The following is a 56,315-nucleotide window of genomic DNA, read 5'->3' as shown; positions in this document are numbered from 1 at the left end:
AGGGCGTCCGGCGGACGGCGGCGTATCGTGGCGACCTGCACGTGCTGGTGGAGGCTCCGGACGGAACGATGGCGTCCTCGACGATCATGTGGCTCGACGAAGCGAACAAGACCGCCGAGTTCGAACCCGTCGGAACGCATCCGGGCTACCGGCGGCTGGGACTGGGCAGGGCGATGCTCCTGCACGGCATGCAGCTGGCGCGAGCCGCCGGGGCCACTCAGGTGACGGTCGCCTGCCTGGGTGCGCCGGGGCATCCCCAGGCGCGCGGGCTGTACTACAGCGTCGGGTTCCGGCAGTTCACGCGGGATGCCCCGCTCATCAAGACCGCGGGCTGAGGACTGAGCAGCCACGGATTGGAATGTGCGCCCCGCATGCCGGGCGCACATCGTCCACTTCGGACCCGGCAGGCGCCGTCGCCGATGGCACACGTTCGCGCGAGAAGGACACGCATGGCCGCGACCGCGGAGAAACATCTGGTGTACTGCTGGATCAACGCGCGGGAACGGTGCTGTTCCTGCGGCGCGCGCCGGGGACCTTCCTCGGCGGCAACTGGGAACTGCCCGGCGGCACCGTCGAGCCCGGCGAGGACCCCGAGTCGGCCGCCGTCCGCGAGATCGCCGAGGAGACCGGGCTCGCCGTGACGGTGACCCGCGAGCGCGGCAGCCACACCTGGATGGACGTCACCGGCCGGAATCCGCGCGTGCACGCCGTCGTCTACGAGGCGCGGGAGCCGGGCGATGCGGAGGTGGTGCTCAACCCGGCCGAGCACGACGACCATGCCTGGCTCTTCCCCGCGCAGGCGTGCGGTCTGCCCATGGCGGCGCACTTCGTGGAGGCGCTGCGCCTCGGCACGGCCCGGTAAGGTCGGCGGTGATGAGCTCCCTGATCCGCGAGGCGAACCCCGCCGACATCGATCCCGCCACCGAGACCCTGTGCGCCGCGTTCGCCGACTACCCGTTCACCCGCCACACCATCGCCGCTGACGACCATCTCGACCGGCTCGCGCGGATGCAACGCCGGTTCCTCAGCCGGATCGGCCTGCCCCACGGCCGCGTGTGGGTGAGCGACGACGCCGGGGCCGTCGCGGTCTGGACCACGCCTGCGTCGACGGGCATCGGGCGCGTCTTCACCGAGCTGGCTCCCGAGCTGGCCGCCATCGCGGGCGACCGGGCCGCGATCGCGGCGGCCACCGAGGCCGCGCTGGCACCGCACCGGCCCACCACACCCAGCTGGTTCCTCGGCACCGTGGGCGTGCGGCCCGATCGGCAAGGCCGAGGGCTCGGCAGGGCGGTGATCGAGCCGGGGCTGCGCGCCGCCGAGGCCGAGGGGGTGCCCGCGTTCCTGGAGACGTCGCTGGAGGGCAACGTCACCCTCTACCGCAAGCTCGGCTTCGAGGTGGTCGCTGAGATCGAGCTGCCACACCACGGGCCGAGGACGTGGGCCATGAGCAAGGAGCCCTAGATTTCCCGGAGCGCGGCTCCCACGGCCGCGACGCCCGCCTGGATGTCGCCCACCGCGTTCGCCGCGTAGCCGAGCACCAGTCCCGGCGGCCCTCCGCGCTGGCTGTGCCACGACAGCGGCTGCACCTTGACGCCCCGCGCAAACGCCGCCGCGGCGAGGTCGGTGTCGGAGAAGGACCCGGCGAAGGTGATCATCAGGTGCAGCCCGGCCGCCGCGCCGTGCACGACGGCGCCCGGCAGGTGCCGCTCGATCGCCGCGATCATGGCGTCTCTGCGACGGACGTGGCGACGGCGCAGCAGGCGCAGGTGCCGCTCCAGCTCGCCCGACTCCATCAGCTCGGCCAGCACCAGCTGCGGCAGCGCGGCGTTGCCGAGGTCGGCATCGCGTTTGGCCGCGGTCACCGCCTCCCGGTAGCGCGTGGGCGCCAGCAGCCAGCCGACGCGCAACGCGGGCGCGAGCAGCTTCGACACGCTCCCGGCGTAGCAGACATGCTCAGCCAGCGTCGCCCGCAGCGCGGGCACGGGCGGGCGGCCGTAGCGGTGCTCGGCGTCGTAGTCGTCCTCGATGATCAGCCCGCCCGCCTCGGCCCACTGCCGCAGGCCGCGCCGCCGGTCTCCGTCGAGGACGACCCCGGTCGGAAACTGGTGCGCCGGGGTCAGCATCACCGCGGGATGGCCCGCAGCGGTCAGCTCGTCGACGCACAGGCCCGCGGCGTCGACCCGCACCGGCGGGGTCTCCAGCCGCCAGCTCCGCAGGTGCTGCCGGGCCCCGAGCGAGCCGGGGTCCTCCACCGCGACGGTGGTGATCCCGTTGTCCCGCAACACCTGCGCGAGCAGGCCGAGTGCCTGCGCCACGCCGGCGACGACCACGACCTCCGCGGGGTCGACCCGGATACCCCGATAGCGCGCGAGCCAGGTGGCGACGGCCGTGCGCAGCGCGGGCGTTCCCCTCGGGTCGCCGTAGCCGAAGTCGGCGGGCGCCAGGCGGCCGAGCACGGCCCGTTCCGCGCGCAGCCACGCCGAACGCGGGAACGCCGCGAGGTCCGGCACTCCCGAGGACAGGTCGATCCGGGCTCGCGCGGTGCGCAGCGTGTCGAAGACGTCGACGCCGGGCGTCACCGGGAACGGCGTCGGCGGCTCCGGCGGGGACGCCGACGGCACCGGCGCCAACGGAGCCGACACGACGACGGTGCCGGCCCGGCCGCGCCCCACGACATGCCCGTCCTCGGTCAGCCGCTGATAGGCCTCGGTGACCACGCCCCTCGACACGCGCAGGTCCGCCGCCAGCACGCGCGTGGCGGGAAGCCTGCCGCCGACGGGCAGGCGGCCGTCGGCGATCGCGAGCCGCAGACGCTCGGCGAGCCACGCCGCCCGGCCGCCCGCGGGAGCCTGTGCGATGTCCAGCTGCAGGAAGTCGGAGCCCGGCGACGTTATGGACCCCTTCGATGGCCTGCCTTTGGCCCTACTCATCGGGCCATTGTGGCAGGACAGTGAAGGCATGAACGCGGCATTCCTGCTGAACTCGCTCGTCGTGGCCGCTGTCCCCGGCACCGGCGCGATCTACACGCTCTCCGCGGGCGTCTCGCGGGGCAGGCGCGCCAGCCTTGTCGCGGCGTTCGGCTGCACCCTCGGCGTCATCCCGCACATCGTCGCCACCCTCACCGGCCTGGCCGCGCTGCTGCACACGAGTGCACTCGCCTTCGAGGTGCTGCGCTATCTGGGGGTGGCGTACCTGCTCTACCTGGCCGTGACGACGCTGCGCGACCAACGGACGCTCGTCGTGCGCGAACACGCGCCGCCGGAGCCCGCGGCGAAGGTGATCACCTCCGCGGTGCTCATCAACGTCCTCAACCCCAAGCTGACGATCTTCTTCGTCGCGTTCCTTCCCCAGTTCGTACGCCACGACGACCCGCGTTCGCTGGCGAAGCTGCTGGAGCTGAGCGGGGTCTTCATGCTGGTGACGTTCCTCGTGTTCGCCGCGTACGGGCTGTTCGCGGCGGCCGTGCGCGACCACGTGATCTCCCGGCCTCGCGTGCTGACGTGGAGCCGCCGGGTCTTCGCGGGCTCCTTCGCCGGCCTCGCCACCAGCCTCGCCCTCACCGACCGATAGCGAGAAGCGCGTGTACTTCCAGCACTCACCGGGGATCCGGGCCCGGCACCCCGAGCTCGCCGCCGGAGCGATCGTCGCGGACGGCATCACGAAGCACGCCGCCGTGGCCGAAAGCGTCGCCGCCCACACCGCCGTCGCGGCGGACAGGCTCTCCTCCGGCACGGAGGCCGTCCTGCCCGAGATCCAGGCGTGGCGGCGGACGTTCTCGCGCATGGGCCTCAAACCGACGCGGTACCGCTGCGCCGCGGAGTCGCTGCTGCGCCGCTTCCGCAGGGAGGGCGAGCTGCCCGCGATCCATCCCCTGGTGGACCTCTGCAACGCGGTGTCGATGGCCTTCGCGATCCCCGTCGCCGTGCTCGACCGGGCCGCGATCCGAGGTGGGCTGGAGGTCCGGCACGCCACGGGCGGCGAGCGGTCCCTGACGCTGTCCGGCCAGCCGGAGCACCCCGCCGAGGGCGAGGTGACGTTCGCCGACGCCGAGGGCAACGCACACGCGCGGCGCTGGACCAACCGGCAGAGCGGGCTGTCGGTGGTGCGCGACTCGACCGCGTCGGTGCTGATCGTCGCCGAAGCCGTGCACGCCGGCGCGGCCGAGGACGTCGCGCGGCTCGTCCCCACGCTCGCCGGTGAGCTGACCGCGATCTGGGGCGTAGCAACGAAAACGGCACTGCTGACCGCCGATGAGCCTCGCTTCGAGTTCTAGAGCGGTTCTGAAGCCCGCACGGCCACGCAAGCAACCGGAACCCTCTCTAGGGGATCATCTTGCCGGGGTTGAGGATGCCGTGCGGGTCGAGCGCGGCCTTGACGGCACGGTGCATGTCCAGCACGGGCGGGTCGAGCTCGCCGGCGAGGCCGTCGCGCTTGAGCAGCCCCACCCCGTGCTCGCCGGTCACCGTGCCGCCGAGGTCGATCGCGTCGGCGATGATCTCGTGGAACGCCCGCTGTGCGCGCACCCGCGCGTCGTCGTCGCCCGGCGGCGTGATGAGCAGCGGGTGCAGGTTGCCGTCCCCGGCGTGCGCGATGTTGGCGATCAGCGTGTCGTGGCGCGCGGCCGCGGCCTCGATGCGCGCGAGCATCTCGGGCACGGCCGCCTTCGGCACGCACACGTCCTCGGTCAGCACCGGGCCGAGCCGCTCCAGCGCCGGGTAGGCCAGCCGCCGCGCGGCGAACAGCGCGTCGGCCTCCTCCTGGTCGGTCGAACGCGCAGCCCAGCTCGCCCCCGCCTGTTCGAAGCATTCCAGCATCGCGGCGGCCTCGCGCTCGCCCGCGGCGCCGGGCGCGTCGGTGCGGCCCAGCAGCACCACGTCGGCCTCCACGGCGAGGCCCATGTTCTTCCACTGGTCCACGGCGGCGAGGCAGTGCTTGTCGACCAGCTCCAGCGCCGACGGCGTGAGCCCGGCGGCCGCGACCGCCGACACCGCGCGGCCCGCGTCGACGACCGAGGAGAAGTACCCGGCGACCGTGTGCTCGGGATCGCGCAGCGGGCGCAGCCGCACGGTCACCTCCGTGATTACGCCGAGCGTGCCCTCCGAGCCGACCATGAGCCCGGCGAGGTCGTAGCCCGCGACACCCTTCGCGGTGCGCCTGCCCAGCCGAACCAGCTCACCCGTGCCCGTCACGACCTGGAGGCCGAGCACGTAGTCGCGGGTCACGCCGTACTTCACGCAACACAGCCCGCCCGCGTTGGTGGCGACGTTGCCGCCGATGGTCGACCACGGCGCGCTCGCCGGGTCCGGCGGGTACCACAGGCCGTGCTCGGCGCAGGCCGCTCGCAGGTCGTCGTTGACGACGCCAGGCTCCACCACGGCGAGGCGTTCCAGCGGGTTGATCTCGCGGATGGCCGACAGCCGCTCGGTCGAGAGCACCACGCCGCCTTCGACGGCGTTGGCCCCGCCCGACAGGCCCGTGCCCGCCCCGCGCGGCACCAGCGGGACGCCGTGCCGCAGGCAGGCCCTGACCACCGTCTGGACCTCCTCGGCCGTGCGCGGCCGGACCACCACCACCGGCTTGCCGTGCGGCGCCCATTCGGCCTCGTCGTGGCTGTAGCCGGAGGCGACGTCCTGGTCCTCCACGAGACGGTCGGGGGCCAGCTCGCGCCTGAGGTCGTCGATCAGCATGTGGGCAGGCTACGTGCGGGCCCCGGCCGCCGACCTCCCGCGCAGGCCGAACGGCAGCACCGCCACCACCACGAGCGCGAGCCCGAGCGCGGCGGGCAGCCCCGCCACCGCCCACGCCGCGTAGAGCAGCAGCCCGGCCAGGTCCGTCCCGAGTCCGGCCACGGAGGTGACCGTGGCACGAGCGGTGCCGTCGATGCGCTCCTGCAACCTGGCGTTCGCGACCACCAGCACGGCCCGGTACGCCGCGTAGAACAGGCCCACCAACACCAGGCCCAGCGGCACCCCGAGCAGGCCCGCGAGCGCGAACACGAGCACGCCCGCGAGGAGCACGAGCGCGAGCGAGAGCGGGCGAAGGCGGTCGAGCCTGCCCGCGAGCGCCGAGCCGGCGGCACCGGCGAGCGGGATCGCCACCACCGCGAGCGGGATCGCGTCGACAGGCACGTGCCAGTCGCGGGCCAGGAGGGGGAAGTACTCCTCGATGCCGTCGAGCGAGGTCAGCAGGGCCACGGCCACGACGGCTCCGCGGACGGCGGGACTGCGCACCGCCTCGACGACACCCGTTCGCAGGGCCGCGAGGTAGCTCGCCTCGCCGTCTTCCTCGCCGGATTCGGTGCGCGGCGGTTCGGGGACGCGGGACGCGACGAACGCCGCGGTGAGGCACGTGGCGACGCTGGCCCAGCCCACGAGCTCGTAGCCGCCGAGCGGGAACAGCACCGTCGCGGCGACGGCGGCCGGGATCTGCGCGATCAGCTCGAACGCGCCGACCTGGCCGTAGATCCTCGTGAAGTGCTCCTGCGCGCCGGTCGCGACCAGGCCGTCGTAGAGCAGGGCCTCCACCGAACCGGACACGAGCGAGCCCCCGAGTCCCCACAGCACGAAACCGGCGGCGAACGCGGTGAAGCCGGGAGTCGCCGTCCACAGCGCGTAACCCGCCGCCTGCAGCACCCCGCCCGCCACGAGGGCGCTCTTGCGGGAGAACCGGTCGGCGAGCGCGCCCGTGGGCACTTCGACGACGATGCCGACCACCGACCAGATCGCGAACAGCGCGGAGATCTCGGCGTCGGACAGCCCGGTGTCGGCGAACAGCAGCGCGTACAGCGGGTACAGGGGCACGACATCCGCCAGCAGCGCCCAGAGCCGGATCAGCCGGACGAACGGACGGGCGTCGGCGGGAAGCGGTGTCCTACGTCAAAGGAACGGCATGCGGCGAGGTTAGCCCGATTCGCCCGTCCTGTCGCGGGTTTTCCGCGCGAAGCGAACGGTCGCGACCACAGCCGTCAGCGCGAGCGCGATCACCACCAGCCCGTAGCCGGTGGCGGTGGGATGCAGGCCGAGGTTCGTCGCGGCGAGGCCGGCGGCGAGCGAGGGCAGGCTGAACGACAGGTACGACGCCGTGTAGAGGGTCGCGACGAGCGCGGCCCGGCTTCCCGGCTCGGCCAGGCCCGTCGCCGTGCGGAACGCGCCGAGGAACGACGTGCCGAAACCGAAGCCGCTCACCACCGTGCCCGCGAAGAACAGCGCGGGCGATGGCAGGGTGAGCGCCAGGAGCAACAGCCCGACCCCGCCCGCGAGGAACAGTCCGCCCGCGACGATCGCCGTGCGGGAGTCCCGTCCGCGCAGCAGCATCGACGCTGCCGACCCGGTGCCCATCAGCAGGAAGATCACGAGCCCGCCCGCGATCGGCGCGGTGACACCCAGTACCTCCACCACCAGCGAGCGACCGAGGGAGAGGTAGAGCCCGCCGAGCGACCACGTGGCCATGAGCGACGGCAGCACCACCGCGAACGCGAGGCGCGCGCGTTTCGGCACGCCCAGCTCCGGCAGCAGCGAGCGCAGCACACCCGGCCTGCGGCGCACCGGCTCCGGCATGACAGCGAGCGCGAGCCCGGTGAGCACGAAGGCGACGAGCAGCAGCGCGTACACCAGCCGCGTCGGCGCCGGGGCGTACTGCACGAGCAGGCCCGTGCCGAGCGCGCCGGCCGCGAGCCCCGCGGTGGGCACGGCGCTGTTGACGAGCGCGCCGAAACCCGGCCTGCGTTCGAGGTCGATCAGCGACGCGCTGATCGTGCCCGTCGCGAGCCCCGTGCCGACGCCCTGCAGGATCCGGGCCGCGTAGAGCCAGCCGACGCCGTCGGCGAGCAGGAACAACAGCATGCTCGCCGCCTCGACGGCGATGGCCGCCGCCAGCACGGGCTTGCGGCCGACGAAGTCGGACAGCCCGCCAGCCGACACGAGCATGGCCAGCAGCGCGAGGACGTAGACCGCGAACACCGCGGTGAGCGTGGCCGGGCTGAACCCCCACAGCCCCTGGTACACGACGTAGAGCGGCGAGGGCGCGCTGGCGGCGAACATGAGCAGGAACAGCACGGTCGCCACCAGCCAGAACCCGAGGCTCCGGCGCCGGGCCGCGTGCCGCTCCAGCAGATGCACCCCCGCATCCTCACACGCGGTGGGCCCGCATACGGCAGACTGCGGGCCATGCCACTGCCGAGGGGACTCGCCCGCTTCAACCGCGTCGTCACCAACCGCATCGCGAGCGCGGGCGCGGGACGGCTGCCGGGGTTCGGCATCCTCGTCCACCGGGGCCGCAAATCCGGCAGGACGTACCGCACGCCGCTGAACGTGTTCCGGATCAAGGGCGGCTACGTCATCGCGCTCACCTACGGCCCGGACACCGACTGGGTGCGCAACGTCCTCGCCGAGGGCGGCTGCGAGCTGGAGACCCGTGGCCGCACGGTGCGGCTCGTGCGGCCACGGCTCGTGCACGACGAGAGCCGCGGCGCGCTCCCGCAGCCGGTCAGGGCGTTCCTCGGCGTGCTGAGCGTGAACGACCTGCTCTATCTGGCCGAGGAGTGACGCTACTTGCGGATGCCGTTGATGGCGCGGACCACTGCCATGCACTGGTCCTCGACGTAGGTCAGCCCGGCCTCCTCGGCGATCGCGCGGGCCTCCGGCGAGACGATGTCCTGCTGTAGCCACAACGCCTTCGCGCCGATGCGCACGGCCTCGCGCGCGACCCCGGCGGCCTCGGGCGAGGGCCGGAACACGTTCACCACGTCGACCTCGTCCGGGATGTCCGAAAGCGAGCGGTAGACGCGCTCGCCGAGCAGTTCGTCGGCGGTCGGGTTCACCGGGATCACGCGGAACCCGGCCGCCTGCATGGCGGCGGGCACGGAGTGAGCCGCCTTGGCGGGGTGGCGGCTCAGTCCCACCACGGCGATGGTCTTCGACTCCCGGAGAATGCGCGCGGCTGTGTCGTCCATACCGCCATTGTGCGTCGTGCCCGGCCTACTTGCGGTACCAGCGGGGAGAGGTGTTGAGCGGCGGGCTCAGCTCGGCGCTCACCACCAGCACGTTCGGCTCGTCGGCGCGTGTGAACTCCCGCAGCAGCCTGCGGAACGCCCTGCCGAACCCGTCCACCCGGTCGGCGTAGACGCCGAACGACTTGGCCAGCCCGACGAAGTCCGGCGTCACGAGGTCGACGCCCCGATGCGGCAGCCCGGCCCTCGTCTGGTCGTAGCGGAGCATCCCGTAGCCGCCGTCGTCGACGACGACCACCGTGATCGGCAGGTTCTCCTGCACCGCCGTGGCCAGTTCGCCGACGCCGTAGAGGAATCCGCCGTCACCCGTGACGCACACCGCCCTGCCCTGCTCCGCGGCGGCGACCCCGAGCGAGGCGGGGAAGCCGAACCCGAGCGTGCCCCAGCCCATCGGGTAGGCGAGTTTGCGCGGTGCGGCGATCCGGTAGAAGCCGCCGACCCAGTAGCCCGCCACGCACATGTCCGACACGAGCACCGAGTCGTCGGGCAGCGTTTCCCCAAGCGCGGCCAGGAACTCCGCCGCCTGCGGCTCCTCCTTGCGGACCCGCCGCCGCACGCGCAGCTCGATCTCGTCGAGCCTGCGGGAGAGCGCGTCGAGGCCCGGCCGCGCGGACAGGCCGACGAGCAGCCGTTCCACCACCTGCCGCGCGTCACCGAGCAGCAGCAGGTCCGGTGGGTAGTTCTTCGCGGCGTCGGCGGGGTCGACGTTCACGGCGATGAGCCGCGGAGGCTGCGGCATCCGCCAGTTCTGCGTCATGAGCCCGTCGAAGTCGGTGCCCACGGCGAGCACGACGTCGGCCTCGTCCCACAGGGCGCCGACCTCCGGCGTGTGCACGGGGTTCGACGCGCGGCACGGGTGGTCGGGCGGCACGATGCCGCGGGCGGCGAACGTCGTGATGATCGGCGCCGCGAGGGTCTCGGCGAGCCGGCCGACGGCCTCGCCCGCGCCCGAGCGCAGCGCGCCCCCGCCCGCCCAGATCAGCGGCCGTTCGGCGGCGGAGAGCACCTCGCGGGCCCGGTCGAGGTCCTCGACGTCGAGGGCGTGGAGCAGCTCGGTGGGCTCGGAATCGTTGCGGTCAAGGCACTCCGCGGTGAGGAAGTCCGTCGGGATTCCGACGTACACGGGCCCGCTCTGCGGCCGCAGCGCGAGCCTCGCCGCGCGCCGCACCGTGCCCGCGAGGTCGTCGGGGTGCTCGACGGTGAAGCCCGCCTTGGTGACCGGCGAGAACATCGCCTGCTGGTCGCTGGTCTCGTGCAGGACGCCGCGCACGATGCCCGGTCTGCGCAGCGTCGACGGGATGTCGGTGGCGAGCACCAGCACCGGCGACGCCGACGCCATCGCCTCGCCAACGGCTCCGAGGGTGTTGGCCGCTCCCGGACCGGTGGTGACCACGGCGACGCCGAGCCTGCCGGTGGCGCGGGCGTAGCCGTCGGCGGCGAACCCGGCCGCCTGCTCGTGGCGGACCCCGACGATCCGGATGCCCGCGGAGGAGAGGGCATCCCAGATCGGGAGGTTGTGCACGCCGGGCAGGCCGAACGCGATGTCGACCCCGAGCTCGCCCAGTGCGGAGACGAGATGTTGTGCTCCGGTCCGACCCACGACGCGAGGATACGAGCAGCGCTCACCATTGCGGCGGCAGGGACTCCTCGCCCGGCGGCGGACCGGGGGGCGTACCGTCGCCGAACGGCCTGCCGCCGAGCGCCTCACGCCCGTGCGGCGTCGCCCACAGGGAGAGGTCCGGACCTTTCGGCACGATGCGCGTGGGATTGATCTGCTCGTGCACCTGGTAGTAGTGGCGCTTGATGTGGTCGAAGTCGACGGTGTCGCCGAACCCCGGAGTCTGGAACAGATCGCGCGCGTACGCCCACAGCACGGGCAGCTCGGTGAGCTTGTCGCGGTTGCACTTGAAGTGCCCGTGGTACACCGCGTCGAAGCGGACGAGCGTGGTGAACAACCGGATGTCGGCCTCGGTGATGGTGTCGCCGACGAGGTAGCGCTGGTTCTCCAGCCGCTTCGACAGCTCGTCGAGACGGGCGAAGAGCCGGTCGTAGGCGTTCTCGTAGGCGGCCTGCTTCGACGCGAACCCCGCCTCGTACACGGCCGCGTTGACGTCCGCGTACACGCCGCGGTTGACCTCGTCGATCTCCTCGCGCAGTTCCTCCGGGTACAGCTGGGGCGCACCCTCGCGGTGGTGGGCCGTCCACTCCGTCGAGAGGTCCAGCGTGATCTGCGGGTAGTCGTTGGTGACGAGCTTGCCGCTGGGCACGTCGACGATCGCGGGCACGCTGATGCCGCCGTCGTAGTCGGGGTCCGCCTTCGCGTACGCCTCGTGCAGATACCGGATGCCCAGCACGGGATCGACGCCGCCGGGGTCGAGCGTGAACCGCCAGCTCCGCTCGTCCTGGATCGGATCGGCCACGGCGACGGACAGCACGGACTCCAGCCCGAGCAGCCGCCGCACGACGAGCGCCCGGCTCGCCCACGGGCACGCCCTGCTGACCACGAGCCGGTAGCGGCCGGGTTCGACGGGCCAGCCGTCGCGACCGTCCGCCGTGATCCGCTCGGCGAACCTGTTGGGGGCCCGATGAAACTCGCCGGTTTCGGGATCGGTCGGAATGGTCATGCCAGTGACCCTAGTGCCCGTCAAGGACGGTTGGGTGCTGAACCGTTCTTGACGGGGCACTGGTACGTAGACTCGCCACACGGCGCACATCGAACGCCGGCCGAGCGACGCGAGGGTGGACGTCATGCCGATGATGCCAGTGACGGACTCGATGTTCCTGTTCATCGAAACCAGGGAACACCCCATGCACGTGGGTGGCCTGCAGCTGTTCACCAAGCCCGACGGCGCGGGACCGGATTACCTGAAATCGCTGCGCGAGGGCCTGCTGGAGAACTCCAGCGTGCGAAGCCTGTTCCGGCGCCGCCCGGCCCGCCCCGTCAACACCGGGGGCTACCTCGCGTGGGCCGAGGAGTCCGAGCTCGACCTCGACTACCACTTCCGGCATTCCGCCCTGCCCCAGCCGGGCCGGGTCAGGGAGCTGCTCGAGCTGACGTCCCGCTGGCACAGCACGCTGCTCGACCGGCATCGGCCGCTCTGGGAGGTCCACCTCGTCGAGGGCCTCAACGACGGCCGGTTCGCGATGTACAGCAAGATCCACCACGCGCTGATGGACGGCGTCTCGGCCCTGCGTCAGCTGCAGAGCACCCTGAGCGACGACCCGCTGGCGATGGACGGACCCGCGCCGTGGGGGTCGCGCGGACCGGCCCAGCCGAGGCGCGGCAGGCCCGACGCGCTCGCCCTGCTGCGCGGGGCGTGCAGCACGGCGAAACAGCTCGCCGGCGTGCCGAGGATGACGGCGAAGGTGGCGACCGAGGCGTTCCGCGAGCACACGCTGACGCTGCCGTTGCAGGCGCCGAGGACGATGTTCAACGTCGCGATCGGCGGTGCGCGCCGGTTCGCCGCGCAGTCGTGGCCGCTGGAACGGGTGCGGAAGGTGGCGACGGCGGCCGGGGTGTCGCGCAACGACGTGGTGCTCGCGATGTGCGCGGGCGCGTTGCGCGACTACCTCATCGAGCAGCGCGCGCTTCCGGACGCGCCGCTCACCGCGATGGTGCCGGTGTCGCTGCGCAGCCGCGCCGACTCGGGCGAGGCGTCCGGCAACCAGATCGGCGCGCTGCTGTGCAACCTCGGCACCGACCGGTCCGATCCGGCGGAGCGGCTCGCGGTGATCTCCCGTTCGATGGCCGACGGCAAGCGCCTGTTCAAGGAGCTGACTCCGTTGCAGATCCTGCTGCTGTCGGCGCTCAACATCGCACCGCTGGGCGCCTCACCGCTGCCCGGTTACGCCAACCACACGCGCCCGCCGTTCAACATCGTGATCTCGAACGTGCCGGGCCCGCGCAAGCAGATGTACTGGAACGGGGCGACGCTAGACGGCATCTACCCGGCGTCGGTGCTACTCGACGGGCAGGCGCTCAACATCACGCTGACCAACAACGGCGACAACCTCGACTTCGGCATCACCGGCTGCCGCCGCAGCGTCCCCCATCTCCAGCGGCTCCTGCTGCACCTGGACACCGCACTGGCTGAGCTGGAGTACGCGGCCCGGTAGCCCGCCCGACTGCAGTGAAGGCCACCTTCACTGCGGTCGGACCGCGCTAACCTCCAAAGAAGTGTTTGACAGTTGGCTCGCCTGGCGCGATGCTGAGCGGGATGGCGGAGAAATCACCACTCGACGGGCTGCGCGTGCTCGCGCACCCCCTGCGTTTGCGCATCCTGTCGCTGCTCACCGCCGCGCCGATGAGCGCGGCGGAGGCGGCGAGGGAACTGGGCGAGAGCCAGGCCAACGTCAGCTACCACCTGCGCAGGCTCGCCGACGCCGGCCTGCTGTACGTCGCGGAGGAAGTGAGCATCCGGGGCGGACGCGCCAAGCGTTACCGGCACGACCCGGAAAGCGGCACCGGACTCCTGGGCCGCGAACCCGCCGAGGAGCCGGTGCTGCTCACCGCGCTCGCCGACGAGCTGCACCGCAGGGCCTCCTACCGCGCGCCGGGCAGGCCCGCGTCGCTCATCGACGCCGAGGTGTGGGTGGACGAGCAGACGTGGGAACGGGCGCGGGAGCTGTCGCTGCGGCTGTCCGAGGTGCTGCACGACGCGGCGAAGCCGCCCCGCACACCCGGCACGAACCGCGTCAGCGCGACCGTGGCCCTGTTCATGCTCGAGGACGGCGGCCGGTAGTGAGAGCCGGACTGGGGGCACCGCTGCGGCACCCCGACTTCCGCGCGCTGCTCGCCGGGCGCACGGCGGCCGAGTTCGGCAACGCCATCGCGCCCGTGGCGCTCGCGTTCACAGTGCTCGACCTCACCGGCTCGCTGGTGGACCTCGGGCTCGTGGTGGCGGCGAGATCGCTGGCCAACGTCGCGCTGCTACTGCTCGGTGGCGTGCTCGCCGACCGGCTGCCCCGCGGCGTGATACTGCAGGGCACGGAGCTCGCGGCGTTTCTCACGCAGGGGCTCATCGCACTGAGTGTCCTCAGTGGATTCGCGTCGATCCCGCTGCTCGTGGTCGTTGGCGCCGCCAACGGTGCGGTCGCGGCGATCTCCCTGCCCGCGGCGGCGTCGCTGACCCCGCAGACCGTACCGCCGGAGCTCCTGACACCCGCCAACGCGCTGGTGCGCATGGCGGTCAACACCGGGCGCGTCGCGGGAGCCGCGCTCGGCGGCGTGCTCGTCGCGGCGGCGGGCTCCGGCTGGGCGATTGCGGTGAACGCCTGCGTGTTCCTCGCCGCCGCGCTCGCCTATCACGCCGTGCGGGTGCGCGGGCCCGTCCGCACGGAGCGGCAGAGCCCGCTCGCCGAACTGGCCGCGGGCTGGCGCGAGTTCACCGCGCGCCGCTGGGTGTGGCTCGTGGTCGTGCAGTTCATGGTGGTCAACGCGGTGATCTCCGGCTGCGTCGTGGTGCTGGGCCCCGCGATCGCCGACGACACCATCGGCAGGGCGGCGTGGGGGTTCGTGCTCGCCGCGCACACGGCTGGTGCGTTCGTCGGCGGTGTGCTCGTGGCGCGCTGGCAACCGCGAAGGGCGCTGCGTGTCGGCGTGGCCGTGACGATGCTCGACGCGGTGCCGCTCGTGCTGCTCGCCGAGTTGCCGCAGGTGGTCCCCCTGCTGCTGGCGATGTTCGTCGCCGGGGTGGCGACCGAGCAGTTCGTGGTGGCGTGGGACGTCTCGCTGCAGGAGAACATTCCCGAGGACCGGCTCGCGCGCGTCTACTCCTACGACATGCTCGGCTCGTTCGTGGCACTGCCCGTCGGCGAAGTCGCGGCGGGCCCGCTCGCGGCGCGCTTCGGCGTGGAGGCGACGGTGCTGGGCGGCGCGGCCGTGCTCACGGTCGTCACCCTGCTGACGCTGCTGAGCGGAGAGATCCGTGGGCTGGAGCGGAAACTGGTAGGAACGAGGGAATGACGGGCTTCTACCATCTGTGCTTCGTGGTCACCGACATCGAGCGCGCGCAGGACGAGCTGAGGCGCACCGTGGGGGTGACGTGGTCCCCCGCGCGCGAGGGCCGGCTCGGCGACTGGGACTACCGCATCGCGTTCTCCGCCGAGGGGCCGCCGTTCTTCGAGCTGATCACCGGGACCGAGGGCAGCCCGTGGGACACCTCGACGGGCAACCGGTTCGACCACCTCGGCTACTGGTCGGCGGACGTCGCCGCCGACAGCGAACGGCTGGCGGGCGAAGGGGCGCCCGTGGCGTTCGACGCGTGCCCGTACGGCAGGCCGTTCAGCTACCACCGGCTCGACAGCATCGGCGCCCGGCTCGAACTGGTCGACGTCTCGGCGCAGCCCGGCTTCCTCGCCAACTGGAACCCCGGAGGCGCCGCGATGCCCCCACTCGCGCCCGGTTGACGCTCCCCAAGGCCACCTTTGTTGCGTTCAACGCACCCAAGGTGGCCTTGGGGGACGATCAGCGGCCGGAGCCGGCGGCGCGGTCGGTGACCCAGGGACGGATCTCCTCCACCAGCTTCGCCACCGCGAGCACGAGGTCGTCGGAATGCCTCGGGCCGACGATCTGCAGGCCCACCGGCAGGCCCTGCGACGTGAACCCGGCCGGCACGGTGATCGCGGGCTGCTGGGTCATGTTGAACGGGTACGTGAACCGCGTCCACTGTGGCCAGCTCTCGAGCCCGCTGCCGGGCGGCACGTCGTGGCCGGCCTCGAACGGCTGGATCGGCATCGTCGGCGTGATCAGCACGTCGTAGCGAAGATGGAACTCGCCCATGTGGATGCCGAGCGCGGCGCGCTTGGCCTGCGCGTCGAGGTAGTCGCTCGCCGAGTAGGTGCGCCCCTGCTCCCAGACCTTGCGCAGGCCCTGGTCGATCCGTTCCTCCGAACCCGCCGGGAACGAGTCGAGCCACTTCGCGGCGCCGGTGGACCACAACACGTCGAACGCCTCGACGGGGTCGGCGAAACCGGGGTCGGCCTCCTCGACGGACAGTCCGGCCTCGCTCAGCGCGGCGACCGTCGACACCACCGCCTGCGCCACCTCGGGGTCCACGTCGATGTAGCCGAGCGCGGGCGAGAACGCCGCCCGCAGGCCACGGACATCTCGGCGCACGGCCTCGCGGTAGGTGCCGATCGGCGGCGTCAGCGCGCTCGGGTCGCGGTGGTCCGGCGTGGCCAGCACGTCCAGCAGCAACGCGATGTCGTCCACGGAGCGCGCCATCGGCCCGGCATGGGCGAGCGCGCCGAACGGGCTCGCGGGGAACAGCGGGACGCGCCCCGCTGTCGGCTTGAACCCGACGACGCCGCAGAACGACGCGGGAATGCGCACCGAGCCGCCACCGTCGGTGCCCACCGACAGCTCGCTCATGCCCGTGGCCACCGCGACCGCGCTGCCACCGCTGGAGCCGCCCGGCGTGAGCGCCGGGTTCCAGGGGTTGCGGGTGATGCCGTCGAGCGGGTTGTCGGTGACGCCCTTCCAGCCCAGCTCGGGAGTGGTGGTCTTGCCGAGCAGCACGAGCCCGTTCTCCCGCATGCGCGCGGTAACCGGACTGTCCACGTCCCACGGCTGGTCGCGGTCGATGCACACCGAGCCGCGCAGGGTAGGCCAGCCCTGGGTCAGGAACATGTCCTTGATCGATGCGGGCACGCCGTCGAGCCAGCCGATCGGGTTGCCCTCGCGCCAGCGCTCCTCCGAGGCCCGTGCCTGGTCGAGCGCCACCTCGGGGTCCACAAGCGTGAAGGCGTTCAACTCCTTGTCGCGTTGCTCGATCACCTCGAGGGAGGCCTCCGTCGCCTCCACCGGAGACAGTTCCCCCGACGAGTAGGCCGCGACCAGTTCGCTCGCGGTCAGCAGGGTTCCGGTGCTTGGCATGTCTCTCCTCGGTACTGGTAACGGCTCGGCGTGCGGCATCACCGGCGAGGCCGGCCGCCTCGCCCGTCAACCATCTGACGGAACGTAGCCCAAACCCTTGTCGACCACGTTGACGAGGGGCTGTCCGGCGCGCCATCGCCGGAAGTTGTCGGCGAAGACCTCGACCAGCGCGTTTCGCCAGCCGACGAAGTCACCCGACATGTGCGGCGAGATGTGCACGTTCTCCATCGTCCACAGCGGACTCTCGGCGGGCAGCGGCTCGGTGTCGAAGACGTCGAGGGCCGCGCCGGCGATCCGCTCCGCACGCAGGGCCTCCACGAGGTCACCGGTGACCACGAGCTCGCCCCTGCCGACGTTGACGAACCGGGCACCCGGCTTCATCGCGGCGAAGGCGGACGCGTCGAACATCCCTTTCGTCTGTTCGGTCAGCGGCGCGACGGCCACCACGTAATCGAACTCCGGCAGGTGCTCGTTCAGTCGCGCGGAGGCGTGGACGGTCCCGAAGTCGGGGTCGCCCTCGCGGGCCGTGCGGCCCGCGCCCGCGACGCGCATGCCCACGGCCCGCAGCAGCCGCGCGATCGACCGTCCGATGGGGCCGGTGCCGACGACGAGCACCGACCGGCCCTCGATCCGCTCGCTCTCGCGGTGCAGCCACGTCCGCTCACGCTGGAGCTTGATCGATCTGGCGAAATCCTTTGCGAACGCAAGGACCTGCCCGAGGACGTACTCCGCGATGGAGTTGTCGAACACACCTCGCGAATTGGTCAGCACCACGTCGCTCTCGCGCATCGCGGGAAACATCACGGGGTCGACGCCCGCGCTCGCGATGTGCAACCAGCGCAAACGGTTTGCCGCATGCCATGCGCCGGGTACTGCCGTGGAGAGGAAGTCGTAGACGAACAACGCGTCGGCGTCGCGCAGGGCATCGGCAAGGCCGTCGGCATCGGTGTAACGAACTGCCGCCTCTTGCTCGATGGGCTCCATGTCCGGGGGGTGCTTGTCCCCGCAGAGCACCGCGAGCACCGGTGATTCCGTGCCACTCACGTTGACACGGTAAGAGCCGGTCGTATGATTGTCAACAATCCGAGGAGTCACCCCGGAGGCACACTCCTGCAAAGAAAGCCGTCGGAGGTCGGAGCCTTGGATTTCGCAGCCCTGGACTTCCCCGCCTTCGAAGGGCCGTTGGCCCAGCGGGGAATCGGCGTGATCGCGCCGTTCGATCTCGCGCTGGAGCGTGAGCTCTGGCGCTGGGTGCCGATGGAGGTCTCACTACACCTCGCCAGGACTCCGTACGAACCCGTGCCGGTGAGCATGGAGATGGCCCACCTCGTGAGCAACGCCCACCACCTCGCGGCGGCGACGCGCGACGTGCTGCACGTGGAGCCGGAGGTCGTGGCATACCTCTGCACGTCGGGCAGCTTCGTCAGTGGTGTGGACGCGGAAAGGACGCTGCGCAAGGTGATCTGCGACGCAGGCGCCCCCGCCGCCGTGACGACCTCGGGTGCGCTCGCGGAGGTGCTGCAGCAGCTCGACCTCGCCCGGATCTCGGTGCTGACGCCCTATGACGCGGACCTCACCGGCAAGCTGCACGAGTTCCTCGACGAGCTCGGCGTGAAGACGATGTCCAGCGACCACCTCGGACTGGGCGGCGGCATCTGGAAGGTCAGCTACCGCACCATCGCCGAGCGCATCCTCGCCGCCGACCACAGCGCCGCCGAGGCCATCTTCGTCAGCTGCACCAACCTGCCCACCTACGACGTGATCGAGCCGCTCGAGGAGCGGCTCGGCAAGCCGGTGCTCACGGCCAACCAGCTGACGATGTGGGCGTGCCTGAAGCGCATGGGGCTGCCGATCGTCGGGCCCGGAAAGTGGCTGCGTGAGGTATCTTGACCAGCTCTAGTAGGATTGTCGACAATCTGCGAGGAGGTGCACCAGTGCCCACGGTCGGCTTCATCTACCCGGACCACGCGGCGGAGGACGACTACCCGCTCGCCGAGCGCATGCTCGGTGACGGTGCGAGGCTGCCCGTCGAGCACATCTACGGCACCGACCTGCACGCGGTCGCCGAGCTGCTCGACCTGGGATCCCCCGACCGGCTCGCCGAGGGCGCCGCGCTGCTCGCCAGGCATGAGCCGTCGGCCGTGGTCTGGGCCTGCACGAGCGGCAGCTTCGTCTACGGCTGGGACGGCGCGGAGGAGCAGGTCGCCAAGCTCTCCGCCGCCGCGGGCGGTCTGCCGGCGTCGAGCACGTCGTTCGCCTTCGTGCGGGCGGCCACCGCGCTGGGCCTGCGAAAGGTCGCCGTCGCGGCGAGCTACCCCGACGACGTAGCCGAGCTGTTCGTGGAGTTCCTCGGCCGGGGCGGCATCGAGGTCGTCTCCATGTCGGCCGCGGACATCGACACGGCGGCCGAGGTCGGCGAGCTGGCCCCGGAGCAGGTCGTCGAGCTGGTCGTCAGCCGCGACCACCCCGACGCCGACGCGCTGCTCGTGCCCGACACCGCGATGCGCACGCTCGCGCTGATCGACACGATCGAAGAGCGGCTCGGCAAGCCCGTGCTGACGGCCAACCAGGTCACCGTGTGGGAAGGCCTGCGCCTGACCGGCACCACCCGCGAGGTCCCCGGCCTCGGCACGCTGTTCCGGGCGAAGGGCGCGTGAACATGCTTGCGGACATCGAACCGGTCAACCGGGAATCCACCGCGGCCATCATCGCGCGCCAGCTGAGGGACGCGATCATGACCGGTTCGCTGCCCCCTGGCACTCAGCTCGGCGAGACCGAGCTGGCCGCGCGGTTCCAGGTCTCGCGCGGGCCGCTGCGGGAGGCCATGCAGCGGCTCGTGTCGGAGGGCCTCCTGCGCAGCGAACGGCACCGGGGCCTGTTCGTGATCGACCTCGAACCTGGCGACGTCTACGACATCTACTCGGCACGCTCCGCGGTCGAGCGGGCGGCCGCGACCCGGGTCGTGCGCTCGGGCGACCGCGAACGGGTGGCCGGGATCCTCGACGAGGCCGTGGAGGCCATGGCCCACGCCGACGAGCAGGACGACCCGACCGCGCTGACCGAGGCGGACCTGCGCTTCCACGAGGCGCTGATCGAGGCGTCGGGCAGCAGGCGCCTGGCCAGGATGGCGCGGACGCTGCTCATCGAGACCCGCATGTGCCTGTCCGCGCTGCAGAACACCTACAGCAAGAACTACCAGGGCGTCGACGAGCGAGTCACCGAGCACAACAAGATCATCGAGGCCCTGCGTGCCGGCGACGAGGAGTCGATGCTGGCGCTGCTCGAAGCGCACATGGACGACGCTGTGCAGCGCCTGGCACCCGGCACGAGCCTGCACTCCGGCGCCGCGCCGGGCCTGACGCGCGACGGCGTCGACCTGGCCTGAGCGGCACTGACGATCACTCCGGGCTGGCCACGGGCACACCGTGCTCGGCGGCAGCGGCCACGAGCCGCTTGTCGTAGGACACGAGGTAGGCGAGCGCGGAGCCCAGGCTGAGCGCGGCGGCGAGGTGCAGCGCTTCCAGCGAGCGCAGGCGGGCACCCGGCGCGAGATCGCCCGCCTGGTCATACACGGCGGCGGGCAGTGCCACGTGCGCGCAGCGCTGTAGCCATTGCTCCGCTCGCTGTAGCATCTCGGAACCGGCGCCGATGGCGTGCAGCCCCCGGCGCAGCTCGGTACGAGTGAGGTAGCTCGTGAGCTGGCGGGCGGGCGTCTGCCCGGCCAGCCACAGGGAGAGCCGGTCCGACTCCACCTCCTCTTTGAAGAGCTTGATCGCCGCACAGCTGTCGAGATAGACGAACCTCATCCGGCGCCGTCCTCGCGCATGGCCAGGATCGCCTCGCTGCCGGCCCGGTTCCCCTGTTCCGAGGGTTCCCGTTCAGGCAGCTCGTCCACTGCGGGCAGCGAATCCAGCACCGACGGGTCGAGCACCCGGCGGCCACCGCCCGCTCGATGGCCTTGTCCGCGGGGTCGGGCGGGAGGATGCGCGCGACGGTCTCGCCGCGCCTGGTCACCAGGAAGCTCTGACCATTGCGCGCACGGTCCAGCACCTCCGCGGCGTTGCGCTGCAGCTCGCGGGCGGTGATGCGCTCGTCTGACAACTCGGCATCCATGCCTGACATCGCAGCAGCGCGTCCGTCACTGCACGACCGCTCCGAGGACGCTCGCCGCGCTCGCGCTGCCCAGCGCGATGCCCCAGCCGACCGGGCCCAGCGGCGTGCAGCCGAAGAACCGGCTCACCCCCGGCGTCTGGATCACCGCGGCGAGCACCGCCGCCGAGCCGAGGCCGCTCGCGAGCACCGCCGGGCTGCGCCCACCGGTCAGCAGCGTCTGCCCGAGCTGCGTTCCCACCAGCGCCGCCAGCGCCACCGTCGAGGCCCTTCGCCGCCTGCCGGTGACCCGCGCGAGCGACCACGCGGCCGTCGCGCCCGCCGTCGTCGATCCCGCCCGGAAGCCGATCTCCCGGTAGAGCCTGCCGCCGAGTGAACTCTCCGGGCCCTCCTGCAGCAGCTCCTCCACGGTCTCGTTGTCGGGCCGCCGCAAGGCGATCGCCAGCGACGGCGCCAGGTCGGTCAGCAGGTTCACCAGCAGCAACTGCCGTGCGGTGAGCGGCGAGCGGCCGGTCAGCGCGGCGCCCAGCACGTTGAAGCCGATCTCGCCGAGGTTCCCGCCGAGCAACACCCCGAGCGCCGAGCGCACCGACGCCCACATCGCGCGCCCCTCCACGAGCGCCGCGATGATCGTCTCCAGCCGGTCGTCGGTCACCACGAGGTCGGCCGCAGCCTTCGCGGCCGGGGTGCCGTGCCCGCCGAGCGCGATGCCGACGTCGGCGAGCCGGATCGCGGGCGCGTCGTTGGCGCCGTCGCCGGTCATCGCCACGGTCTTGCCGAGGCCCTGGTACGCCTGGATGATCCGCACCTTCTGCGCCGGGCTGCACCTCGCCACCACGTCGACGCCGGGCAGTACCTCCTTGAGCCGCTCGTCGTCGAGCTCGTCGATGTCGGCGCCGGTCACCACGTGCAGGTCGCGCTCGCCGTTGATCTCCGACGCGATCGCCTCGCCGGTCACCGGGTGATCACCGGTGATCATCACGATGTGCACGCCGGCGTCCCGCAGCTGCGCGGCCGCCGGTGCCGCGCTTCCTCGCACGGGGTCGGAGATGGCGACGAAGCCCCGGAACGTCAGGTCCCGCACGAGCTCGTCGGAGACCTCACCGGTGTCCACGGCGCGCTCGGCGACCGCGAGCACCCGGTGCCCCGCCTTCGCGAGCGCCCGCATCCGGCCGCTCATGCGCTTGCGGGCACGGCCGTCGAGCGAGCAGCGCGGCAGCACCTCCTCCGGAGCGCCCTTGACACTCAGCAGCAGGCCCTTCTTCGTCCGGCCCACCGCCGCGTGGTAGCCGCGCGACGGCTCGAACGGCGCCGCCGCCTCCAGCGTCCACCCGGACGCGCCGGCCGCGGCCGACATCTTCAGCCGTTGTCCCGCCTCGACGATCGCCCGGTCCGTCGCGTGGGGCAGGTCATCGGGGCTGTCCGCGTGCGGCGTCGCGCGCAGCGCGGCCGCGAGCACCGGCCGCACAGGCTCCTGCAGCGCGTCGACGCGACACCGCCGCTCGCCGTCGTCGAGCTCGCTGACACTCAGCTTGCCCTCGGTGAGGGTCCCGGTCTTGTCGAAGCACAGCACGTCGACCCGGCCGAGCGCCTCGATACTGCGCGGGTTGCGCACGAGCGCGCCGTGCTCGGCCAGCCGCCTCGCCGCTGCCAGCTGGGCGGCGTTGACCAGGAACGGCAGGCCCTCCGGAACGGAAGCGACGGCGAGGTTCACCGCCGCGCCGAGGCTTTCCCGCAGTGGCACGCCCCGCAGCAGCCCGGCGCCTGCCACGGCCGCGGCCGAGCCGACGGCGAGCGGCATGCTCTTCTCCGTCAGCTCGGTGAGCCGCCGCTCGACCCCGGTGCTCGGCGCGCCCTGCCGCGCGATCGCCATGCTGCGCCCGGCCTCGGTGTCGTCGCCGACGGCCACCACCACGGCCGTCGCCTGCCCCGCCGCCACCGTCGTGCCCTCGTACAGCATCGACGTCCGGTCGGCGAGCTCGCCGGCCACCACCGGGGCCGGGTCCTTGGCCACCGGCAGCGACTCCCCGGTGAGCGACGACTCGTCGGCCTCCAGCCCATCGGCCTCCAGCAGGCGGCAGTCGGCGGGCACCACGTCGCCGGCCGTCACGGCCACCACGTCGCCTGGCACGAGGTCGTCAGCGCTGATCACGCGCTCCTCGCCGTCCCGTAGCACGGTCGCGCTGACCGACGAGCGGCGCAGCAGATCGGCCAGCTCCCGCTCGGTCCGCACCTGCTGGATGCTGCCGATCAGCGCGGACAGCCCGGTCACCCCGGCCACCAATGCGGCGTCCACCGGAGAGCCGACCGCGGCAGACAGCGCGGCACCGCCGGCGAGCACCGGCGTCAGCGGGTTGGCCAGCTCCTCCACGAACGCCTCGCCGAGACTCTTGCCGATCCGGCCGCCGTCCCCGCCGCGCGCCCGGCGGCGGGCCCGCTGCTCGGTGAGCCCCTCGGCCGTCACGTCGAGGCGCTCCAACACGGCCTCGACGGGCATGAGGTGCCACGGCACGGTGGCCGGGACCGCGCCCTCCGGCACCTCCAGCCTGCTCGCCCTGCGCCGCGCGTTGACGAGCGCGATGCCGGCACCGGCGTTGACCGCCCGCATGCCGCGCGAGGTCGGGCTCGTGCGGCCCGGCTGCAGCGCCGTCACCACGCCGACGCCCGTGGACGCCTGCGCGATGCGGATGCTGTCGGAGTTCACGGTCTTCGCCGCGGTGACCGCCTCCACGAGCAGTGCGACGGTGCCGACGTCGTCACCGGCCAGCACATGCGCGCCCCACGGCGCGGGCTCGCCGTCACGGTGGGTGCCGACGCCGCAGTCGGCGGCGCCGAGCGCACGCCGGTCGGTGGAGACCAGCAGCACGCCCGCGCCCTGCTCCTGCAGCTCCCGCACGCTCGCGAACGGCTTGTCGGCGTCCACCACGCGCAGGCCCGACCGCTGCGCGGCCGCCGTCAGCGTGTGCACGCCGGGAAGGGACTCCCCGCCGAGCGCCAGCACGGCCTGCAACCGCTGACCCTTGACAAGCCCCAGCACCCCGGTCGCGCCCTGCTGTTCGAGCCGCTTCCGTTCGTCGTCGCCGCCGTCGACGTCGAGCGCGTCGAGCGGCCCGAGCCGCCACTCCCCCTCGGTGCGCACCTCCTCGGCGGCGGCCGGATCGAACAGCCGCCACGCCAGCTCGGCCACGGCGTGCTGGTCGGCGTCCGGCAGCGGCGCGAGGTCCTTCAGCACCGACCGGCCCGTCTCCAGCGCGGACCGGTCGAGCACGAGCGTGTCGACGCGGTCGAGCCTGCGCAGCGCCAGGCGGTCCATGACGAGCGCTCCCCTGCGGGCCAGCACCGCGCCGAGCGCGCTCGCGAAAGCGGCCCTGCCCACCTCGGCCGACTTGGGCACGGCCGAGTAGCCGAGCGCGATCGCCCTGCGCGGCCCCGCGAACGGCGTCGTCACCGCGCTCGCCGCCGCACCGAGCGCGAGGATCTTGCGTTGGTACTGCTCGACGTCGCCCTCGGGCAGCGGCACCGGCCGCTCGATCGCACACGGCTCGGCTCCGGCGAAGTCCGGTCCCGTGATGAGCCCGTTCTCGGCGTCGCACCACGCCCGTTCGTGCGCCCGCGCCTCGCGCCATTGGCCCATCCGCTGCACGGCGTCGAGCACAGCGCCTTCGCCGCCGCCTGCCAGTCCCTGCGCCAGCGCGGCGAACATCGACGTCATCGAGTCGGCCCGCTCGTGGCTGTGCGCGCGCTGCGCCATCCGTTCCTTCAGCGCGGGGTGGTGGTCGATCAGCGCGGGCAGTGAGGCCAGCTCGGAGGGCATGGGCGCCCACGGCGCGAGGCGCGTGACCAGCGACATACCGAGTCCGAAGACATCGGTCGCGAGCGTGGGCAGCAGCCGCGTGCCGCGCAGCCCGTCGGCCGGGTGGTGCAGCTCGTCCTCGGCCGCCTCCTCTTCGGGGCAGGACGGCTCCGACTCGGCGCGCTCGACGATCCGCACGAGCTCGTGGGTCCTCGGCGGCGGGTCGGTCACCGCGACGATCACACGCGAGGACGGCGCGTTGACCCGAGCCCACTCCACACCCGCGTGTTCCTCCAGCGCCCGCTCGATCCGCCTGGCGATGCGGTCACTGCCCGCGCCGTGCACGCCGTGCGCCTCGATGTGCAACCGCCCCGGGCAGGACCACACGTGCCGTCGCGGCCGCGTGGCCAGCGCGGCGAGCCCGCGAGCGGTTCCCACGGTCGCGCCGACGACGGACAACGGACCCGGTACGGACACCCCGAACAGCTTCATGCGGGAAGTAGTGCCCAGATCCGCCGAAAGGTATGCATGAGCAGGGCAGGTCCTTGATCATCGCGAGCGGCCGTGACCCGTCCGGGGCAAACCCCTCGAGACACACTGCGGGGGCGCTGGTCCTGCCGCTTCAATGACAGGGTGCTCACGAGATCCAGGGTGCTCACGCTGCTGCGCCTTGCCGGGTTCGGACTGGTCGTCTCCGCGGAGATCTATCTGATCGTCCACCTGGGCCCGCGCTTCAACCCGGTAACGCACTTCGGGTACTTCACGGTGCTCTCCAACGTCTTCGCCGCGCTCGTGCTGCTGGCGGGCGCGTTCACCGAGGTGCCTGGACCGGTCAGGGGCGCGGCCGTGCTCTACATGCTGACCACGGGGATCGTCTACGCGATCCTGCTGCGCGGCGTCGACGTCGGTACCCCGTTGTACGCCAACCGGATCCTGCACGTGGTGCTCCCGATCCTGGTGGCGGTGGACTGGCTCGCCGACCCGCCGCGCAGCCGGATCGCACTGCGGAAAGCGTTGTGGTGGCTGGTGTTCCCGGTCACCTACCTCGCGTTCACCCTCCTGAGAGGGCCGATCCTGCACTGGTATCCCTACCCGTTCCTCGACCCGGACCAGAACGGCTACGGCGCCGTCGCGGTGATGAGCCTGGTGATCGCCGTGGTGTTCGTGGCGCTGACGTGGCTGATCACGACGGTGGGCAACGCCAAGCGCGGACAGCCGGGCCCGGTCGTGGAAGCCTGAGCCGTGGCCGACGAGCCTCGCGCTCGGCCGGACGCTGGTCACGGCCGAACAGCAGTGAAGGCCACCATGCCTGCGTTGAACGCAGGCATGGTGGCCTTCACTGCGGTTGGATGAAGCTAGATCGCCTCCGCGATCGCTGTACCGAGCTGTGCGGTGGTGGCCTTGCCGCCGAGGTCCGGGGTCAGCGCCACGCCCTCGCTCAGCACCTTCTCCACCGCCGCTTTGATGGCCGTCGCGGCGTCGGTCTCGCCGAGGTGCTCCAGCATCATCGTGGCGGCCAGCACCTGAGCCACTGGGTTCGCGATGCCCTGGCCCGCGATGTCCGGCGCGCTGCCGTGTACGGCCTCGAACATCGACGGGTGCTCGCGCTCCGGGTTGAGGTTGCCCGACGGCGCCATGCCGAGCCCGCCCGTGACGGCCGCCGCGAGGTCGCTCAGGATGTCGCCGAACAGGTTGGACCCCACGACGACGTCGAGCCGGTCCGGCTGCTGCACCATCCGCGCCGCGAGCGCGTCGATGTGGGTCAGCTCGGCCTTCACATCCGGGTACTCCGCGGCGACCTCGGCGAAGATCTCGTCCCAGAACGGCATCGTGTGGATGATGCCGTTGGACTTGGTCGCCGAGGTCACGCGGCCGCTGCGCGTGCGCGCCAGCTCGAAGGCGTACCGGACGATCCGCTCGACGCCGATCCGGGTGAAGACGGCTTCCTGCAACGCGAACTCGCTCGCCTGCCCGGAGTTGTGCCTGCCGCCGAGCGTGGAGTACTCGCCCTCGGAGTTCTCGCGGACGATCACCATCTCCAGCTCGTCGGCCGACCGCCCGGCGAGCACCGACGTGGTGCCGGGCAGCAGCCGCACGGGCCGCAGGTTGACGTACTGCTGGAACGCCCTGCGCACCGGGATGAGCAGGCCCCACAGTGAGACGTGGTCGGGCACGCCGGGGAAACCAACGGCGCCCAGCAGGATCGAGTCGAATCCGCTCAGCTGCTCGATGCCGTCCTCGGGCATCATCGTGCCGGTCTTGGCGTAGCGCTCGCAGCTCCAGTCGAACTCCGTCCACTCCAGACCGAAGCCGAACCGTTTCGCGGCAGCGTCAAGGACCTTGCGTGCCTCGATCTGGACGTCGACGCCGATGCCGTCGCCTGGGATCGAGGCGATCCGGTAGTCGTTCACAGGCTCACCGCGATGTACTTGGTCTCGAGGAACTCGTCGATGCCGACCGTGCCGCCCTCGCGCCCGAGGCCGGACTGCTTCACGCCCCCGAACGGCGCCGCCGGGTTGGACACGATGCCCTGGTTGAGGCCCACCATGCCGGTCTCCAGCCGCTCGCACACGCGCAGCGAGCGCTTGAGGTCGCTGGTGAATACGTAGCTCACGAGCCCGTACTCGGTGTCGTTGGCCTTGGCGATGGCCTCGTCCTCGGTGTCGAACACCGAGATCGGCGCCACCGGGCCGAAGATCTCCTCGCTGGTCATCCGCGCGGACTGGGGAACGTCGGTGAGCACGGTCGGCTGGTAGAAGTGCCCCGGACCGTCCACAGTGGCCCCACCGGTGAGCACCTTCGCGCCGCGCCCCGCGGCGTCGCTCACGAGCTCGCTGACCTTCTCGATCGCGGCCTCGTCGATGAGCGGGCCCACCACGACGCCGTCCTCGGTGCCCCGGCCGATCGGCAGTGCGGCCATGCGCTCGGTGAGCCTGCGCGCGAACTCGTCGGCGATGCCGCGCTGCACGTAGAAGCGGTTGGCGGCGGTGCACGCCTCGCCGATGTTGCGCATCTTCGCTTGCATGGCGCCCTCGACGGCGGCGTCGAGGTCGGCGTCGTCGAAGACGAGGAACGGCGCGTTGCCGCCCAGCTCCATGGACGTGCGCAGCACCTTGTCGGCGCACTGTTCCAGCAGCTTGCGGCCGACGGCGGTCGAGCCGGTGAAGGAGAGCTTGCGCGCGCGGCCGTCGCGGATCAGCGGCTCCATGACGGAGCCCGCGCTGGAGGTGGTGACGACGTTGAGCACGCCCTCCGGCAGGCCGGCGTCGGCGAGGATCTGGGCGAGCGCCAGCATCGACAGCGGCGTCTGGGCGGCCGGCTTGATCACCATGGTGCACCCGGCGGCGACGGCGGGCCCGATCTTGCGGGTGCCCATGGCCATCGGGAAGTTCCACGGCGTGATCAGCAGCGACGGCCCCACGGGCTGCTTGGCGATGAGGAAGCGGCCGCTGCCGTTCGGCGCGGTGGCGTAGCCGCCATCGATACGGACGGCCTCCTCAGCGAACCACCGGAAGAACTCGGCGGCGTAGGCGATCTCGCCCCGCGCCTCGGCCAGCGGCTTGCCCATCTCCAGGGTCATGAGCAGCGCGAGCTCGTCCTGACGCGCCATGAGCGCGTCGTAGGCCCTGCGCAGGATCTCGCCCCGCTCGCGCGGCGGGTGCGCCGCCCAGTCCGCCTGCGCGGCGACCGCGGCGTCGAGGGCGGCGATGCCGTCCTCGGGCGAGGCGTCGGCGACCTCGCACAACACCTCACCGGTCGCCGGATCCTGGACGGGGAACGTCCTGCCACCGCTCGCGGCGGTCCACTTCCCGCCGATGAACAGCTCCTTGTTCACCGCGCTGACCACGCCGGACTCGCTGACCGTGCTCATTCCACAGCTCCTGGGCTCCCTTGGTTTTGACCGCGCTACGACGGCCATGCTACGAATATTGTTGACAATCTACAACCCTCCAGGTCCTACCCCTTCCATGTCCGAAGGAGGCCGCTGCCATGGCCAAGCTGTCCCCCATCCTCAAGCAGGCCACGCCGGTCGTCGTCGACCACGGCGAGGGCGTCTACCTCTACGACGTCGACGGCCGCCGCCACCTCGACTTCACCGCCGGCATCGGCGTGACGAGCACCGGCCACTGCCACCCGAAGGTCGTGCGGGCCGCCCAGGAGCAGATCGGCAAGCTCATCCACGGCCAGTACACCACCGTGATGCACAAGCCGCTGCTCGAGCTGACCGAGCGCCTCACGGAGGTGCTGCCAAGCGGCCTCGACTCCCTCTTCTTCTCCAATTCCGGCAGCGAGGCGGTGGAGGCCGCGCTGCGGCTGACCCGCCAGGCCACCGGCAGGCCCAACGTCATCGTGTTCCAGGGCGGCTTCCACGGCCGCACCGTCGCAGCCGCGACGATGACCACCTCGGGCACCCGGTTCAGCGCTGGCTTCTCGCCCCTCATGGGCGGCGTGCACGTGGCGCCGTTCCCGTTCGCCTACCGCTACGGCTGGGACGAGAAGACCGCCACCGACTTCGCGCTGCGCGAGCTGGACTACCTCTTCGCCACGCAGACCTCTCCGGGCGAGACGGCCGCGTTCTTCATCGAGCCGATGCTGGGCGAGGGCGGCTACGTGCCCGCCAACCCCGAGTTCATGGCCGGGCTGCGTGCCCGCGCCGACGAGCACGGCATCCTGCTGGTCGTCGACGAGATCCAGACCGGCTTCGGCCGCACCGGCAGGTTCTGGGGCCACGAGCACTTCGACGTCCGGCCCGACGTCATCACGATCGCCAAGGGCCTCGCGAGCGGCTTCCCGATCTCGGGCATCGCCGCCTCGCAGGAGCTCATGGCCAAGGCGTGGCCGGGCTCGCAGGGCGGCACCTACGGCGGCAACGCCGTCGCGTGCGCCGCCGCGCTGGCCACCCTCGAGGTGATCAAGGAGGAGGGCCTCGTCGAGAACGCCGCCGCCCGTGGCCGCCAGCTGCTCGACGGCGTGCGCGCCATCGGCGACAAGACCCCGGCGATCGGCGACGTCCGCGGCCTCGGCCTGCTGGTCGGCTCTGAGTTCACCACCGCCGACGGCAAGCCCGACAACGCCACGGCGCAGGCCGCGCAGAAGCTCGCCGCCGAGCGCGGGCTGCTGATGCTCACGTGCGGCGCCTACATGAACGTCGTGCGGATGATCCCGCCGCTGATCGTCACGTCCGAGCAGATCGACGAGGCACTCGAGATCTGGACCGACGTGGTCGCGACCGTCACCAAATAACCGAAGAGAGTTTCGAGGAGAAGCCCAGTGGCCCGCTACATCACGATCACCCTCGACAAGCGCGGCGTCTCGTGCCGTGCGCGGCTGCTCGACGACGAGGCGCCGCGGACCTGTCAGGCGGTGTGGGACGCGCTGCCGCAGAGCGGCTCGGCCTACCACGCCAAGTACGCGCGCAACGAGGTCTACACGCTCGTGCCGCCGTTCGCAGACCCGAAGCCGGGCCGCGAGAACCCGACGATCACGCCGATCCCCGGTGACGTCGTGTACTTCGGCTTCGAGCCGTGGGAGATCGGCAACCCGGCCTACGGCTACGACGAGGGCAGCGAGGCACACAGCGCGCAGGGCGCCACCGATCTCGCCATCTTCTACGGCCGTAACAACCTCCTCATCAACGGCGACGCGGGCTGGGTGCCCGGCAACGTGTTCGCCACGATCGAGGAAGGGCTGCCGGAGATGGCGGCGGCCGCGCAGGACCTCTGGCTACGCGGCGTAGAGGGCGAGACCATGACCTACGCCCGCGCGTGAGGTCACTCGGACGGGTGGAAGACGCGGATTCACCTTTAGTACCACCGCATTGACACGTTCGTGGGCCGACAGCCCCCGAATACCGCATCAAGATCACCATCACCCGGGGTGAACGCTCCGTTGGCCACTACAGACCGTCACCAACGGAGCGGAACCCCAGGGCCGGGGCAAAACCCGAAAGCCTTACGTGTTTAAACTGAGGGGATTTCGGGTTTCGCCCCGCCGGTTCTCCGGCTCTTTGACAGGGGCTCAGCCGCGCTGAAAGCCTTGCCTGGCTTTCGAAAGCAGCTGTGTGCACACGGCAATCCGTGTAACCGATTTCCTGTTAAGGAGCCCCTCGAAATGCAGATCTTCGTCACCCACGGCGGCGACATCCTCACCGGCATCCTCGCGCACCTGGCCAACATCCTGGGCTGGCTGGTCTGAGGCCGAGTTAGCTGAAGCCGAGGGCGGGGTCGGCACGTTGGCGCGGACCGGCCCCGCCCCCGGCGGCGAACATGAATGGCTTTCAGTCGCGCCGTCGTACTAGGCTTCCGCCATGGGCGACGTTGCGCAGCGACTGGCCGACATCGTCGGCGAACAGCACCTCCTGACCGGCGAGGCCGTCACCGAGGACTACGCGGGCGACGAAGCACTCGTCGGCGAACCCGTCAAGCCCCGGTACGTGGCCAAGCCGGCCACCACCGACGAGGTCGCCGCCATCCTGACCACGGCGACCGAACACCGGATCCCCGTCACCGCCCGAGGTTCCGGCAGCGGGCTCTCCGCCGCCGCCCGGCCCCATCCCGACGGGATCCTTGTCTCCTTCGAGCGCATGAACGCGATCCTCGAGATCGACACCACCAACCACGTCGCGGTGGTACAGCCCGGTGTCACACTGTCCGAACTGGACGAACGGACGGCCGAGAGCGGCCTCGGCTACACCGTCTACCCCGGCGAGATGAGCGCGAGCGTCGGCGGCAACGTCGGCACCAACGCGGGCGGCATGCGGGCCGTCAAGTACGGCGTCACGCGCAACAACGTCCTTGGCCTGCAAGCGGTTCTTGCCACCGGCGAGGTCATCCGCACCGGCGGCAAGATCGTCAAGACCTCCACCGGCTACGACCTCACACAGCTCGTGATCGGCTCAGAGGGCACGCTCGCGCTGGCCACCGAGATCACCGTCCGGCTGCACCCAAGGCTCACCCACGGGGCGACCGTGCTCGCCCCGTTCAGCGACCTCGACCAGGTGATGGCCGCGGTACCCGCGATCGTGTCGAGCGGGCTCGCCCCGCACATCCTGGAGTACATCGACGCGCTCACGATGGCCGCGATCACCTACACCGCGCGACTGTCCCTCGGCATCCCCGACGAGGTACGCGACGCCTCGCAGGCGTACCTCGTGGTGGGGCTGGAGAACCGGGAGGCCGACCGGCTCGACGGCGACGTCCAGGCGCTCGGCGAGCTGCTGTCCGGGCTCGGCGCCACCGACGTCTACGTGCTGGAGGGCGGCTCGGCCCGCAAGCTCATCGAGGCCCGCGAGAAGGCGTTCTGGACGGCCAAGTCGGCGGGTGCCGACGACGTGATCGACGTGGTGGTGCCCAGGGGGGCCATGCCCGAGTTCCTCGGCAGGGCAAGGGAGATCGCCGCCAGGACCGAGTCGGGCGTGGTCGGCTGCGGACACGCCGGCGACGGCAACGTGCACCTCGCCATCTTCCAGAAGGACCCGGCCAAGCGTGCGAGCCTGCTGCATGACATCTTCGCCGCCGGCATGGGGCTCGGCGGCGTGATCTCCGGCGAGCACGGCATCGGCCGCGCGAAGAAGGAACACTGGCTGGAGCTCGAGGATCCGGCCAAGGTGGAGCTGATGAAGCGCATCAAGACCGCCTTCGACCCGGCCGGGATCCTCAACCCCGGCGTGCTTTTCGACTGACCACTTCCCGAGGAGGACCATGAACGGCGCGCAGTCGCTGATCCGCACGCTCGTCGACGCGGGGGTCGACGTGTGCTTCTCGAATCCGGGCACGTCCGAGATGCACTTCGTCGCCGCGCTCGACACTGCTCCGGAGATGAGGGGCGTGCTGGGGCTCGCGGAGGGCGTGGTCACCGGTGCCGCCGACGGCTACGCGCGGATCGCGGGCAAGCCCGCGGCGACCCTGCTGCACCTCGGCCCCGGCCTCGGCAACGGCCTGGCGAACCTGCACAACGCGCGCCGCGCCAACACCCCGGTCGTCAACGTCATCGGCGACCACGCGACCTACCACAAGCGCTACGACGCGCCGCTGGAGTCGGACATCGAGGCCGTCGCCGGTTCGTTGAACGGCTGGGTGCGACGCAGCGAGAGCACCGCCGACGTCGGCGCGGACGCGGCCGCCGCGGTGGCCGCCGCGCAGGACGCACCGGGACGCGTCGCGACGCTGATCCTGCCCGCGGACATCTCGTGGGGGGACGGCGGCAGGCCGTGCCCGCCCATCCCGCCGCGCACGGCGAAGCCCGTGAACGAGGCCACGGTGAAGTCGGTCGCCGAGGTGCTCCGCACAGGCGAGCCCGTGGCGCTGCTGCTCGGCGGCGACGCGTGCCGCGAGACCGGGCTGCGCGCCGCGAGCCGAATCGCCGAGGCGACCGGGGCGAAGCCGTTCATCGAAACCTTCCCCGGCAGGCTCGAGCGCGGCGCGGGCGTGCCCGCGATCGAGCGGCTCGGCTACCTCGCCGAGCAGGTGGCCTACCAGCTCGACGGCACGCGGCACGTGATCGTCGCGGGCACCAGGCCGCCGGTGTCGTTCTTCGCCTACCCCGGCAAGGCGAGCGACCTCGTGCCAGAGGGCGCGCAGGTGCACACGCTCGCGGCCGTCGAGGACGACGTCGTGGGCGCGCTGGAGGACCTGGCCGAGCTGGTCGCCGCGGGTACGGAGCCGGTGCTCGCGCAGCCGCAGCGGCCCGAGCTGCCGAGCGGGGAGCTGACCGCGCAGAACTGGGTGCAGGTGATCGGCGCGCTGCTGCCCGAGCAGGCGATCATCTCCGACGAGGCCAACACGTCCGGGCTGCTGCTGCCCGGCGCGACCGCCGGTGCGCCCCGCCACGACGTGCTCACCCTCACCGGCGGCGCGATCGGCCAGGGCATGCCAGTGGCGACGGGCGCCGCGATCGCGGCACCGGACCGCCCGGTGATCAACCTGGAGTCCGACGGCAGTGCGCTCTACACGATTTCCGCGCTGTGGACGCAGGCGCGCGAGAATCTGAACGTCACCACGGTGATCCTCAACAACCGCGCGTACGCGATCCTGCGGATGGAACTGCAGCGGGTCGGGGCGGAGGGCTCGGGACCGAAGGCCAAGAGCCTGCTCGACCTCTCCCCGCCCGAGCTCGACTTCGTGAAGATCTCCGAGGGCCTCGGCGTACCGGCGACCCGCGCGACGACCGCCGAGGAGCTGGCCGAGCAGTTCTCGCGGGCGCTCACCGAGCCAGGTCCGCACCTGATCGACGCGGCGATCCCGCCACTGCTGTGACCGGGTGACGGGAATTCACAGGAAACTCTTGGAGTAGGCGCGGCCGTTCCGGCGTTGAACAGGTAACGGCCGATCGTCGGGGGTCGGCCACCGCCCGGAGGAGGCACGGCCGTGCTGACCACTCCCCACCTGCCGCTGACGGTCCACACGCGCTCCGACGCGGCGAGCGACCGGGGCCCGCGCGACATCAACGCCGACGCCGTGGCCACCCACACGGACGAAGCCAGCGGGCGCATGGCGTTCGTGGTCGCCGACGGCGTCGGGGACCACCTGCTGGCCGCCCGCGCGGCCCGGCTTGCGGCGAGCACGACGGCCGCGGAGGCCGTGCACCACGGAGCCGTCGGCGGACTGCTACGAGCGCAGCGGGAGCTGCTGGCGCAGTTCGAGCAGCCGAACGCCGACGCCGTGCTGGTCGTCGCCGTGTTCCCGCCCGTCGGCACCGATGAGGAGACGGTCGACATCGCGTGGGTGGGCGACTGCCGTGCCTACCGCTGGAACGGCCGCGTGCTGCACCAGATCACGGTGGACCACACGCTCGCGGAGTTCTGGCGCCGGAGCGGCGTCGAGCCGTCGCCGAGGCTGGAGCACATGGTGACCGACTCGGTGCGCACGGCGAAGGCCGAGGACATCGGCCGGGCGCGGGTCGGCGCCGGCCCCGGCAGGCTGGTGCTGAGCAGCGACGGCGTGCACAAGCTCCTCGACCTGGTGCAGCTCAAGGGGATCCTTGCCGACGGGGTTCAGGCCGGCGACACGGCCAGCGCGCTCGTCACCGCGGCGAGGACGTTCGGCAGCCGAGACAACGCCACCGCGATCGTGGTAGACCGCCTCCTCCTCTGAAAGCTGCCCCTCAATGCACCCAAGGCCACCTTTGGTGCGTTGAACGCACCAAAGGTGGCCTTGGGGGACAGTCGGCGGACCTACTCGAAGATCTCGCCCTTCTCGGCCTTGTCCACCAGGGACTGCGGCGGGTTGAAGTGGTCACCGTAGCGCTCCGCCAGCTCGCGCGAGCGTGCGACGAAGCCCTTCAGGCCGCCCGGGTACTGGTTGATGTACTGGATGACGCCACCGGTCCACGCCGGGAACCCGATGCCGAAGATGGAGCCGATGTTGGCGTCCTGCACCGAGGTGAGCACGCCCTCGTCGAAGCACTTCACGGTCTCGAGCGCCTCGGCGAAGAGCATGCGCTCCTTGAGGTCCTCGAACGGGATCGTCGCGGAGCCCGAGTTGAACGCCTCACGCAGCCCCGGCCAGATGCGGGTGCGCTTGCCGCTCTCGTCGTACTCGTAGAAACCGGCCCCGCTGGAGCGGCCCTTGCGGTCGAACTCGTCGATCATCCTGTCGATGACGGCTTCGGCGGGGTGCTCGGTCCACGTGCCGCCCGCGGCCTCCACCGCGGCTCGCGTCTCCTGCCGGATCTTGCGCGGCAGAGTGAGCGTCAGCTCGTCCATCAGCTGCAGCGGCGGCGCTGGGTAACCGGCCTGCGAACCGGCCTGCTCGATGCTGGCCGGCTCCACGCCCTCACCCACGGCGGCGACGGCCTCGTTGATGAACGTGCCGATCACGCGGCTGGTGAAGAACCCACGGCTGTCGTTGACGACGATCGGGGTCTTCTTGATCTGCAGCGTGTAGTCGAAGACCTTGGCCAGCGTGGCGTCCGAGGTCTTCTCGCCGCGGATGATCTCCACGAGCGGCATCTTGTCCACCGGCGAGAAGAAGTGGATGCCGATGAAGTCCTCCTGCCGCTGCACGCCCTCGGCGAGCCCGGTGATCGGCAGCGTCGAGGTGTTGGAGCCCAGCACCGCGTCCGGGTTCACCACGCCCTCGATCTCCTGGAAGACCTTGTGCTTGAGCTCCTGGCTCTCGAACACGGCCTCGATCACGAAGTCGACGCCCTTGAAGTCCGCCGGGTCGGCCGTGGGCTTGATCCGCGCGAGCAGCTCGTCGGACTTCGCCTGCGTGGTCTTCCCGCGCTTAAGGGCCTTCTCCTCCAGCTTGGCGGCGTAGCCCTTGCCCTTCTCGGCGTTCTCCTGCGAGACGTCCTTGAGCACCACCTCGATGCCGGCCTTGGCGGAGACGTAGGCGATCGCGGCGCCCATCATGCCCGCGCCGAGCACGCCGACCTTCTTCGCCTGGTACTTCTCGTAACCGTCCGGCCGCGAGCCGCCGGAGTTGATGTGCTGCAGGTCGAAGAAGAACGCCTTGGTCATGTTCTTCGCGACCTGGCCGATCACGAGGCTCGTGAAGTACCGGGTCTCGATGAGCGAGGCGGTCTCGAAGTCCACCTGCGCGCCCTCGATGGCAGCCGACAGGATCGCGCGCGGGGCCGGCATCGGCGCCCCCTTGAGCTGCTTGCGCAGGTTCGCGGGGAACGCGGGCAGGTTCGCCGCGAAGCTCGGGTTCGACGGGCTGCCGCCGGGGATCTTGTAGCCCTTGGCGTCCCACGGCTGCACTGCCTCGGGATTGGCCTTGATCCACTCCTTGGCCTTCGGCACCAGCTCGTCCACACTGGACACCAGCTCGTGCACGAGGCCGAGCTCCAGCGCCTTGGCCGGCTTGTGCCGCTGCCCCTGCACGAGCACGTTCAGGATCGCGTTCTGGATGCCGAGCAGGCGCACCGTGCGCACGATGCCGCCGCCACCGGGCAGCAGGCCCAGCGTCACCTCGGGCAGGCCGATGACGCTGCCCTTGACGTCGGCGGCGATGCGGTGGTGGCACGCGAGCGCGATCTCGAGCCCGCCGCCCAGCGCGGCGCCGTTGATCGCGGCGACCACCGGCTTGCCGAACGTCTCCAGCCTGCGCAGCTGCGCCTTGAGCTCGTTGCCCTGCTGGGTGATCTCCTCGGCGTGCTCGGGGGTGGCCTTGATCAGGTCGTTGAGGTCACCACCGGCGAAGAACGTCTTCTTCGCCGACGTCAGCACCACGCCGGTGATCGAGTCCTTCTCCGCCTCGAGCCGGTCGACGATGGCGCCCATCGACTCCCGGTAGTCGGCGTTCATCGTGTTGGCCGACTGCTTCGGGTCGTCCATCGTCAGCAGGACGATGCCGTCGGCGTCCTGTTCCCAGCGGATGGTCTTGGCCTCGGCCATGCTCAAACCCTCTCGATGATCGTGGCGAGGCCCATGCCGCCGCCGATGCACAACGTCACGAGCGCCCGCCGGGCCTGGCGGCGCTCCAGCTCGTCCACCATCGTGCCGAGGATCATCGCGCCGGTGGCGCCGAGCGGGTGACCCATGGCGATGGCACCACCGTTGACGTTGACCTTCTCCTCGGGCAGCTTCAGGTCCTTCATCCACTTGAGGACGACGGACGCGAAGGCCTCGTTCAGCTCGAACAGGTCGATGTCGTCGGCGGTCAGGCCCGCCTTCTTGAGCACCTTCTGCGTGGCGGGCGTCGGACCGGTGAGCATGATCGTCGGGTCGGTGCCGGTGACGGCCGTCGCGACGATCCTCGCGCGCGGCTCGATGCCGATGGTCTTGCCGACCTCCTCGTTGCCGACGAGCACGAGCGCAGCGCCGTCGACGATGCCCGAGGAGTTGCCACCGGTGTGCACGTGGTTGATCTTCTCGACGGAGTGGTACTTCTGCAGCGCCACGGCGTCGAAGCCGCCCATCTCGCCAATGCCCTCGAAGGCCGGCTTGAGCTTGCCGAGCGACTCCACGGTAGAGCCGGGACGCCGGTGCTCGTCGTGGTCGAGGATCGTCACGCCGTTCATGTCCTTGACCGGCACGACCGACTTGGCGAAGTAGCCGCCCGCCCACGCCTTCTCGGCCAGGTCCTGCGAACGCACGGCGAACGCGTCGACGTCCTCACGGGAGAAGCCCTCGATCGTGGCGATCAGGTCGGCGCCGATGCCCTGCGGCACGAAGTAGGTGTCGTAGTTCGTGGCCGGGTCGGTGAACATCGGACCGCCGTCGGAGCCCATCGGCACGCGCGACATCGACTCGACGCCGCCACCGATCAGCAGGTTGTCCCAGCCGGCCCGCACCTTCTGCGCGGCCTGGTTGACCGCCTCGAGCCCGGAGGCGCAGAAGCGGTTCAGCTGCACACCGGCCACCGTGTCGGGCAGGCCGGCGGCCATCGCGGCGGCGCGCGCGATGTCGGCGCCCTGGTCGCCGACGGGCGACACGACGCCCAGGATGATGTCGTCGATCAGCGCGGGGTCCAGGTTGGGGTGCCGCGCCTTCAGCTCGTCGATCAGGCCGACCACCAGGTCGATCGGCTTGGTCCCGTGCAGGGATCCGCCCTTGTTCTTGCCACGAGGCGTGCGGATCGCCTCGTAGATGAACGCCTCTGTACTCACACCAACGGTCCTTCCTGGCCCACTGTCTCCATCACTGCGCTAATCCAAGCTAATCGCTACTAACATAATCCGCCTCCTTCCCATGCTGTCAACGGGTTGTCATACGGTCAACCGACGCTAAGGTTGGATCACGTATGAACGAGCGAGCCCCGAAGAACAAGCGCCCGCGCGACCGCAAGAGCCAGCTGGCCGCCGTCGCGTCGGAGCTGTTTCGCGCCCGCGGCTACCACGGCGTCGGCATCAACGACATCGCCGCGGCGGCCGGGGTCACCGGCCCCGCGCTGTACCGGCATTTCGCCGACAAGCAGGCCATCCTCGGCCACGTGCTGCTCAGCGGCATCGAGGAGATGGAGGCCGCCACCGAGCGCGCGTTCGAGCTCGCCGAGACACCGACGCCGGAGCAGATCAGGGCGCTGCTCACCAGCCTCGCCACCAAGTCGGTGGAGCGCCGCGAGGTCGCGGCACTGTGGCGCTGGGAGGGCCGCCACCTCGGCGCCGACGACCAGCAGGCCGTCCGCGAACGTTCGACGGCGATGCTCGCGACGTGGGCGAAGCTGCTCATGCGCGTGCGGCCCGAGCTGGCCGCCGACGACGCCGAGCTGCTGTGCTGGGCGGTGCTGTCGGTGTTCGGCAGCGTGTCGGTGCACCACACGAGCGTCGCGAAGCGGCGGTTCGGCCAGCTGCTCGTGGACATCGCGCTGCGGGTGCTGCACACCGGCCTGCCGGAGCCCGACGGCCCACCCGCCCCTGAGCCGCCCACGCCGCTCACCCAGCCATCGCGTCGCGAGCAGTTGCTCACGGCCGCGGCCGAGCTGTTCCGCAAGCGCGGCTTCACCGCCGTGAGCATGGAGGACATCGGCAAGGCCGCCGGTATAGCGGGGCCCAGCGTGTACCGGCATTTCCCGAGCAAGGCCGGCCTGCTGAGCGCCATCGGCCGCCGGGCGGCCGACCGGCTGGCGCTGGCCGCCGATCACGCGCTGCTGACGCGCGCGCCGTCCGACGAGCGGCAGGCACTGCGCGGGCTCGCCGAGTCCTACGTGCAGACGCTCACCGGGCCGCCCGAGCTGTTGGTGTCGTTCTCCGTCGACCGGGTGCACATCGAGGACCGCGACCGTACGGACCTGGTGCGCATCCAGCGTGACTACGTCGCCAGGTGGGTTTCGCTGCTCGAGGCGGCGCACCCGGAGCTGAACCAGCGCGAGGCCAAGATCACCGTGCACGCAGCGCTGACGATCGCCAACGATCTCACCCGGACCCGGCGGGTCAGCGGAAGGCCGGGGCTCGCCGCCGAGCTCGTCGCGCTCATGTCGGCGGCGCTCGATATCGCTTGAGGGAACGAGCCTCCCGCATCAGCCGTGCCGCGTGCCGCCATGCCGCATGCGGCCATCACGTCGTCTGACCGCGGTCACCGAGGGTCATCGGGCTCGCCCTCCTCGCTACCTGGCGGTCGCCGCTTCTGGTCGCACCCGGACATGCACAGGCCCCTCTGGCGCGCGGCCCCCGCGAGGCGTTAACCTACTCGCGAGTAGGTAGTGGAGGGGATGACCGTGAGCCGACAGACTCCGCAGCGCAGGCGCGACGCGATGGGATGGGGCCTCGCCGCTCTCACGCGGCTCGCAGGCAGCAAGGCGATAGAGCGTGCGGGCCTGCGTAAACCCGTCCAGAACGTGGTGTCGGCGGCCACCAGGAGCGGTTTCCGCGCGGTGGGTGCGACAAGCAGGGTGTTCAGGGCGACGTCGCGGCTCGGCAAGCCGGCCAGGCTGGCGCCGGCCCCCGACGCCGGGCTGTTCGACCTGACGCCCACCGAGGACCAGCAACTGATCGTCGAGACGGTCAGCGAGTTCGCCGCCGAGCAGCTGCGGCCCGCCGCCGCGGAGGCCGACACCAAGCTGGCCCCGCCGGACGGCCTGCTCGGGCGCGCCAGCGAGCTGGGCGTGACGCTCGTCGGCATCCCCGAGGAGCTGGGCGGGGTCGGCACCGAACGCTCGGTGGTCACCAACGCGCTCGTCGCGGAGGCGCTCGCGCACGGCGACCTCGGGCTGGCCGTCGCGGTGCTCGCCCCGTCGGCCGTCAGCACCGCGCTCGTGCAGTGGGGCGACGAGGAGCAGCAGGTCACCTACCTGCCGTCGTTCGTCGGGGAGAACGTGCCCGCGGCGGCGCTCGCGCTGCAGGAGCGGACCCCGCTGTTCGACCCGTTCAAGCCCTGGGTGAAGGCCAGGCGGACCCCGAAGGGCTACCGGCTCGACGGCGCGAAGTCGCTCGTCCCGCGCGCGGCGCAGGCGGAGCTGTTCGTCGTGTCCGCGGACCTGGAGGGCCGCGGCCCCGCACTGTTCATCGTCGAGTCCTCCACCGACGGCGTGAGCATCGAGGCGGAACCCGCGATGGGCCTGAGGGGCGCCGCGACGGGGAAGTTGTTGCTGGACAAGGTGAACCTGCCCGCGGGCGCGCTGCTGGGCGGCGGGAAGCCGGAAGTCTTCGCCGACGTCGTGCGGCTCTCGCGGCTCGGCTGGGCCGCGCTCGCGTGCGGCACCGGCAAGGCCGTGCTCGACTACGTGATCCCCTACGTCAACGAACGGCAGGCGTTCGGCGAGCCGGTGAGCCACCGTCAGGGCGTTGCGTTCCAGGTCGCCGACATCGCGATCGAGCTCGAGGGCCTGCGGCTGGTGACGCTGAAGGCGGCGGCGAGAGCCGAGCAGGGCAAGCCGTACGCGCGGGAGGTCGCGCTGGCGCGCAAGCTCGCGACCGACAAGGGCATGCAGATCGGCAGCGCGGGCGTGCAGCTGCTGGGCGGGCACGGCTTCGTGAAGGAGCACCCCGTCGAGCGGTGGTACCGGGACCTGCGCGCGATCGGCGTGCTCGAAGGCATTGTTCTTCTCTAAGGGGCTGCAGTGATCAATCTCGAGATTCCGAAGAAGGCCCAGACGCTGGTCAACCAGGCGTACCAGGCCGCGGCCGAAGTCTTCCGGCCCATCTCGCGCAAGTACGACCGCGCCGAGCACTCGTACCCGGCGGAGCTGGACATGCTGGCCGCGCTGCTCGATGGGCTCAATTCGTCGGGCGAGGGCGGCGCGGGTGCGGCCGGGGTGCGCCGCAGGGAGGACGACACGAAGGGCAATCGCAACGGCGGCAACCTGAGCACGGTGCTCGGCGCGATCGAGATGTGCTGGGGCGACGTGGCGCTGCTGCTGTCGATGCCCCGCCAGGGGCTGGGCAACGCGGCGATCGCGTCGGTCGCCAACGACGAGCAACTGCAGCGCTTCGCGGGCGTGTGGGCGGCGATGGCGATCACGGAGCCGGGTTGTGGTTCCGACTCGGCCGCGATCACGGCGACCGCGACGCTCGACGGCGACGAGTACGTGCTCAACGGCGAGAAGATCTTCGTGACGGCGGGCCAGCGCGCCGACGCCGTGGTGGTCTGGGCCACGCTCGACAAGTCGAAGGGCCGGGCGGCGATCAAGTCCTTCGTGGTGGAGAAGGGCACGCCGGGCTTCGAGGTCGTGCGGCTCGAGCACAAGCTCGGCATCAGAGCGTCGGACACGGCGGTGCTGCGGTTCGAGAACTGCCGGGTGCCGAAGGAGAACCTGCTGGGCACGCCGGAGATCGACACCAGCAAGGGCTTCGCCGGTGTCATGCAGACCTTCGACAACACCCGCCCGCTCGTGGCCGCGATGGCGATCGGTGTGGCTCGGGCAGCCCTCGAGGAGACCGGGCGCCTGCTGGCCGAGGCCGGGGTTACGGTGGACTACGACAGGCCGGCGAACACCCAGCACGCCGCGGCGGCGGCGTTTCTGCAGCTGGAAGCCGACTACGAGGCGGCGTACCTGCTGACGCTGGAGTCGGCGTGGATGGCGGACAACCGCAAGCCGAATTCGCTGCAGGCGTCGATGGCGAAGGCGAAGGCGGGCCGCTCGGTCGTCGACATCACGCTCCGCTGCGTCGAACTGGCGGGCACGCTGGGCTACACGGAGGAACTACTGCTGGAGAAGTGGAGCCGGGACGCGAAGATCCTGGACATCTTCGAAGGCACGCAACAAATCCAGCAACTCATCGTGGCGCGCAGACTCCTGGGAAAGACAAGCGCGGAGCTGAAGTAGCTCAGGAGCACCCCTCCCGCAGTGAAGGCCACCTTGCCTGCGTTCAACGCAGTGAAGGTGGCCTTCACTGCAGGTCAGGCGCCCACGCTCGGGCAAGGAATACCATCGGCCACCCTGCCGTTAGGGTAGGTAGTTGAGCAAGCAACTACTTCCTGGCAAGGTGATTGGGATGCAGTTCGGGATCTTCACCGTCGGCGACGTCACGACCGATCCCACCAACGGCACGACGCCGACCGAGCACGAGCGCATCAAGGCGATGGTCCGCATCGCGCTCAAGGCCGAGGAGGTCGGGCTCGACGTCTTCGCCACCGGTGAGCACCACAACCCGCCCTTCGTGCCGTCCTCGCCCACGACGATGCTCGGCTACATCGCCGCGCGCACCGAGCGGCTGATCCTCTCCACGTCCACCACGCTGATCACCACCAACGACCCGGTGAAGATCGCCGAGGACTTCGCCATGCTCCAGCACCTCGCCGACGGCCGCGTCGACGTGATGATGGGCCGCGGCAACACCGGACCCGTGTACCCGTGGTTCGGGCAGGACATCCGCCAGGGCATCCCGCTCGCCATCGAGAACTACGCGCTGCTGCACGAACTGTGGCGCAAGGACGTCGTCGACTGGAAGGGCCGCTTCCGCACCCCGCTCCAGGGGTTCACCTCGACGCCGCGCCCGCTCGACGGCGTGCCGCCGTTCGTCTGGCACGGCTCCATCCGCAGCCCGGAGATCGCCGAGCAGGCCGCTTACTACGGCGACGGCTTCTTCGCCAACAACATCTTCTGGCCGAAGGAGCACTATATGCGACTCATCGGCCTGTACCGCGAGCGCTACGCCCACTACGGCCACGGCACGCCCGAGCAGGCGATCGTCGGGCTCGGCGGGCAGGTGTTCATGCGCAAGAACAGCCAGGACGCCGTGCGCGAGTTCCGCCCCTACTTCGACAACGCGCCGGTGTACGGCCACGGCCCCTCGCTGGAGGACTTCACCGAGCAGACGCCGCTCACCGTCGGCAGCCCGCAGCAGGTCATCGACAAGACGCTCACGTTCCGCGACTACTTCGGCGACTACCAGCGGCAGCTGTTCCTGATGGACCACGCCGGCCTGCCGCTGAAGACCGTCCTGGAGCAGCTGGACATCCTCGGCGAGGAGGTGGTCCCCGTGCTGCGCAAGGAGTTCGCGAAGGACCGGCCAGCCGACGCCCCGGACGCGCCCACGCACGAGTCGCTGCTCGCCAAGCAGGTCGGCGAGGTCCCCGTGGAGGCACGATGAACCCGCTCAAGCTCGTGGTCGTCACGGCCGGGCTCACCCAGCCGTCGTCGACGAGGCTGCTGTCCGACCGGCTCGCCGAGGCGGTGGCCAGGCAGTTGGCCGACGAGGGCCGCGAGGTGGACGTCCACGTGATCGAACTGCGCGAACTGGCCGTCGACATCGCCAACAACTTCGTCACCGGCTTCCCCAGCCCCTCGCTGAACGCCGAGCTGGAGGCGGTGACGGCGGCCGACGCGTTGATCGCCGTCACCCCGATCTTCACCGCCTCCTACAGCGGACTGTTCAAGTCGTTCTTCGACGTCGTTGACAACACCGCGCTCACCGGCAAGCCCGTGCTGATCGCGGCGACCGGCGGCACCCCCCGCCACTCGCTCGCGCTGGAGCACGCCCTGCGCCCGATGTTCACCTACCTGCGGGCGGTGGTCGCGCCGACCGCCGTCTACGCCGCGGCCGAGGACTGGGGCGCGGCCGACGCCGACGGACTCTCCGGCCGCATCGCCCGCGCGGCGGGCGAGCTGACCGAGCTCATGGCGGGCAGGCCGGCCACGAGTCACGCCACCGAAGAGGTAGTACCTTTCGAGCAGCAGCTGGCGGCCCTGCGGGCGCGGCAATAGCGGAACGCGGGGTGCTCGGCACCCCGCGTTCGGTTCAGGCTCAGTTTTCCGCCAGGTAGGCCGTGAGGCCGTCGAGGAGCATGTTGCTCCCCTGCTCCGCCTGGTCGCGATCCTCGGCGGTGTCGAAGGTCTGCGACAGCGTGATCTTGGTCTTGTTCCCCTCCGCGACGAAGTCCGCCGCCATCAGCGCGGGCTCGTCGCTGCCGGGGACGTTCATGCCCAGCACCAGCCGTTCCTTGGGCACGACCTCGGTGTAGGTGCCGGTCAGCGGCACGCGGGCGCCGCCGGGAATGACCATCACCGATCTCCACTCGCCACCGGGGCGCACGTCGAGTTCGACCTCCTCGGCGTGGGCCCACTTGCCGTACTCGTCGTTCTTCGTCCAGGCGTTCCAGACCTTGTCGACCGGGGCGTCGAGGGTGCGGGTGATGGAGTAGTCGTAGCCCTTGCTGCTCATCTTTGCTCTCCTTGTTTCGGCTTGCGGTAGGTGCGGACCAACTGGAGCCAAGGTATAGTCAATATTGATGATCGTCAAGAATCTTGACTAACTTCCGAGGGGCGTGATGACCATCGAGCGGGAGGCTGATCTGGGGATGTTGATCGGTCAGCTGGGACGGGCGTTACAGGACGAACTGTTCAGCCGGCTCGCCGAGCAGGGGCACCCGCACGTACGGCCCCGGCACGGCACCGTGCTGTCCGTGCTGCCCGAGTCCGGGGCCCGTGCCACCGAGCTGGCCCGGCTGTCCGGGCAGCACAAGCAGATCGTCGGGGTCATCGTGGACGAGCTGGTGGAACTCGGTTACGTGCGCAGGGAAAGCGATCCCAGCGACCGGCGCGCCAAACTCGTCGTGCCGACCGAGGCCGGCGTGGACGAGGTCGCCAAGGCCCGCGCCATCCTCGCGGCGATCGAACAGCGGCACCGCGAGGAGCTGGGCGACGAGACCTACCGGACCTTCAAGACGGCGCTCGAGCACATCACGCACTCCCAGCGCGGGTGGCAGAGCCTTCAGAGGTAGGTCATCCCCATGCGGTCGCGGACTGCATCGAGCGTGCGGTCCGCGACCGCGTTCGCCCGCTTGTGGCCCTCGCGGAGGATCCGGCGCAGCTCCCCGCGGTCACGGGCGAGGTCGGCGCGCCTCGCCCGGATCGGCCGCAGGTGCTCGTTGAGCGCCTCGGTGACCACGGCCTTGAGCCGCCCCGCACCGCCGTCGCCCACCTCCTCGGCGACGTCCTCGGGACGCCGGTCCTGGCACAGCGCGGCCAGCAGCACCAGGCTCGCGACCTCGGGCCTGCGCTCCGGCTCGTACGTGATCATGCGCTCCGAGTCGGTCTTCGCACGCCGGATCAGGTTCGCCGTCTCGTACTCGCCGGCACCGAGCGCGATCGCGTTTCCCCTGCTCTTGCTCATCTTCCTGCCATCGACGCCCAGCAGCGCCGGGGCTTCCCCGAGCAGGGGCTCTGGCTCGGTGAACAGCTGCCCGTAGCGCTCGTTGAACCGCCGGGCGAGCAATCGGGTCAGCTCCAGGTGCGGCAGCTGGTCCCGGCCCACCGGCACGACGTCGGCGCCGCAGAACAGGATGTCGGCCGCCTGGTGCACCGGATAGGTGAACATCAGCCCGCTGACGCGTGCCTGCCTGCTCGCCGCGATCTCTTCCTTCACCGTTGGGTTGCGCCGCAGTTCGGCCACGCTCACGAGGCTCAGCAGCGGGAGCAGGAGCTGGTTGAGCGACGCGACGTGGCTGTGCGTGAAGATGGTGCTCGCGGCCGGGTCGATGCCCACCGCGAGGTAGTCGAGCAGCAGCTCCTCCACGTACTCCGGGAGGTTCTCGGCGACGTCGCGGTCGGTGAGCACCTGGTAGTCGGCGATCACGACGAACAACTCGGCGCCCTGCCGTTGCAGGCGGACCCGGTTGCGCAGACTGCCGAAGTAATGTCCGATGTGGAGCGGTCCGGTGGGCCGGTCGCCCGTCAGCACCCGGATGCCGGTCATGGTCACCCCTTCGAGGTCAGGGGCGGTCTTCGAGCCGGCTGAACACGGGCCGTACGAAGACGGCCCGGTTCGCGCGCACGCGGAAATGGTGGCCGTCCTAGGACAGCCACCACCACTCGCGGCGGATGGTCATGCGCGCCAGTCTACCCCGTCTTGTCCGGCACCAGTGTGTTCTGCCGCGCGATCACCCACCAGCGGCCGTCCTGCTTCACCAGCACGTACAGCGCGACCATCGCGTGGTCGAGGTCGACCAGCTCCCCCGAGGAGTCGGCCGCCCGCGCGCCCTTGTGCGCGAGCGCGACGTCGGGCCGCACGAACAGGACGTCGAGCAACTCGTAGCGCACGTACTGGTCCCGCAGGAACCCGGCCAGAGCCGCGCGGTTGGCCTCCAGCAAAGTGTCCCAACCGGACATTCGCACGCCCATGGCGTTCACGACCGTCGCGTTGCGCGCGAAATGCGCGGTCAACAGGTCGGCGTCGTTGGTGTTGTAGGCGGTTTCGGTGTCGGCGATGATCTGCCTGATCTCCGCGAGATCGGCCTCGTGCTCGGAAGTGTCCTCGATGATGGGTGCTGGGCTCATGCCACCAGCCTGCAACCTCCAGTTAGCTGGAGGTCAACTGCGCGTCGAGGAACGAGTCCACAAAGCGCCACGTCGTCCCACGCGCCCTGCGGCCCGTCAGCACGCCCAGGTGCCCGCCGGGCGCGACCTCGAACCGCACCTCCGGCGCGTTGTCCAGCAGCCCGACGAGCCGCTCGACCGCGCGCCGCGGCGCGATCGTGTCGTTCTCGCCCGCGATCACGAGCGTGGGGACCTTGACGCCGGAGAGCGAGATCACCCTGCCGCCGAGGTCCACGCTGCCCTCCGCGAGGTCGTTGGCGCGGAAGAAGCGGTGGTAGAGCTGGCCGAACGTGCGACCCGGGTAGGCGATCATGTTGTCCATGAAGTGGTCGACGGCCTCGATCTGCGCGAGGAAGTCGCGGTCGTCGAGATTGCGCAGGATCGCCAGCGGCTTGGTGATCTCCTTGCTGATGCCCGTCGCCCTGAACACCTTGCTGACCAAATAGGACGGTGCGCCGCCGAGAGCCCGGTAGAACGGCGTGAGCAGGTGCCCTCCGGTGAACTCCACGAGCGGCCGGAACGGCGCCACGAGCGGGATGGCCGTGAAGTCGAACGGCGAGGCGATGGTGGTGATCGACTCGACCGGCAGCTTCGGCTGGTCGGCCGTGGTGAGCAGGGAGAAGATGCCGCCGAGGCACCACGCGACGACGTGCACGCCCTGCCCGCCGGAGTCGGCGCTGACCTTGCGGATCGCCCTCGGGAGCACCTCCTCGATCCAGTGCTCGATGCCGAGGCGCCGGTCGGAGAACGCGACGTTGCCGTAGTCGACGAGGTAGGTCCGCCTGCCGCCCTCCACGAGGTGCTCGGCGAGACTGCAGCCCCGGCGCAGGTCGAAGCACAGCGCGGGCGCCGCCAGTGGCGGCACGAGCAGCACCGGAGGCCCGCTGGGCGCGCGTTCACCGCTGGTGCCGGTGAGCCGGTACACCGACCGGTTGGGCCCCTGGTCGATGAGCACCCTCGGCACCGGGCGCAGGTCGGCGACGCCGCCCTGAAGCACCTTCGCCGCCACGTTGGACGCCGCCGACATCAGTCGCGCGGGTGGTGATGTCGGTGATGTCATTGCGTCTCCCCTCGGCCTGCCGGGGACACGTTAACCCACGCCCGCGCCGTCGAGCCGGTCCTCGAAGACCTGCCCGACCCAGTCCCCGACGCGGAACCGCTCGGTGGGCGTGAACCCCTGCCCGGTGTAGTAGCGCACGAGCGCACCGTCACCGCCGGCCCAGCAGTCGACACGCACGAGGCCGATGGAGCGCCTGCGTGCCTCCTCCCGCGCGTGGCGGAGCAGGAAGGCGCCGACACCCCGCCCGGTGTGCCGCCGCGCGGTGATCAGCAGGTCGATGTAGAGCTCTCGCTCCGAGACCGGCGGGATGTGGGCTGGCGGCTGCTCGGTGAGGATCAGCGCGCCGGCGGCATCGCCGTCGAACTCGGCGATCAGCAGCTTGCCGCCGCTCGCCATGCCGTTGACGCGCTCCACGCGCTTCGGGTCCTCCGACCACGGTGTCGAGCCCCACTGTCCTTCGCGGCCCCGCTCGGTGAGCCACGCGACCGCTCCGTCGAACATCGCCAGCAGGAGCCCTGCGTCGGCGGCGACACCGGGCCGGATCGTCGGTTCCGTCATAGCGCGGTGAGGATACGCGGACCGTCCTCGGTGATCGCGACCGTGTGCTCGACGTGCGCGGCCCTGCTGCCGTCGGCGGTGTAGAGCGTCCAGCCGTCGTCACCGGCGCGGTAGGCGTCCGCGCCACCGCGGATGAACATCGGCTCGATCGCGATGGCCATGCCGGGGCGCAGCCGCAGGCCCTGGCCCGGCCTGCCCTCATTGGGCACGTGCGGCTCCTCGTGCATCGCGTGCCCGATGCCGTGCCCGCCGTGGTCGGCGAGCAGGCCGTAGCCCGCGCCCCTGCCGATGACGCCGATCGCGTGGCCGATGTCGCCGAGCCGGTTGCCGGGCCGCGCCGCCTCGATTCCGGCGGCCAGGCCGCGCTCGGTCGTGGCGATCAGGTCGAGGTCGGCCTGGTCCGGCGTGCCGACGACGAAGCTGATCGCCGCGTCGCCGTGCCAGCCGTCCACCTCGGCGCCGAAGTCCACGCTCACCAGGTCGCCGTCCCGCAGGCGGTAATCGGTGGGGATGCCGTGGACGACGGCGTCGTTCACACTCGTGCACAGCACCGCCGGGTAGGGGCTTGGCGCGAAGCGCGGGTGGTAGTCCTTGAACGACGAGCTTGCGCCCGCGTCGACCAGCACCTCGGCCGCGATCTCGTCGAGCTCCTTCAGCGACGTGCCCACCACCGCCCCCGCCTTGACCGCCTGCAGGGCCGTGGCCACCACCTTTCCGGCCAGACGCATGGCGTCCAGCTCTCCCGGGGTCTTGAGTTCGATCACCGCATGCTCTCTTCAGATCGGGATACTAATACCGGTATACCTATCACATGCGGCGACGGTGGCGCTCAGCGCAGGCCGAGCTCCCTCGCGATGAGCATGCGCTGCACCTCGCTCGTGCCCTCGCCGATCTCGAGGATCTTCGCGTCGCGGTAGAAGCGGCCAACGGCGAACTCGTTCATGAAGCCGTAGCCGCCGAAGATCTGCGTCGCGTCGCGGGAGTTGTCCATCGCCGCGTTGGACGACGCGAGCTTGGCGATCGCCGCCTCCTTCTTGAAGGGCTCGCCGCGCAGCATCTTCGACGCCGCCTCGTAGTAGGCCAGCCGCGCGGTGTGCGCACGCAGCTCCATGTCCGCGATCTTGAACTGGATCGCCTGGTAGGCGCCGATCTTGTTGCCGAACGCCTCCCGCTCGCCGACGTAGCGGAGGCACTCGTCGACGCAGCCCTGCGCGAGACCCACGCCCAGCGCGGCGATCGCGATCCTGCCTTCGTCCAGAATGGACAGGAACTGCGCGTAGCCACGCCCGCGCTCGCCCACGAGGTTCTCCTCGGGAACGCGGCAGTCGGAGAACGCCAGCTCATGCGTGTCGGAGGCGTTCCAGCCGACCTTCGAGTACTTCGGCGCCACGGTGAACCCGGGCGTGCCCGACGGCACGATGATCGCCGAGATCTCCTTGCGCCCGCCTGCCTCGCCCGTGATGGCGGTGATGGTCACCAGGCGCGTGATGTCGGTGCCGGAGTTGGTGATGAACGCCTTGCTGCCGTTGATCACCCACTCCCCGTTGTCCAGCCGCGCCGTCGTGCGCGTGGCACCCGCGTCCGAGCCGCCTCCCGGCTCGGTGAGCCCGAACCCGCCGAGCGCCTCACCCGAACAAAGGGCGGGCAGCCACTCGCGCTTCTGCTCCGCGGAACCGAAGCGGTAGATCGGCATCGCGCCGAGCGATACCCCGGCCTCCAGCGTCACGGCCACGGACGAGTCGACGCGCGCCAGTTCCTCCAGCGCGATGCACAGCGCGAAGTAGTCGCCGCCCATACCGCCGTACTCCTCGGGGAAGGGCAGTCCGAACAGGCCCATCTCCCCCATCTTCGCGACGAGGGGGTACGGGAACTCCTCGCGCTCGTAGTAGCCGCCGATCACCGGCGCCACCTCGTTCTGCGCGAAGTCGTGGACGGTCTTGCGCAGGGCCTCGTACTCGTCGTCGAGCCTGAAGTCGATCATGATGTGTGCTCCTCGGGGGTTACCAGGGCGAGTGCCTCGTCCAGCGCGACCTGTTGGCCCGCCTGGACGTGGAGTTCGGTGACGACGCCGTCGACCGGCGCGGTGATGGTGTGCTCCATCTTCATGGCCTCGACGACGAGCAGCGGCGTTCCGGCCGCCACCACGTCGCCCTTGGCGACCTTGACCACGAGCACCATGCCGGGCATGGGGCTCGTGACGGGTCCGGCCTCGGCGTCCTCCGCGTGGGACGCCAGCAGGTTCGGCCGCTCGCCGAGCGCGACGCCGCGGCCCTCGCGCGCGAGCCACACCGTGCCGTCCGGCGCCTCGGCGCGCCGGTAGCGCAGGTACTCGCCGTCGTTGCGCACGGCGAGCACCGCCCCTGTTCGCTCGGCCGACGCCGCGACCGGCTCACCGTCGTCGATGCTCACACGGGCGTCCTCGGGCGCGCCCTCGACGCGCACGAGCGACTCGGTCTGCTCGGCGCGCAGCCGGAAGGTCACGCTCGCGCTGGCGCCGAGCCGCCAGCCGCTCGGCATGTCCCACGGGTCCACCACCGCGCCGCTCGGGTGCAGCGCGAGCAGCCGGTCGAGCGCGCCGGCGACGAGGAAGTCGCCGGGAACGCCGTCGGACACGAGCGAGGACAGCTTGCGCTCCACCAGCCCGGTGTCGAGGTCGCCCGCCCGCACGTCGGGGTCCTGCAGGAGCGCACGCAGAAAGGTCACGTTGGTGTGCACGCCGAGCACCGCGGTGTCGGCGAGCGCGCGGTCGAGCCGGTGCAGGGCCGAGGCGCGGTCGGGGCCCCACGCGATCACCTTGGCGAGCATGGGGTCGTAGTTGGAGCCGACCACGCTGCCCTCGGAGAGCCCCGAGTCCACGCGCACACCGGTGCCGGACGGCTCCGCGAGCCCGAGCACGGTCCCGCCCGTGGGAATGAACCCGCGAGCGGGATCCTCGGCGTAGACGCGGGCCTCCACCGCGTGCCCGTCGAGGCGCACGTCCTGCTGGCTCACGCCCAGCGGCTCACCCGCGGCGACGCGCAGCTGCCATTCGACCAGGTCGAGGCCTGTCACCAGTTCGGTCACCGGGTGTTCCACCTGCAGGCGCGTGTTCATCTCCAGGAAGAAGAACTCGTCCGGTCTCGCGGAGGAGACGATGAACTCGACCGTGCCGGCGCCGACGTAGCCGACCGAGCGGGCGGCCTCCACCGCCGAGGCGCCCATCCGCTCCCGCGTCGCCTCGTCCAGCAGCGCCGACGGCGCCTCCTCGATGATCTTCTGGTGCCGCCGCTGCAGGCTGCACTCGCGCTCGCCGAGGTGGATCACGTTGCCGTGCGCATCGGCCAGCACCTGGATCTCGATGTGCCGAGGGCTCTCCACGAACCGCTCGACCAGCAGCCGGTCGTCACCGAACGCGCCCCTGGCCTCTCGCTGGGCCGACTCGACGGCCTCGGCCAGCTCGCCGGGCTCCGTCACCAGCCGCATCCCCTTGCCACCACCGCCCGCGGAAGGCTTGAGCAGCACCGGGTAGCCCACCCGCTCGGCGGCGGCGGCGATGCCAGCCACGTCGTCCACGTCTGACTCACCGGGCACCACGGGGACGCCCGCGGCCGAGACCGTGGCCTTGGCGCGGATCTTGTCCCCCATCGCGTCGATCGCGCTCACCGGCGGGCCGACGAAGACCAGGCCGGCTTCCTCGCACGCCTTCGCGAACGCGGCGTTCTCGGAAAGGAAGCCGTAACCGGGGTGCACGGCCTGCGCCCCGGACTCCACGGCGGCACGCACGACGTCGGGCACGGACAGGTAGCTCCTCGCCGCCTCGGCCGGGCCGATCCGCACCGCGGCGTCGGCCTCCCGCACGTGCCGCGCCCCGGCGTCGGCGTCGCTGTAGACCGCGACCGAGCGGATCCCCATGCGCCGCAACGTGCCGATCACGCGGACGGCGATCTCACCCCGGTTGGCGACCAGAACTGTGTCAAACAACTGTCGAACCAGCCTCTCTCACATCCGGAAGACGCCGTAGCCGACGGGTTCGAGCGGCGCGTTGGCCGCGGCCGACAGCGCGAGCCCGAGCGTCATGCGCGTGTCGAGCGGGTCGATCACGCCGTCGTCCCACAGCCGGGCCGTCGAGTAGTACGGATTGCCCTGCTCCTCGTACTGGGCACGGATCGGGTCCTTGAACGCCTCTTCGTCCTCAGTGGACCATTCGGCGCCCTTGGCCTCCATGGCGTCCCTGCGCACGGTAGCGAGCACCGATGCCGCCTGCTCGCCGCCCATCACGGAGATCCGCGCGTTCGGCCACATCCACAGGAACCGGGGCGAGTACGCGCGCCCGCACATCGAGTAGTTCCCCGCGCCGAACGAACCGCCGATGATCACGGTGAACTTGGGCACGCGCGCGCACGCGACCGCGGTGACCATCTTGGCGCCGTGCTTGGCGATTCCGCCTGCCTCGTAGTCCTTTCCGACCATGAAGCCGGTGATGTTCTGCAGGAACAGCAACGGGATCGAGCGCTTGTCGCACAGCTCGATGAAGTGCGCGCCCTTCATCGCCGACTCGGAGAACAGCACGCCGTTGTTGGCGATGATGCCCACCGGGTGGCCGTGGATGCGGGCGAAGCCCGTGACCAGCGTGGCGCCGTACTCCTTCTTGAACTCCGCGAACCGGCTGCCGTCGACGATCCGGGCGATCACCTCGCGGACGTCGTAGGGCGTGCGCGGGTCGGTGGGCACCACGCCGTACAGCTCGCGGGGATCGGCCACGGGTTCCTCGGTGGGCAGTACGTCCCACGGCCTCGGCGCGCGCGGACCGAGCGTCGACACGATCGAGCGCACGATGCGCAGCGCGTCGGCGTCGTCGGCGGCGAGGTGATCGGTGACACCGGACGAGCGCGCGTGCACGTCACCGCCACCGAGTTCCTCCGCCGTCACGACCTCGCCGGTGGCCGCCTTCACGAGCGGCGGCCCGCCGAGGAAGATCGTGCCCTGGTTGCGCACGATGACGGCCTCGTCGCTCATCGCGGGCACGTAGGCGCCGCCCGCCGTGCACGAGCCGAGCACCGCGGCGATCTGCGGGATGCCGCGCGCGGACATCGTGGCCTGGTTGTAGAAGATGCGGCCGAAGTGCTCGCGGTCGGGGAACACGTCGTCCTGCCGGGGCAGGAACGCGCCGCCGGAGTCGACGAGGTAGACGCACGGGAGGTTGTTGTGCAGCGCGACTTCCTGCGCGCGCAGGTGCTTCTTGACGGTGACCGGGTAGTAGGTTCCGCCCTTCACCGTCGCGTCGTTGGCCACGACCACACACTCGCGGCCGGACACGCGCCCGATGCCGGTGATGATCCCGGCCGAGGGAGCCTCGTCGTCGTAGAGGCCGGTGGCGGCGAGCGGTGAGAGCTCGAGAAACGGCGAGCCCGGGTCGAGCAGCGCGTCGACGCGATCCCTCGGCAGGAGCTTGCCACGTTCCACATGCCGGGCACGAGCCTTCTCGGAACCGCCGAGCCGGGCCGCGGCGAGCCGCTTGCGGAGATCCTCGACGAGCTCGGCGTGCCCGTTGACATTGCGGGCGAAAGCGTCACTGCGCGGATCGGCTGAGCTGGTGAGCGCCGGAGTGTCCATCCCGCCCCTTTGGGGTTAGCTACCGTTAACGTCACTCAGGATGTTAACGGTAGCTAACCCCCGCGTCCAGCGCTCGGACGGACTCAGCCGGTGACGGCCTCCAGAGCGGGCAGGTAGCCGAGCGCCTGACCGTTCACGTTCGGGTGGTAGGACTCGTCGACGGGCCAGGTGAGGCTCTTGAGCCACCAGTCGCTCGAGCAGATCTCGTGACCGGTGAACGGCCCGCGCACGTCGACGAACGTGAAGCCGGCGGCAGCGGCGCGCTGCCCGGTCACCTCGGCGAGCGCGTCGGCGCCGGAGTTGATCGCCTCGCGCTTGACCTCGCTCAACCCGCCCTGGCACGACCCGCCCAAACTGGTAGAAACGCGGGTAGCCGAGCACCACGATCTCCGCGTTCGGCGCCTTGCTCCGCAGCGTCGCGTACACGTTGTCGAGCAGGCCGGGCAGCGTTCCGGTGACGAACGCCTTGGCATCGGCGACCCGGCCGACGCACGCCTGGTCTCCGCCGAGCGTGCAGTCGGTCATCACGTCGGTGAAGCCGGCGTCGTTGCCGCCGACGGAGACGGTGACGAGCGTCGTGGCCTCCGACAGCGCGCCGGCCTGCGTGAGCACGTCGTCCGTGCGTGCGCCGAGGCACGCGACGAACTGGAAGTCGGTGGCACCGTGGGAATCCGCCCACAGCTGTGGATAGGCGTTGGCGCTGCGCTTGCAGGAGCCCGAGTCGCCGTACTCCCCGGCTCCGACACCGGAGGAGTAGGAGTCGCCGAGCGCGACATAGCTGACCGCCTGCGCGGCGGAGGTGATCGCGCTGCCCACCAGCACCAGCGAGGCGACCACGAGAACGGAGAGAAATCGGAAAGCCTTCACCAGCATGGCGGACCCCTTCGTCAATCGCTGACGAGAAGACCATTACCAGCCAAAACGACACCGTGGAAGGTGCCCGATCGGGAGATGACCCGACCGGTTCAAGCCGGAAGTCGGGGCGGATGTTAGCGCTCGCTAACCACCCTGTCCTAGACTGACGCGATGTCCCACGGTTCCGCACCCCTCTCCGGCGGGGAGAAGGCGAGCAGGCGCGAACAGATCCTCGCGGCCGCCGCCGAACTCTTCGCCCAGCACGGTTTCCACGGGGTGGGGATCGACGACATCGGCGCGGCCGTGGGGATCTCCGGACCGGCGTTGTACCGGCATTTCCGCAGCAAGGACGCGATGCTCGGCGAGATGCTGACGTCCATCAGCGAGTACCTCTTCGACGGCGGCAAACGCCACTCGGATCGTTCCGGCGACCCCGACGAGATCCTGGCCGGGCTCGTCCGGTTCCACGTCGACTTCGCGCTCCAGCGACCCGCGCTGATCACCGTGCAGGAACGCAACCTCGCGAACCTCACCGACGCAGACCGCAAGCAGGTGCGGGCACTGCAACGGCGCTATGTCGAGGTGTGGGTTCGCGCGTTGCGCGCGGCCGTGCCGAACCTCGACGAGCCGCACGCGCGCTCCGCCGCACACGCCGTCTTCGGGCTCATCAACTCGACGCCGCACAACCGGCACCTGCCCGACGACGAACTCGCCGACCTGCTCTGCCGCCTGGCACTGGGCGCCCTCTACGCGGCCAAATGACGATCACCCCAGCGGGCGGCACCCAAACGGGCCCGCGCTGGTGTTTGATGGTGCACGTGCACGCGGACCGAAGCGAGAGCGACGAGGAGCCGGCAGGGCTCGTCGAGAAGGCGCAACGCGCTCTCGTCGCCATGCGCTTCGGCGACGACGACGAGGCCCTCACCGTGCTCGCGCCGTCGGCGGCAGAGCGCATGGCCGACACCCGTGAGCTGATGCTGCTGCTGTTCGGCGCGTGCAGCGCGATGGTCAGCACGCTTGGCGACGGCGGCGCGGCACCCGTCAAGGTGCAGGTCTTCGACGAGGCGGGCGAGGAGGTCTCGATCGACCAGGCGGACCCGCCCGTGCGCACAGCCGTTCGCACACTGCTCGCCGAGGTGCACGGCAACACCGAGGCCGCACAGGAGCAGGTGGAGATCGCGCTCGCCAACGCCGCACCCGACGAGGTGGACGCCTTGATCCTGCAGGCCCTGCGCTGGACGATGCGTCTCTCCGCCGAGTGCCTCGACCGCCGCCTCCCGGTGGCCGACTGGATCGCGGAAGCCCTGGCCAACTAGGCCCTGCCC

53 protein-coding genes and 1 pseudogene (1 of these 54 running past the window's edge) are annotated in these 56,315 nt (G+C 71.0%); 27 read left to right on the top strand and 27 right to left on the bottom strand.

The genetic code is table 11. From position 1 onward, the window contains the following. From DI005_RS24975 to DI005_RS24965, 3 genes are all read left to right on the top strand, one after another. Positions 1-335, top strand: partial view of a GNAT family N-acetyltransferase gene (locus DI005_RS24975; RefSeq protein ID WP_113643779.1) — the 3' end only. Its footprint begins 613 nt before the window's first position; 335 of the gene's 948 nt are visible here — the last part of the coding sequence; its start codon lies off the left edge, out of view; its stop codon occupies positions 333-335. A gap of 170 nt (positions 336-505) precedes the next feature. Beyond that, positions 506-862: an NUDIX hydrolase gene (locus tag DI005_RS24970; RefSeq protein WP_233520308.1), complete on the top strand. Its 357-nt coding sequence runs from the start codon at positions 506-508 to the stop codon at positions 860-862. Positions 863-873: 11 nt separating this feature from the next. Beyond that, the gene (locus DI005_RS24965; RefSeq protein WP_199543209.1) at positions 874-1,461 is read left to right on the top strand and encodes a GNAT family N-acetyltransferase; all 588 of its coding nucleotides are present in this window, start codon (positions 874-876) and stop codon (positions 1,459-1,461) included. On the opposite strand, the gene DI005_RS24960 is transcribed toward DI005_RS24965, so the two are convergent. After that, entirely contained in the window at positions 1,458-2,930 is a 1,473-nt protein-coding gene (locus DI005_RS24960; protein ID WP_199543208.1) for a PLP-dependent aminotransferase family protein, read from the bottom strand. The genes DI005_RS24965 and DI005_RS24960 overlap by 4 nt on opposite strands. Positions 2,931-2,958: 28 nt before the next feature. Between DI005_RS24960 and DI005_RS24955 the strand changes: the two genes are divergently transcribed. Then, entirely contained in the window at positions 2,959-3,570 is a 612-nt protein-coding gene (locus DI005_RS24955; protein ID WP_113643775.1) for a LysE family translocator, read from the top strand. Positions 3,571-3,580: 10 nt separating this feature from the next. Further along, a complete protein-coding gene (locus tag DI005_RS24950) occupies positions 3,581-4,273 on the top strand; it encodes a B3/4 domain-containing protein (protein ID WP_113643773.1) in 693 nt (230 codons plus the stop codon). Positions 4,274-4,319: 46 nt separating this feature from the next. Here the strand turns inward: DI005_RS24950 and DI005_RS24945 are convergent, their stop codons facing one another. The 3 genes from DI005_RS24945 to DI005_RS24935 all read right to left on the bottom strand — a co-directional run bounded on the left by DI005_RS24945 (position 4,320) and on the right by DI005_RS24935 (position 8,117). Next, entirely contained in the window at positions 4,320-5,687 is a 1,368-nt protein-coding gene (locus DI005_RS24945; protein WP_113643772.1) for an FAD-binding oxidoreductase, read from the bottom strand. Between the two features lie 9 nt (positions 5,688-5,696). After that, on the bottom strand, positions 5,697-6,800 hold the full coding sequence (locus tag DI005_RS24940) for an MFS transporter (protein WP_228714185.1): 1,104 nt from the start codon (positions 6,798-6,800) through the stop codon (positions 5,697-5,699). Between the two features lie 99 nt (positions 6,801-6,899). Beyond that, the gene (locus DI005_RS24935) at positions 6,900-8,117 is read right to left on the bottom strand and encodes an MFS transporter (protein ID WP_233520307.1); all 1,218 of its coding nucleotides are present in this window, start codon (positions 8,115-8,117) and stop codon (positions 6,900-6,902) included. A gap of 48 nt (positions 8,118-8,165) precedes the next feature. Between DI005_RS24935 and DI005_RS24930 the strand changes: the two genes are divergently transcribed. Next, entirely contained in the window at positions 8,166-8,543 is a 378-nt protein-coding gene (locus DI005_RS24930; protein ID WP_112271074.1) for a nitroreductase family deazaflavin-dependent oxidoreductase, read from the top strand. 2 nt (positions 8,544-8,545) lie between these two features. Here DI005_RS24930 and DI005_RS24925 read toward each other — a convergent pair whose 3' ends face one another. From DI005_RS24925 to DI005_RS24915, 3 genes are read right to left on the bottom strand one after another with little or no spacing between them, the layout of a single operon-like run. Next, positions 8,546-8,950: a CoA-binding protein gene (locus tag DI005_RS24925; protein ID WP_113643768.1), complete on the bottom strand. Its 405-nt coding sequence runs from the start codon at positions 8,948-8,950 to the stop codon at positions 8,546-8,548. A 25-nt stretch (positions 8,951-8,975) separates the two neighbouring features. Then, positions 8,976-10,607, bottom strand: coding sequence for a thiamine pyrophosphate-binding protein (locus DI005_RS24920; protein ID WP_113643767.1), 1,632 nt, complete (start codon positions 10,605-10,607; stop codon positions 8,976-8,978). A 22-nt stretch (positions 10,608-10,629) separates the two neighbouring features. Continuing rightward, the gene (locus DI005_RS24915) at positions 10,630-11,631 is read right to left on the bottom strand and encodes a glutathione S-transferase family protein (RefSeq protein WP_112271068.1); all 1,002 of its coding nucleotides are present in this window, start codon (positions 11,629-11,631) and stop codon (positions 10,630-10,632) included. Between the two features lie 124 nt (positions 11,632-11,755). On the opposite strand from DI005_RS24915, the gene DI005_RS24910 reads away from it, so the two are divergent. The 4 genes from DI005_RS24910 (at position 11,756) to DI005_RS24895 (ending at position 15,415) form a co-directional block, all read left to right on the top strand. Continuing rightward, positions 11,756-13,123, top strand: a complete 1,368-nt coding sequence (locus tag DI005_RS24910) for a wax ester/triacylglycerol synthase family O-acyltransferase (protein WP_113643841.1) — start codon at positions 11,756-11,758, stop codon at positions 13,121-13,123. 101 nt (positions 13,124-13,224) lie between these two features. Continuing rightward, positions 13,225-13,749 (top strand): helix-turn-helix domain-containing protein, encoded by a 525-nt coding sequence (locus DI005_RS24905; RefSeq protein ID WP_113643765.1) that lies wholly within the window; start codon positions 13,225-13,227, stop codon positions 13,747-13,749. Next, entirely contained in the window at positions 13,749-14,972 is a 1,224-nt protein-coding gene (locus DI005_RS24900) for an MFS transporter (protein WP_113643763.1), read from the top strand. Before DI005_RS24905 ends, DI005_RS24900 begins: the two co-directional genes overlap by 1 nt. Further along, entirely contained in the window at positions 14,969-15,415 is a 447-nt protein-coding gene (locus DI005_RS24895) for a VOC family protein (protein WP_113643761.1), read from the top strand. Before DI005_RS24900 ends, DI005_RS24895 begins: the two co-directional genes overlap by 4 nt. 58 nt (positions 15,416-15,473) lie before the next feature. Here DI005_RS24895 and DI005_RS24890 read toward each other — a convergent pair whose 3' ends face one another. Both DI005_RS24890 and DI005_RS24885 read right to left on the bottom strand, forming a co-directional pair. Beyond that, on the bottom strand, positions 15,474-16,883 hold the full coding sequence (locus DI005_RS24890; RefSeq protein ID WP_113643759.1) for an amidase: 1,410 nt from the start codon (positions 16,881-16,883) through the stop codon (positions 15,474-15,476). A gap of 66 nt (positions 16,884-16,949) precedes the next feature. Further along, positions 16,950-17,867 carry a D-2-hydroxyacid dehydrogenase gene (locus tag DI005_RS24885; RefSeq protein ID WP_113643840.1) on the bottom strand — a complete coding sequence of 306 codons (918 nt, stop codon included), beginning with the start codon at positions 17,865-17,867 and terminating at the stop codon, positions 16,950-16,952. A 156-nt stretch (positions 17,868-18,023) separates the two neighbouring features. Here DI005_RS24885 and DI005_RS24880 point away from each other — a divergent pair, with 156 nt between their 5' ends. The 3 genes from DI005_RS24880 to DI005_RS24870 are packed head-to-tail and all read left to right on the top strand — an operon-like array spanning position 18,024 to position 20,268. Next, positions 18,024-18,773 carry an Asp/Glu/hydantoin racemase gene (locus tag DI005_RS24880; protein WP_112271058.1) on the top strand — a complete coding sequence of 250 codons (750 nt, stop codon included), beginning with the start codon at positions 18,024-18,026 and terminating at the stop codon, positions 18,771-18,773. Positions 18,774-18,817: 44 nt separating this feature from the next. Continuing rightward, complete coding sequence (locus DI005_RS24875) at positions 18,818-19,540, top strand: maleate cis-trans isomerase (protein WP_113643758.1); 723 nt, start codon at positions 18,818-18,820, stop codon at positions 19,538-19,540. 2 nt (positions 19,541-19,542) lie between these two features. Beyond that, complete coding sequence (locus DI005_RS24870) at positions 19,543-20,268, top strand: GntR family transcriptional regulator (protein WP_112271322.1); 726 nt, start codon at positions 19,543-19,545, stop codon at positions 20,266-20,268. 13 nt (positions 20,269-20,281) lie between these two features. Here DI005_RS24870 and DI005_RS24865 read toward each other — a convergent pair whose 3' ends face one another. From DI005_RS24865 to DI005_RS24855, 4 genes and pseudogenes are all read right to left on the bottom strand, one after another. Then, the gene (locus DI005_RS24865) at positions 20,282-20,689 is read right to left on the bottom strand and encodes a PIN domain-containing protein (protein WP_113643756.1); all 408 of its coding nucleotides are present in this window, start codon (positions 20,687-20,689) and stop codon (positions 20,282-20,284) included. Then, the gene (locus DI005_RS39525; protein ID WP_255565758.1) at positions 20,686-20,814 is read right to left on the bottom strand and encodes a hypothetical protein; all 129 of its coding nucleotides are present in this window, start codon (positions 20,812-20,814) and stop codon (positions 20,686-20,688) included. Before DI005_RS39525 ends, DI005_RS24865 begins: the two co-directional genes overlap by 4 nt. A 29-nt stretch (positions 20,815-20,843) precedes the next feature. Next, positions 20,844-20,996, bottom strand: a pseudogene (locus tag DI005_RS39770) (type II toxin-antitoxin system Phd/YefM family antitoxin); the annotation flags it as partial. Between the two features lie 25 nt (positions 20,997-21,021). Then, a complete protein-coding gene (locus tag DI005_RS24855; protein ID WP_113643754.1) occupies positions 21,022-25,278 on the bottom strand; it encodes an HAD-IC family P-type ATPase in 4,257 nt (1,418 codons plus the stop codon). Between the two features lie 141 nt (positions 25,279-25,419). Here DI005_RS24855 and DI005_RS24850 point away from each other — a divergent pair, with 141 nt between their 5' ends. Beyond that, on the top strand, positions 25,420-26,025 hold the full coding sequence (locus DI005_RS24850) for a Pr6Pr family membrane protein (protein WP_137096639.1): 606 nt from the start codon (positions 25,420-25,422) through the stop codon (positions 26,023-26,025). Between the two features lie 116 nt (positions 26,026-26,141). Here the strand turns inward: DI005_RS24850 and DI005_RS24845 are convergent, their stop codons facing one another. Then, on the bottom strand, positions 26,142-27,197 hold the full coding sequence (locus DI005_RS24845) for a tartrate dehydrogenase (RefSeq protein ID WP_113643753.1): 1,056 nt from the start codon (positions 27,195-27,197) through the stop codon (positions 26,142-26,144). After that, positions 27,194-28,657, bottom strand: a complete 1,464-nt coding sequence (locus DI005_RS24840; protein WP_112271045.1) for an NAD-dependent succinate-semialdehyde dehydrogenase — start codon at positions 28,655-28,657, stop codon at positions 27,194-27,196. Before DI005_RS24840 ends, DI005_RS24845 begins: the two co-directional genes overlap by 4 nt. Positions 28,658-28,776: 119 nt before the next feature. On the opposite strand from DI005_RS24840, the gene DI005_RS24835 reads away from it, so the two are divergent. The 5 genes from DI005_RS24835 (at position 28,777) to DI005_RS24815 (ending at position 34,877) form a co-directional block, all read left to right on the top strand. Next, positions 28,777-30,030, top strand: a complete 1,254-nt coding sequence (locus DI005_RS24835; RefSeq protein WP_112271044.1) for an aspartate aminotransferase family protein — start codon at positions 28,777-28,779, stop codon at positions 30,028-30,030. A 27-nt stretch (positions 30,031-30,057) separates the two neighbouring features. Then, positions 30,058-30,555: a DUF3830 family protein gene (locus DI005_RS24830; protein ID WP_110337753.1), complete on the top strand. Its 498-nt coding sequence runs from the start codon at positions 30,058-30,060 to the stop codon at positions 30,553-30,555. 538 nt (positions 30,556-31,093) lie between these two features. Beyond that, the gene (locus tag DI005_RS24825; RefSeq protein ID WP_113643752.1) at positions 31,094-32,467 is read left to right on the top strand and encodes an FAD-binding oxidoreductase; all 1,374 of its coding nucleotides are present in this window, start codon (positions 31,094-31,096) and stop codon (positions 32,465-32,467) included. Between the two features lie 19 nt (positions 32,468-32,486). After that, positions 32,487-34,040 (top strand): acetolactate synthase large subunit, encoded by a 1,554-nt coding sequence (locus DI005_RS24820; RefSeq protein WP_112271042.1) that lies wholly within the window; start codon positions 32,487-32,489, stop codon positions 34,038-34,040. Between the two features lie 111 nt (positions 34,041-34,151). Beyond that, complete coding sequence (locus DI005_RS24815) at positions 34,152-34,877, top strand: PP2C family serine/threonine-protein phosphatase (protein WP_228714187.1); 726 nt, start codon at positions 34,152-34,154, stop codon at positions 34,875-34,877. Between the two features lie 80 nt (positions 34,878-34,957). Here the strand turns inward: DI005_RS24815 and DI005_RS24810 are convergent, their stop codons facing one another. Together DI005_RS24810 and DI005_RS24805 are read right to left on the bottom strand one after the other, a co-directional pair. Continuing rightward, positions 34,958-37,126, bottom strand: a complete 2,169-nt coding sequence (locus DI005_RS24810) for a 3-hydroxyacyl-CoA dehydrogenase NAD-binding domain-containing protein (RefSeq protein WP_112271041.1) — start codon at positions 37,124-37,126, stop codon at positions 34,958-34,960. 2 nt (positions 37,127-37,128) lie between these two features. Then, positions 37,129-38,340, bottom strand: a complete 1,212-nt coding sequence (locus DI005_RS24805) for an acetyl-CoA C-acetyltransferase (protein ID WP_112271040.1) — start codon at positions 38,338-38,340, stop codon at positions 37,129-37,131. Between the two features lie 134 nt (positions 38,341-38,474). Here DI005_RS24805 and DI005_RS24800 point away from each other — a divergent pair, with 134 nt between their 5' ends. The 5 genes from DI005_RS24800 (at position 38,475) to DI005_RS24780 (ending at position 44,315) form a co-directional block, all read left to right on the top strand. After that, the gene (locus DI005_RS24800; protein ID WP_112271039.1) at positions 38,475-39,671 is read left to right on the top strand and encodes a TetR/AcrR family transcriptional regulator; all 1,197 of its coding nucleotides are present in this window, start codon (positions 38,475-38,477) and stop codon (positions 39,669-39,671) included. Between the two features lie 252 nt (positions 39,672-39,923). Next, a complete protein-coding gene (locus DI005_RS24795; protein ID WP_113643839.1) occupies positions 39,924-41,219 on the top strand; it encodes an acyl-CoA dehydrogenase family protein in 1,296 nt (431 codons plus the stop codon). A gap of 9 nt (positions 41,220-41,228) precedes the next feature. After that, positions 41,229-42,434 (top strand): acyl-CoA dehydrogenase family protein, encoded by a 1,206-nt coding sequence (locus tag DI005_RS24790; RefSeq protein WP_112271038.1) that lies wholly within the window; start codon positions 41,229-41,231, stop codon positions 42,432-42,434. A 169-nt stretch (positions 42,435-42,603) separates the two neighbouring features. Further along, the gene (locus DI005_RS24785; RefSeq protein ID WP_113643751.1) at positions 42,604-43,701 is read left to right on the top strand and encodes an LLM class flavin-dependent oxidoreductase; all 1,098 of its coding nucleotides are present in this window, start codon (positions 42,604-42,606) and stop codon (positions 43,699-43,701) included. After that, positions 43,698-44,315, top strand: a complete 618-nt coding sequence (locus DI005_RS24780; RefSeq protein WP_113643750.1) for an FMN reductase — start codon at positions 43,698-43,700, stop codon at positions 44,313-44,315. The genes DI005_RS24785 and DI005_RS24780 overlap by 4 nt, the downstream gene beginning before the upstream one ends. A 40-nt stretch (positions 44,316-44,355) precedes the next feature. On the opposite strand, the gene DI005_RS24775 is transcribed toward DI005_RS24780, so the two are convergent. After that, positions 44,356-44,772: an SRPBCC domain-containing protein gene (locus DI005_RS24775; protein WP_112271035.1), complete on the bottom strand. Its 417-nt coding sequence runs from the start codon at positions 44,770-44,772 to the stop codon at positions 44,356-44,358. 106 nt (positions 44,773-44,878) lie between these two features. Between DI005_RS24775 and DI005_RS24770 the strand changes: the two genes are divergently transcribed. Next, positions 44,879-45,331, top strand: a complete 453-nt coding sequence (locus tag DI005_RS24770; protein ID WP_199543206.1) for a MarR family winged helix-turn-helix transcriptional regulator — start codon at positions 44,879-44,881, stop codon at positions 45,329-45,331. On the opposite strand, the gene trpS is transcribed toward DI005_RS24770, so the two are convergent. From trpS to DI005_RS24725, 9 genes are all read right to left on the bottom strand, one after another. Next, a complete protein-coding gene (gene trpS / locus DI005_RS24765) occupies positions 45,322-46,305 on the bottom strand; it encodes a tryptophan--tRNA ligase (RefSeq protein ID WP_113643749.1) in 984 nt (327 codons plus the stop codon). The genes DI005_RS24770 and trpS overlap by 10 nt on opposite strands. A gap of 143 nt (positions 46,306-46,448) precedes the next feature. Continuing rightward, positions 46,449-46,886 carry an SgcJ/EcaC family oxidoreductase gene (locus DI005_RS24760; protein WP_112271031.1) on the bottom strand — a complete coding sequence of 146 codons (438 nt, stop codon included), beginning with the start codon at positions 46,884-46,886 and terminating at the stop codon, positions 46,449-46,451. 22 nt (positions 46,887-46,908) lie between these two features. Continuing rightward, complete coding sequence (locus DI005_RS24755; protein ID WP_233520306.1) at positions 46,909-47,985, bottom strand: alpha/beta fold hydrolase; 1,077 nt, start codon at positions 47,983-47,985, stop codon at positions 46,909-46,911. Positions 47,986-48,015: 30 nt separating this feature from the next. Beyond that, positions 48,016-48,543: a GNAT family N-acetyltransferase gene (locus DI005_RS24750; RefSeq protein ID WP_112271027.1), complete on the bottom strand. Its 528-nt coding sequence runs from the start codon at positions 48,541-48,543 to the stop codon at positions 48,016-48,018. Further along, positions 48,540-49,307, bottom strand: coding sequence for a type I methionyl aminopeptidase (gene map, locus DI005_RS24745; RefSeq protein ID WP_113643747.1), 768 nt, complete (start codon positions 49,305-49,307; stop codon positions 48,540-48,542). The genes DI005_RS24750 and map overlap by 4 nt, the downstream gene beginning before the upstream one ends. A gap of 65 nt (positions 49,308-49,372) precedes the next feature. Then, positions 49,373-50,524 (bottom strand): acyl-CoA dehydrogenase family protein, encoded by a 1,152-nt coding sequence (locus tag DI005_RS24740; RefSeq protein ID WP_112271023.1) that lies wholly within the window; start codon positions 50,522-50,524, stop codon positions 49,373-49,375. Beyond that, positions 50,521-52,503, bottom strand: coding sequence for an acetyl/propionyl/methylcrotonyl-CoA carboxylase subunit alpha (locus DI005_RS24735; protein ID WP_113643745.1), 1,983 nt, complete (start codon positions 52,501-52,503; stop codon positions 50,521-50,523). Before DI005_RS24735 ends, DI005_RS24740 begins: the two co-directional genes overlap by 4 nt. 18 nt (positions 52,504-52,521) lie before the next feature. After that, the gene (locus DI005_RS24730) at positions 52,522-54,135 is read right to left on the bottom strand and encodes a carboxyl transferase domain-containing protein (RefSeq protein ID WP_112271019.1); all 1,614 of its coding nucleotides are present in this window, start codon (positions 54,133-54,135) and stop codon (positions 52,522-52,524) included. Between the two features lie 15 nt (positions 54,136-54,150). After that, positions 54,151-55,008: an SGNH/GDSL hydrolase family protein gene (locus DI005_RS24725; protein ID WP_369973619.1), complete on the bottom strand. Its 858-nt coding sequence runs from the start codon at positions 55,006-55,008 to the stop codon at positions 54,151-54,153. 153 nt (positions 55,009-55,161) lie between these two features. On the opposite strand from DI005_RS24725, the gene DI005_RS24720 reads away from it, so the two are divergent. Continuing rightward, positions 55,162-55,752, top strand: a complete 591-nt coding sequence (locus DI005_RS24720) for a TetR/AcrR family transcriptional regulator (protein ID WP_113643743.1) — start codon at positions 55,162-55,164, stop codon at positions 55,750-55,752. Positions 55,753-55,799: 47 nt separating this feature from the next. Then, entirely contained in the window at positions 55,800-56,306 is a 507-nt protein-coding gene (locus tag DI005_RS24715) for a hypothetical protein (protein ID WP_113643741.1), read from the top strand. Positions 56,307-56,315 lie beyond the last annotated feature (9 nt).

Source organism: Prauserella sp. PE36, from assembly GCF_003311655.1.
In the GTDB taxonomy this organism is placed as follows: Bacteria; Actinomycetota; Actinomycetes; order Mycobacteriales; family Pseudonocardiaceae; genus Prauserella_A; species Prauserella_A endophytica.
This window is presented reverse-complemented; position numbering and strand designations above follow the sequence as displayed.

Bases quoted from the DNA above. Each gene is read 5' to 3' on its own strand.
- DI005_RS24945 (WP_113643772.1), bottom strand. From the start codon at position 5,687: ATGCTGATCGACGACCTCAGGCGCGAGCTGGCCCCCGACCGTCTCGTG.
- DI005_RS24795 (WP_113643839.1), top strand. From the start codon at position 39,924: ATGGGATGGGGCCTCGCCGCTCTCACGCGGCTCGCAGGCAGCAAGGCG.
- DI005_RS24775 (WP_112271035.1), bottom strand. From the start codon at position 44,772: ATGAGCAGCAAGGGCTACGACTACTCCATCACCCGCACCCTCGACGCC.
- DI005_RS24800 (WP_112271039.1), top strand. From the start codon at position 38,475: ATGAACGAGCGAGCCCCGAAGAACAAGCGCCCGCGCGACCGCAAGAGC.
- DI005_RS24825 (WP_113643752.1), top strand. From the start codon at position 31,094: ATGGGCGACGTTGCGCAGCGACTGGCCGACATCGTCGGCGAACAGCAC.
- DI005_RS24820 (WP_112271042.1), top strand. From the start codon at position 32,487: ATGAACGGCGCGCAGTCGCTGATCCGCACGCTCGTCGACGCGGGGGTC.
- DI005_RS24955 (WP_113643775.1), top strand. From the start codon at position 2,959: ATGAACGCGGCATTCCTGCTGAACTCGCTCGTCGTGGCCGCTGTCCCC.
- DI005_RS24895 (WP_113643761.1), top strand. From the start codon at position 14,969: ATGACGGGCTTCTACCATCTGTGCTTCGTGGTCACCGACATCGAGCGC.
- DI005_RS24925 (WP_113643768.1), bottom strand. From the start codon at position 8,950: ATGGACGACACAGCCGCGCGCATTCTCCGGGAGTCGAAGACCATCGCC.
- DI005_RS24840 (WP_112271045.1), bottom strand. From the start codon at position 28,657: ATGAGCACGGTCAGCGAGTCCGGCGTGGTCAGCGCGGTGAACAAGGAG.
- DI005_RS24750 (WP_112271027.1), bottom strand. From the start codon at position 48,543: ATGACGGAACCGACGATCCGGCCCGGTGTCGCCGCCGACGCAGGGCTC.
- DI005_RS24720 (WP_113643743.1), top strand. From the start codon at position 55,162: ATGTCCCACGGTTCCGCACCCCTCTCCGGCGGGGAGAAGGCGAGCAGG.
- DI005_RS24755 (WP_233520306.1), bottom strand. From the start codon at position 47,985: ATGACATCACCGACATCACCACCCGCGCGACTGATGTCGGCGGCGTCC.
- DI005_RS24740 (WP_112271023.1), bottom strand. From the start codon at position 50,524: ATGATCGACTTCAGGCTCGACGACGAGTACGAGGCCCTGCGCAAGACC.
- DI005_RS24870 (WP_112271322.1), top strand. From the start codon at position 19,543: ATGCTTGCGGACATCGAACCGGTCAACCGGGAATCCACCGCGGCCATC.
- DI005_RS24770 (WP_199543206.1), top strand. From the start codon at position 44,879: ATGACCATCGAGCGGGAGGCTGATCTGGGGATGTTGATCGGTCAGCTG.
- DI005_RS24960 (WP_199543208.1), bottom strand. From the start codon at position 2,930: ATGAGTAGGGCCAAAGGCAGGCCATCGAAGGGGTCCATAACGTCGCCG.
- DI005_RS24890 (WP_113643759.1), bottom strand. From the start codon at position 16,883: ATGCCAAGCACCGGAACCCTGCTGACCGCGAGCGAACTGGTCGCGGCC.
- DI005_RS24835 (WP_112271044.1), top strand. From the start codon at position 28,777: ATGGCCAAGCTGTCCCCCATCCTCAAGCAGGCCACGCCGGTCGTCGTC.
- DI005_RS24965 (WP_199543209.1), top strand. From the start codon at position 874: ATGAGCTCCCTGATCCGCGAGGCGAACCCCGCCGACATCGATCCCGCC.
- trpS (WP_113643749.1), bottom strand. From the start codon at position 46,305: ATGACCGGCATCCGGGTGCTGACGGGCGACCGGCCCACCGGACCGCTC.
- DI005_RS24905 (WP_113643765.1), top strand. From the start codon at position 13,225: ATGGCGGAGAAATCACCACTCGACGGGCTGCGCGTGCTCGCGCACCCC.
- DI005_RS24885 (WP_113643840.1), bottom strand. From the start codon at position 17,867: ATGGAGCCCATCGAGCAAGAGGCGGCAGTTCGTTACACCGATGCCGAC.
- DI005_RS24715 (WP_113643741.1), top strand. From the start codon at position 55,800: ATGGTGCACGTGCACGCGGACCGAAGCGAGAGCGACGAGGAGCCGGCA.
- DI005_RS24855 (WP_113643754.1), bottom strand. From the start codon at position 25,278: ATGAAGCTGTTCGGGGTGTCCGTACCGGGTCCGTTGTCCGTCGTCGGC.
- DI005_RS24915 (WP_112271068.1), bottom strand. From the start codon at position 11,631: ATGACCATTCCGACCGATCCCGAAACCGGCGAGTTTCATCGGGCCCCC.
- DI005_RS24910 (WP_113643841.1), top strand. From the start codon at position 11,756: ATGCCGATGATGCCAGTGACGGACTCGATGTTCCTGTTCATCGAAACC.
- DI005_RS24730 (WP_112271019.1), bottom strand. From the start codon at position 54,135: ATGGACACTCCGGCGCTCACCAGCTCAGCCGATCCGCGCAGTGACGCT.
- DI005_RS24865 (WP_113643756.1), bottom strand. From the start codon at position 20,689: ATGAGGTTCGTCTATCTCGACAGCTGTGCGGCGATCAAGCTCTTCAAA.
- DI005_RS24780 (WP_113643750.1), top strand. From the start codon at position 43,698: ATGAACCCGCTCAAGCTCGTGGTCGTCACGGCCGGGCTCACCCAGCCG.
- DI005_RS24760 (WP_112271031.1), bottom strand. From the start codon at position 46,886: ATGAGCCCAGCACCCATCATCGAGGACACTTCCGAGCACGAGGCCGAT.
- DI005_RS24930 (WP_112271074.1), top strand. From the start codon at position 8,166: ATGCCACTGCCGAGGGGACTCGCCCGCTTCAACCGCGTCGTCACCAAC.
- DI005_RS24810 (WP_112271041.1), bottom strand. From the start codon at position 37,126: ATGGCCGAGGCCAAGACCATCCGCTGGGAACAGGACGCCGACGGCATC.
- DI005_RS24785 (WP_113643751.1), top strand. From the start codon at position 42,604: ATGCAGTTCGGGATCTTCACCGTCGGCGACGTCACGACCGATCCCACC.
- DI005_RS24725 (WP_369973619.1), bottom strand. From the start codon at position 55,008: ATGCTGGTGAAGGCTTTCCGATTTCTCTCCGTTCTCGTGGTCGCCTCG.